We start from the raw sequence: 53,433 nt of genomic DNA, 5'->3' as shown, positions 1-53,433 counted from the left end.
TCCGGTCAGTCTAGCGCGTTTGGACCTGTGACGGGTGTCTATTGCAAAATCTTAAAGATGCCTGGCTTCCCTTCCGCGCTCCCGGTTCTCCGCACTCCGCGTCTGCTTCTCTGGCCGCTCTCCCGAGAAATGGTCGCCGGGCAACTGAAGGGCCAGCCGTTTGTTCTGGCATTGCCAGAGGTCGGCCCGGTCCACTTTGATACCCAGTGGCCCAGCGGCGCGCTGGGATTTTTCCCCGGCTGGGCTGAGCATCCCGAATTGATCAGCGGCTGGGTCATCGTGCAGGCCAGTGAAGCGGTGGGCACGATCGGCCCCAAGGGTCCGTTGACGGGTGCAGTAGACATCGGCTACGGGCTGCGGCCCCAGAGCTGGAACCAGGGTGTGGCCAGCGAGGCGGCCCAGGCCGTGTCGGTCTGGTTGCTCTCACTGCCGCAGGTGGAGCGCGTGACAGCCGATACCGCCATCAGCAATGCCGCCAGTGCGCGGGTACTGGAGAAGGCGGGCTTTGCCGAGATCGGGCGCAGCTTCAGTGAGGAGGACGGTGAGCTGCGGCTATGGGCCAAAGTGAAGACCAGTTATGCGGATTCCGATTAGATCGTGTTCAGCGTTTGGGTGCTGGACGCGATTTAATCTGACCGATGGGAGTAGGAAAAGATACTGGTTCTGCGTTGTGGAAGTGCATCCCGCGCTTTTTGCGGGATGCACTGGAATTAATCAGAATCAGTATTAGCCGTACTGGGCCTTATGTCGCTGCTTCAGCTCGGCGTACTTGGGGTTGGCCGCCGCCTCGTCCCATCTGGCCTTGAAGATGCGGGCCGACTCGGCTTTCACCGGGTCCTCGGGACCGCGCGGCAACTCAAGGCGGCCATGTGCGCCGCTGACGCCTTTCTGGTCGTCCGGTACGGGCCCGTCATACTTCTTGCCGCCTTTGTGGTTGGCGTAGCGTCGCGCACGGGTATAGCCCATCTGAAGGAACTTGCGGGCCATATCTGCGCCCACGAAGTCGCCCGCCGCCAGGTAGTCCAGAAACAGCCGGGAGATGGCCTCGCTACTCTCCCGCGCCGCCTCGGGGGTGGCGAAGCGCCAGTGCGGCAAGATCTCCGATTTGTAGGGCTGCACCAGCAAGACGCCCTGCTCGCCCACGCCGATCCGGTAAAGCTCGGGATGCACCCGCAGATCGAGTTCAGCGTAATGGAGGGTGTAGTCGAATTTCTTCGTGGGCCTGTCTGCCTCTTTTTTATCCGGCTTTGCCTTGTCTGCCTTCATCACGGCTCCAGAAAATGAAAAAGCGGAGGTTGCCCCCCGCCCCGTTCGCGCCCGTCTTCAGTTCAGCTGCTCGTCGTCCATCATCGCCTGAAGCATCCAGCGAATCTTGTCGATGGTGGCCGCGTAGCCGTTGTACATATCGGAGGTGGAGTGGTCTTTGGCGTCGTCCACCGTACCGGAGTCGTCGCGGTAGCCCTTGCCCACCCGGCTCAGGTCAGCGACCAGATCGGCCACCTGGGTGCGGGCGTCGCGCACCGTCTCGGTGGGCACCCGCACCACGCTGTACTTGTCGAGGTCGCTCGGCGCGTTCTTGGGGCTGCCGCCCAGCGCGACCAAGCGCTCGGCCTGCTCGTCGATGCTGGGGAAGATCTCGTCGATGAAATCGTCGTAGGCCAGGTGAAGGTCGCGGAAGAAGCGGCCCCGGATATCCCAGTGGTACTTCTTGAATTTCAGATACAGGCAGATGCTGGTCGATAAGTTGCGCTGCAAGGTCTCGGCGACGATGCCGAACTGCGCCTCAGTGAGGTAGTGGTGGTTGACCAGCTGATTGAATTCTCCGCCCTCATGCGCGGCGTCGGTTCGCTGGCCCACCGAGGCCTCGGCGGGGGAGAGGGCGCTATGAACGTCTTCCACGATCAGCGGGGCAGCCTTGCTCTTGCCGGGTTTGGCGCGGGCGGGCGCGGCTGAACTGCCTCCAGCGTTTGCGGCGGCGGACTTGCTGCTTTTCTTGGTCATAGATTCAACTTACCCCCGCTCCTGCGCCCCGCAGATGACGTGCCCGTAAGGACACCTTTAAGTGTGGAGGTTTGATGGAGAACAGGTCAGACCGCACCGAAAAGGAGTTCGTTGTCCTGCACCTCCAGCCTCACGGCACCGAGGTGGGCGAGTTCGGCGAGGTGGGCGCTGATCACGCTGCGGTTGAGGACGACTGCGCCGGGGCTGGTCATCTGGATGCCCAGCGCGTCGCAGACCCGCTTGAGGGCCATGTCCACCGTGCAGGCGTCCCAGACGGCGGCCAGCACCGCCCCGGTGACGGCCCCGAACGCCGCCAGATTGACCGCAACCAGCCCGGCCAGATCTTCGGTGGGGTGGCCGTGCCCCGGCACCGTGAAGCGCACATCCGGCACATCCAGCAGACTGGCCGCACTGGTCTTCAGGGCGGCGCTGTCCACGCAGAAGGTCAGCGGATGCTTGGCGAGCGGCTCCTCGCCGAACAGGGCGTCGGCGGCGTAGAGCACGTCCCCGAAGCGCACCGCAAACATCTGCGAGGCGTGGCCGGGCACGTCCAGCAACTCCACCGTGACGCCGCCGAGGGTGACATGGCCCGCTTCCACTGCCTGCGCCGGACTCGCGGGGGCCAGCAGGAATTTGGTCTGGAGCGCCCTCGGCGGATGCGCGCCGTAGAGATACAGCGGCTCCAGCAGCGGGTTCTGAATGATGGCGGCCTCGAAAGGCGGGGCGGAGATCGGCAGGCCCGGAAATCTCTTGAGGAAGGTGGCATTGCCGCCGTGGTGGTCGGCGTGTGAGTGGGTGTTGAGGATGGCCGTCGGCGTCAGCTTTCCGGCTTCCAGGGCGCGCAGGAGCTTACGTGCGTGCGAATCGTCGAGGCCGGTATCGACCACCAGCACGCCGGACCCTTGCGCAAACACCAGCGAATTGACGGCGGCGGCAAACAGAAACGCGCCGGGAGCGAGCGGCAGCAGGTCGGACATGACCTGAGCTTAGCGGCTGCCCACCCGAATCCACTCACTGGGACGACAAGAATCTGCTGCCGGGCGGCGATGACAAGCCGCACCTGCGGCTGCCCAGGCCGCTGGGTGACGAGGGTAACCCTGCGGACTGGGACGAGTAGGTTTCGCCAGTCTTCACCCTCAAGCATAACTGGGTCAGGCTTTCTCTTACGGTTTTTTGCGGCGCTTCCTATAGGTCGAGCGCTTCTTCGTGTTCTGTTTTCGTGCCGTGTTCTCGTGAATCGGGCGCTCCATTTGTTATCCTGCTTTCAATGCCCCGTCACCTTCTCATTTTGCCGATGCTGCTGAGCGCCTGCTCGGGCCAGATCAGCGGCGTGCAGACGTTCTCGTATGCAGGCGGCGACGTGCGCGGCGGCCTGATCAGCTATGACCATTCACCCCCGGCGGGCGGCCCCTACGCGCCTCTGTGGCAGACCTGCGGGGTCTACACTGCGCCGATTTATCCGGAATATGCCGTACACAGCCTGGCGCGTGGCGCGGTGTGGCTGACCTACCGCCCTGACCTCGGCCCGGACGATCTGGCGACCCTCCAAGCCGCCCTCGACCAGCAACCCTCGGTGCTGCTCTCGCCGCTCGACGGCCAGGTGGCAGCGGTGGTGGCCACTGCCTGGAACGCCCAACTGGAAGCGCCGGGAGTAAACGATAGCCGCCTGCGCCGCTTCGTGCAGCGCTACACAAATACAAAATCGGTCCCGGAAGCCGGACAGGCCTGCACTGGCGGCTACGCAGGCACGCAGTAAGGAAGATGACTGACCTCGAACATGCCCGCCAGTGCCTTCAGGCAGCCCATCACGTGGCGGTCATGACCGGCGCGGGCATCAGCGCCGAGAGCGGCATCCCCACCTTCAGGGCCGCGCAGACGGGGCACTGGGCCAGATTCAAGCCCGAAGACCTGGCCAGCCCGCAGGCGTACTGGCGCGACCCGGAGACGGTCTGGGCCTGGTACGCCGGGCGCTGCCGCGAGGTGCGGGCTGCCGCGCCCAATCCCGGTCATCTGGCCCTGGCCGCGCTGGAGCGCCGCAAGCGTAAGGCTGAAACAGATGACGCCGAGACGGGCAGCTTCCTGCTGGCGACCCAGAACGTGGACGGCCTGCACCAGCGCGCCGGGAGCCGTCGACTGGTCGAGCTTCACGGCAACCTGACGCGGGCCCGCTGTGAGCGCTGCAGCGTCCGGCAGCCCCTGACCGAGACGGAACCCTTCACGCCCCCGCATTGCCCGGCGTGCGGCGCGAAGATGCGCCCCGACGTGGTGTGGTTCGGCGAGAACCTGCCCCCGCTGGCGCTGGCCCAGGCCGAAGCTGCCTTCGCCCCGGCGCAGGTCACGTTGGTGATCGGCACCAGCAGTGTGGTGGAACCTGCTGCCAGTCTGGCCCTGCTGACCCTGGACAATGGAGGCACCGTGATTGAAATCAACCCTGAACCGACGCCGCTGACCCCGCTCGCCAGTTTCTCTTTGCCCATGAGCGCCAGTCGGGCGCTGCCCGCACTGCTGGAAGGCTGGCAATGAGCCGCCCCGAAACCGACCTGATCCTGCGCCCCTACGCCAGCCGCGATCTGGCCGCCGTCTACGACATCTGCCTTCGGACCGCCGACGCGGGCGCGGACGCCGCGCACCTCTATACCGACCCCTGGGTGCTGGGCCACCGCTACGCTGGGCCTTATGTGGCCCTGGAACCAGACTTCGCCTTTGTGCTGGAAAGCAGTGAGCGGGTGGTCGGCTATGTTCTGGGCGTGCCGGACAGCGCCCGTTTTGCTGCCGAGAGTCAGGCGAATTGGTTCTCGTTGCTGCGCCCGCTGTATCCGCTGCCCACCGAGACAGACAAAAGCCTGGACGCCCAGGCCCGCCGCCTGATCCACGCGGGCTGCCCCGCGCCGGACGCCCCCTGGCTGGAGCAGTATCCGGCCCACCTGCACATCGACCTGTTGCCACAGGCGCAGGGCCGGGGCCTGGGCCGGGCCTTGATGGAAGCGCTATGGGCCGCGCTGCGGGCGGCGGACGTGCCGGGGGTCCACCTGGGGGTCGGCGCGGGCAACCCCAGGGCCCACGCCTTCTATACCCACCTGGGCTTCACCGAGTTGGAGAAGGTAGAGGGCCGCTTCTGGACCCTGGGCTACGATCTGCGCTGAGAGGCCGATTAAGAGCCTATCCGGAAAGTCCGGGCATTGAGAGCCGAAAGGCTGCCCACAACGTGATTTTTAGCTTTATCACTTCCGAATGAGCAGCGAAGTGCGAGTAAAGCGTCCCAGAGCGGCTTTCTAGACATTGTCTCGTTATTTTCCGGATAGGCTCTAAGAGCATGTTGAAAAGGGTCGTTGAGTCAGACCTGCTGCGCCAGTGCCCAGCCGCTCAGCAGGGCCGCTTCCAGGCGGGGGCCGTGCTCGTCACTCTGACACCAGTCGCCGCACCAGCCGAGCCGCAGTTCCGGCAGCCAGCCGCAGGCGGCGGAGAAGCGCTGATCCGGTGTGGCATAGCGCCAGCGGTGGGCGAAACTGGCGCTCACGCCGAAGTCGCCCGCGATCTCCCGCGCGGCGGCGATCAGCTTGGCCTGTACCTGCTCTGGCGGGTCTTCGAGGTGCTGCTCGCTCCAGGCGGCGCGGGCATGCAGCATTAGGGCAGGCGGGCCAGGGCGCTTGGTGTGCTCGCGGGCGATCCATTCCAGTGCCGGGTGCGCCTTGACGTTCAGGGCAGGCCAGTCGGCCTCCAAATCGGCCTCCAGCGCCACGCCGACGGCCCAGCAGGGGCGCAGCGTCACGGCGTCCAGCGCCGCCGTATCTGGCGCATTGGGCAACCCGGCCAGCAGCACGCTGAGCTGCGGCGCGGGGGCGTTGAGCAGCAGGGTGCGGCCCTCGAAAATTCGCCCATCGGCGCTGGTCAGCCGCCAGCCGCTTTCCCCGTGCTCCAGACGGGTGATCTGGGTCCCGGTCTGCACGTCCAGTCCAGCGGCCAGCGCCTTACCGATCTCACTCATGCCGCTGCGCCCCACATAACGGGGGTGGCCACCCTCGGGGGTGCTGATCTGCCCCGCCTGCCAGGTGGGCAACTGGCGGGTCCACTCGCTGAGCCAGCCCGCTTCCAGGCCCTCCTTGACGAGGGCGAGCGTGCGTGGCTGCCGCGCCGTGAAGAAGCGTGCGCCGTGATCGAGCCGCAGCGCCCCGAAGCGTTTGGTGGCGGCCCGGCCCGCAACGCCGCGCGATTTGTCGAGCACCTGGACCCGCCCCCCAGCGGCGGCCAGATCACGCGCCGCCGCCAGTCCAGCCAGGCCCGCGCCCAGGATCAGAACGTCCGTCATGGTGGGGAGTGTAGCGCCTGGGGTGGCCCGCGCCGTTGGCGTGGATACTGTGTTGATGAAGACCTCAGGTCTAGATTCCGTCGCTGCTGTTCGGGCCGAGTGTGCCGCGCTGCCCCACTCGCGCGAGACGTTTCCCTTCGGTGAGGCCACGCTGGTGTTCAAGGTGGGCGGCAAGATGTACGCCCTGACCGACATTCACGCCGATTCACTCAGTCTCTCGCTGAAAGTGCTCCCGGAGCGCGGCGAGGCGTTGCGGACCGCTTACCCAGCCATAACGCCGGGAGACCACCTCAACAAGCGCCACTGGATCACGCTGCGACTGGACGCTGTGCCGGACGCCCTGGCCCGTGAACTCCTGACAGACAGTTACGCCCTGGTGCTGGCAGGCCTGACGCGGGCGCAGCGGGCCGAACTGGCGACGGGTGGGCCTGGGCTAGAAAGCGGAACGTAAATGAGGTCGCCCGCTCTCACAGATGCTCGGGCCGGTAATCCTTTTCCACGTCCACGCGGGGCGGCCCGATCAGGCCCACACCCTCGGTCTGGGGGTCGGCCAGGTATGCCAGTTCGCCGCGTAGGCCCACCGTCAGGGTCGTCCCCTCGCCCGAAACGCCCACCGCCTGCGGGTCGAGCACCACCCGCCAGCCGCCGCCTGGCCAGTCCAGCCGCGCTTGCAGCATCTGACCACTGATCAGTGCTGCGACTTCCAGGTCGTCGAGTCGCACCCGCACGCTGCGGGCCGTCCAGCGAATTTTCATTGCTCTGTCCTCTCTGGCACAATCACGGCGTGTAGGTCTTGGTGAGGCTGCCCAGCGTGCCGGGTGTGCGGGCCTGATAGAACACCAGGCTGATCGGCAGGTTGCTGCCGCTGGCCGGAACGAAATCGATCTTGAGCAGATCACTCTGGGCACGCCACAGCAGGGTGGGCTTGTCGGGTGTCAGCGCCACGCCGCTGCGGGGCAGTTTGACGGTCTGTACGGTGGGGCCGTCCTGCACGTTCATGGCCCCCCGGTACAAACCGCCTCGGGGACTCAGCGCCACCGCCACGCCGCTGCTGCCCGACACCTGAATGTCGTAGAGGACGCCGTAATTGCCGCTCAGGCGCACCGGCTGACCACTCAGCACATCGGTGCCGAGAATGGCCGGGTCGATCTGGCCGTCACCGATGACCATCCGTGAGGGCAGCGCCCCGAGCTGTGCCCGGATGGTCTTGACGGCGTTGGGGAAGGTGCCGCGCACGTGTTTGCCGTCGGCAGGCAGGTAGGGAAGCTGCTGCAACACCTGAGTAGTGGGCGGCAGGCCGCCTTCGAGCATGGCGAAGGTCAGCTCGATACGCCCGGATGCATTGATGTCTTGCAGCAGATTGACGCCGCTGCCGGGGCTGAGCGTCGGGCTGGCGTAGAGGGCCACGCTCTCGCCGGGCTGGAGGGTGACTTTGCCCACCGAGGTATCGGCAAAGTAATCGAGCAGCGTCACCTGGCCGAGCTGCCCCTCGATGCGGGTGGGGGCCGTCTCACCGAGGCGTTCGGTGGTCACGTCCATCGGGCGGGTTTCCAGATTGCGTGCCACCACGTATAAGCGGGCCGGTTGGCTCAGCGCATTGAGGTGGTAGGCCAGCAGCCGGGCGCGTCCCGACAGGCTGTCCTGATAAAGTAAGCCGCTCTGGGTGGGCGCTTCGGGGCTGTTTGAGAAGATCAGTGAGGTGGCCGAGACGGAAGCCGGGACAGTCGGGACCGAGGTGGTGCCCACCAGCGGGTAGGTGTTGACCTTGGCGTCGGGAAAGCTCTCGCCGGGATCGGCGTACTTGAGGGCGTAGCTCAGCGGGGTGTCCATGACGGGTCCGGTCACCGTCAGGGTGCGCGAATACGGCGCGCTGACCTGGCCGCGCGAGTTGGTCACCTGCAAGGTCACGGTGTAGCTGCCCGGCTCGAAAAACACGTCGCGCTTGTTGCTCCACTTGCGGCTGACGATGTCCGCGCCGTCGGGGTCGAAGGGGTAATCGGTGTAAATGACCTTCTCGCCGGGCGCGTAGGTCGCGTTGTCGGTGCTGAAGCGGGCCTGCGGCGCGAGCGGGTCGCCGCCCTGCGGCACGGCGGTCAGGGTCAGGCTGCGCCCGTCGTCGGAGAAGCTGAGGTTGGCATTCAGGGCGTCGGCCAGCAGCCGGGCGTTGATGTACAGGACCCCGCCCAGATCGGTGACGCTGCCCGCCGGTTGCGGCGCGGCGTCGAGGGCGGCACTCTGGGTGATGCTGTCGAAGCTCAGGCGGCCCAGTCTCAGCAGTGTGCCCTGCTGACTGACTGGCTGCCCCAGCAGAGCGGCGACTTCCAGCAGCGGCAGCAGGGTACGGCCCTGCACCAGCCGGGGCGGGTTGCTGAGACGGGTGGCCTGGCCGCTGAGCAGCGCCGCCGTCTGGTCGGTGCTGGCCTGAAGCTGGGCCGAGGCTGCCGCTGAAGCCCAGCCCACCGAAACCCAGCCCAGGTTCAGGCCGCCCGTCAGCGCTGCGAGAAGGAGAGCAGTGTGGAGGCGTGAAGACATTCGGGGAGTATAGGCAGCCAAGCTGATCCGCTTCTGGTCACTTGTCCCGCCGCCGGGCACGCAGTAGGCCGATTTCCTGCAAGCTCAGACCCACCGTGTTGAGGGCGTAGACCGCCGCCAGGACAATCAGCAGCACGCTGGGGTTGATAGGTCCGGGAAGGTAGGGCACCTCCAGCCAGCCGCGCCCGGCCAGCCAGCTGCTGAGCGCCGCCGCCCAGCCGAGCAGCAGCACCGCGCCCCACGCGCCGTCGAGCAGGGCGCTGCCGGGCAGCAGCAGGGCCAGCAGCCGGAAGAGTGGCGGGCGTCCGGGGCGCTGCTCGGCGGGCGCGGGCGTCAGCAGCCACACCACGCCCAGCGCGTAGCCGATCAGCAGCAGCGTGACCCAGACGGCCTGCAGCGGTGCGGCCAGCCGGGTGGGGGTCGCCATCAAGGCACTCCAGGGACTCAGCACCAGCACGCGGAGCTGCCCCGACAGGCTGCCGCCCAGGGCGCGGACCAGGCTGCGCTGATCGGGATAGCAGAGGCGTGCCTCGCTGCGGTACTCGCGCTGAAAGGCGGCTTCCGGTGCGGCGGGCTGGAGGCCCAGGTTATAGGCAGGGGCCAGCAGATCGGGGGCCGCCGAGAGCGAGGCGCGCCACAGCTCGCGGGCCTGGGCGGTGTCGCCCCGGTCCTGGGCCAGCACCCCGAGGTTGTTCTGGGCGCAGGGCAGCGGCGCACCGGCACGCTCGTAGGTGCTGCGCGCCGCCGAGTCGTCGCCGTCGAGCTGCGCCGCGAGGCCGCGCAGTACCCCGGTTTCCCGGCTGGGGGTCAGCTCCAGGCGGTCCAGGCCGCCGTAAAACCAGGCCCCGCCGTAGGTGCCGGTATTGAGCGCCGGGACCTGCAAGCGCGTTTCGGTGCGGGCTGCCCAGGTCCAGGCCGAGAGGCTGACCAGCAGGCCAGAGAGCAGCGAGAGCAGCACCAGTTTCTCGCCCAGCCCGGCGTAGGCGACCACGCTGCGCCGCAGCCGGGAGAGTGGATGGCGCAGCCAACTGCCCCAGCGCCCGCCCAGCGCGGCGGTGCTGCGTCCCTGCACCTGCCAGGCGCGGGCAGCCAGGGTTAGGTAAGCGGCCAGCACGCTCAGCAGCAGCACGGCAGCGCTCAGGCGGGCGGCGTCGCGCAGGGTCAGCAGGGCGTCCGCGCCGAGGTTGTACAGGGTGCCCTGGGTCAGCGTCTGGGCAAAGGCCCGCCACTCCTCGGCCTCGCCGCTGCGGCCCTGGGCGTCGAGCAGGGCGGCGTAGCGGGCGTACACGGCTGGCCCGCCCTCGAAGCGCGGCGAGGTCTGGCGCAGATAACGAATCCAGACGTCGGCGCGCTCCAGCTTGTTCTGGGCCAGCAGTTGTTCGAGTTCGCCGAGCGGGTCGCCGTAGGCGCTCAGGGCGGCGCGGCTCACCGGCAGGGCCGGGTCGTAGCCGCGCTCGGCGGCGTCGCGGGCGGCCCGGCTGAGCAGCAGGTTGGCGGCGCTCGGCGAATTGAGCGCTTCCATCTGGGCGGCGAGTTGCAAGGACGCTGGAAACGCCAGCGGTAGGCTGGCCGCCCGCTGGGTCTGGCTGAGCGCCGTGAAGCGGTCACCGCGCTGGCGGGCCACCGCCGCCAGTCGCAGCGCCACGAACGGATTGGTGGGGTCCTGGGCGGCGGCCTGGGCGAGCTGGGCCTCGGGCCATTGCTGGGCAGTCCGGCGCAACCAGCCGGTGACCGCCGGGTCGGGCACGAACACCACCCGCTCCTGAATCTGATTGTTCGTCACCGTGTAGGTGTCCTGCGCGCCGCTCGGCCCCGCCGTGACCCGCAGCACCCCGCCGCTGGCGTCCAGGCCGCTGATCATGTCGGAGAAGTCGAGCCGGGTGGTGACGGCCCCCTGCGGACTGTAGCTGTAGAGCGCCGGGCCGACGCCCAGCCAGGTGGTGTCGCCCTGGCTTACCGGGCCGCTGAGGTCGCCCAGGCTTCCGGGAAAGTTCAGGGTGGCCTGCGTCACACCGCCCTGCTCGAAGCTGAGGCTGCGCCCGTCCAGCACGGCGGCGGCCCCAGCCAGTCCGCCGAGGCCCAGCCCACCGAGGCTGAGTGAGAGCAGGGCCAGAGCGGCCCATCGCCCCTTCACGCCGCCTTTCTCCCCAACTTGCCGTCCTCGATCAGGAGTTGTACCGAGCGCGCCGCCATCCCCAGGGTGGCCGCGATCAGCGCCAGGGTGCCGCCCAGCCACAGCGAGGCCACCACGCTGATCGGCAGTACGACCGCCGACATGAACGGAATGACATTGAGGCCGACTTTTTTCTGGATGGTGGATTTGTAGAGCGGCATCACGATCAGCGAGAGCAAAATCATCAGCAGCAGCGTCTTGGGCGCGATGACCAGCATTGCGCCCAGCATCGGGGCGATGCCGCCGCCGCCGTTGAAGCGGAAAAACACCGGGTAGCAGTGCCCGATGATCACCAGAAACATCGCCGCCCAGGCCCAGCCCGGCGCAAACCGGACGGCCAGATACGCGGCCAGCACGCCCTTGAGGATGTCCAGCGCTGAGATCGTCAGTGCCGGGCCGAGACCGTATTGCCGGAACATGCCGCTGCCGCCGGGCATATCGCGCCCGCGCACCTCGTCGCCGCGCAGATGCGAGTAGATCACGCCGAAGACGACCGAGCCGAGCAGGTAGGCGGCCAGCAGCACCAGGAAAACAATCACACAGGCATTCTAGGGCAGCCGGGCCAGCCGGATACAGGTCGCCACCGGAGTGATGACGGAATTTGCTGAAGACGAAATAGCCTTGCCGAAATAAGCTGAAAACTGAATGATTGACTCTTATTTCCGGGTCTTTCCTTGTTGAAGGGGGGCTGTACTTGCATTGATGTCCCACTTCACTCAAGATTAAAAGGAGCTTCTCCAAATTCACCGTCTTGGGCCGATGTTTTGCTGCACAACAAGCGGTGAGTTCTGGTCTGGAGCCGCCCTACTCTCACCCTACCCGTGCCGACCGCACGTTTTGAATGGAGGACGCCAACCCGTGACCCCAACCCTGCGCTATATCATCACCCGCCCGTGTTTATCCGAAGGCACGCTGACGGTGGCCAAATACCTCCGCAACCTGTTCCCCGCCGAACTGGCTGGACAGACCCTTCAGCTGACCGATGACCAGAACCGCGATTACCTGGCGCGGATGACCGACAACGCCCAGCGTCTGGCGGGCCTGACTGCGCTCTACCACGATCATAACCTCGACGTGAACGACGTGCTGCTGCTCTCGGCAGTGGAGGGCGGGCACTACCGCGTGAGCTGTGTGGTCAAGCCGCACACCGAGCGTCTCAATCCTGCCTACGGCGAGCGGCCCGCTCCGGTCACCCGCCGGGTGGTCGTCAACGCCACGCCGCACGTGCGCGAGGTGCGCCTGGCAGCGGCGACCCCGGCCTCCGATGCCCACCTGGCCCGCGTCAGCGAGAGCCGCCGCCCGCTGCCGGAGCCGGCCGAGCCGGTTGCCGGACCTGTGCCGGAAGCGGCCTCGTCAGCCACCCGCGTTGTCGAGACCCGCACGCCGCCGCTTCCCCGCGCCGAGCCCCAACGTGAGTCCCAGCGCCCCGAAGCGGCGGTCGTTGCCGAGGTCAGGGGTGACTCAGCGCGCCGCGAGCCGCCGCGTCCCGGCAGCGCGCCGCAGCAGCCGCTGCCCCGGCACTCGGCCCCTGAAGTGGCCCAGCCGACGATTACGTTCACTGCGCTGCCGCTGGAAACGCTGGCCGATCAGCTCAGCGAACTTGCCCACCTGACCGGTTATCAGGTCGAGTACCTCGGCGGCGCGGACAGCGGTCCAGTGCGTCTGCGGGCCGATCTGGGCGCGCACGGCTACGACGTGGTGCTGGCCCTGACCGAAGCCGAACAGCAGCACCCGGCCTTCGGGCAGGGCACCTACCGCGCCCGGCTGACCTGGGAAAAGGATCAGGTTTCCGGCACGCCGCGTCTGACCAGGGAAGCCCTCGGAGCGTTGCTGGAACATGCCCGCCTCGCGCCGCTGACCCCGATTGATCTGCGCGGCTACTGGAACACGTCGAGCTTCGATCTCGACAGCGTGGCCAGCCTGGCCGAACTGGTCAGCGCCCATCTGGTGCAGCGCGGCACCTTTACCTACGTGCTGGGTACGCTGGCGCAGCAGCCGGCCCACAGCGTCGTCGATCCGGCCAGGCTGGCCGAGCGGCTGGGCAGCGGCGTCAACACCGCCGAGTTACACTCGATCCTGGAAACGCTGTGCCGCGCGCCGTTCATGGCCCTGCTGCCGCTGCCTGGCGGCCAGTATTACCTGCGCTCGGATGTGCCGACCTTGCTGGCCGACCTCTCGGACTACGCCCAGGGCGTTGCCAGGCGGCTCCAGCCGGGCCGGGTGCGGGCCTAGCTTTTTCAAAAGGCTTTCTCCCAGTCGCCGCAAGAGCGGCTCGACCCTGGCGGCCCGCATGGGGCGGCTGCTGGGGAAGGGCTTCTCCATTCTTTCTGCGATCAACATCGGTCCGCTAGGCTGCTGCACAACGCCTCGACCACCGGCTGACCCGGCCTGCTCATCCAATGTCCCGGCGGTCAATCAGGCTCGCCCCGACGTGAGTTGAGGCCATTCAATATTCATGCGGCCAGCGGGCGAAGATCAGCGTGTCGCGGAACTGCTCAGGGTGCTGGGGGTCCCTGGCGTGACGCTTGAGGCGGGCTTCCAGTTCAAACCCCAGGCGCTCGGGCACGGCGGCGCTCTTGAGATTGCGGGCGTCGCAGCGAATTTCCAGGCGCTCGAAGCCCAGTCCGCCCGCCGCCGCAGGCTTCAGGGCCAGTTCGGTCAGCGCCCTGGCCGTCTCGGTGACGTAGCCGTGCCCTTCACGGCGCTGGTCGAGCCAGTACCCAATGTCACCCGACGGCACAGCCCAATCGATCCGGTGAATGCCGCACGAGCCGATGGGCTGGCCTTCCAGCAGCATCAGATACATCAGGTCCTCGCCCTGAAGGAACTTGTCGTGGGCGCGTGCCATGCTGCCCTGCTGCTGCTCGGGCGTGCGCGGCATCTGCGCCCAGGGCAGCCAGGGCCGCAGGTGCTCCAGGTTGGCGTTCACCAGCGCGGCCATCGCCGGGCCGTCTTCTGCGGTGGGCACGCGCAGCGTCAGGCGGGCGGTGGTGAGTGTCTCGGGAAACGGCGCGGGGTCGGGCATGGCCCCAGTTTAGTTGGCGGGTTGCCGTACAGGACAGGCGGGCCGGGGCTAGACTACCGAGCATGACTGCCCCCGAAACGACCACCGCCGAGACCCTGGCACTGACCCCCGAGCAGACCCGCTGGGAGAGCTACGCGCCGCAGTTCGGGGCGCTTCAGCAGGCCGAGCTGACGCCCGCCGGTGTGCCGAGCTGGCTTTCCGACTGGAGCGAGGTCAGCAAAGCTGTCTCGCAGACTGGAGCGGTGCTGAGTCTGCGCGCCGACCTCGACACCGCTGACGTGGCCGCGCGTGAAGCGCTCTCCACCTTCCGCGCCGGGGTGACGCCCCCGCTGCGACGCGCCGAGCAGGAACTGCGCCGCAAGCTCCTCGGCGTGCCCGACTACACACCGGCCCCCGATTTTGTGCTGGCCTACCGCCGGATGCGGGATGAAGCGGCCTTCTACCGCGAGGCCAACGTGGCCCTGGACGTGGTGCACCAGCAGCAGATGCAGCGCCACGCCGAGATCACCGGCGGGCAGACGGTGAGTTTTGACGGCGCTGAGCTGACGGTGCCGGAAGCCGAGAGCCTGCTGGGCAGCGCCGACCGGACGCGCCGCGAGCAGGTCTGGCAGGCGATGGCCCGCAGCAGGGCAACCAGCCGAGCGCCGCTGGACACCCTGGTTCTGGAACTGCTCGCCACCCGCCGCCAGCTGGCTGCCAACGCCGACCTGATGAATACCGGCCCGGACAACGAAGAGATGGGTGATTACCGGGCCTACCGCTGGCAGGAACTCGACCGGGTGGACTACACGCCGCAGCACTGCCTCGACTTTCACCGGGCAGTGCTGGACGAGGTGGTGCCGCTGGCCGCCAAGCTGATGGAGGGTAAGGCGCGGCAGCTTGGCCTGGAGCGCCTGCGGCCCTGGGACTCCTCGCGCCGCACCGCCCTGGACGCCCAGGGTCGGCCCCCGCTGACGCCGTTCAAGACCGCCTCCGAACTGGAAGGCATTGCCGAGCGGGTGTTCGACGCCCTCGACCCGGCACTCGGCGCGCAGTTTGCCCAGATGCGCGGCGGGCTGCTCGACCTGGCCAGCCGCCCCAATAAGATGAGTCACGCCTACTGCCAGAGCTTGCAGCAATCGGGTCAGCCGTTCGTGGTCATGAATGTGGTCGGCACCGCGCACGACCTGAATGTGCTGCTGCACGAGGTGGGCCACGCCTTTCACTTCTTTGCCAGCGCCCGCGCCCAGCCGCTGATCTGGAACCGCTGGAGCCCGATTGAATTCGTCGAGGTGCCCAGCATGGCGATGGAATTCCTGGCGCTGGGCCACCTGGAAGTGGCCTACCTGCCCGCCGATCTGGAGCGGGTGCGCCGCGAGCAACTCGAGAACAGCATTCTCTTTCTGCCCTGGGCGGCCCAGATGGACGCCTTCCAGCACTGGCTGTATACCCAGACTGGCCCGCAGGTGAGCGCTGCCGAGCTGGACGCCAAGTGGCTGGAACTCGACCGCGCCTTTCATCCCTGGCTCGACTGGAGTGGCCTGGATGAAAGTGAGCGGGCCTCGGGCTGGCAGTACTACCACATCTTCCGCGCGCCGTTTTATTACCTCGAATACGCCATGTGCAGCCTCGGGGCGCTGGGCATCTGGAAGTCGGCCTTGCAGGATGCTCCGGCGGCCCTGGAGCGCTACAAGTCGGCGCTGAGCCTGGGCAACACCGTCAGCGTGCCGGAACTGTACCGGGCAGCGGGCGTGGAATTCCGCTTTGACCGCCCCCATCTGGCTGAGCTGATGGCCTTCGTGACCGCGCAACTCGGGAGCTGACGGGGCGGCTCGAAGACTCGGGCGCTAGACTCAGGCGCACCCGCCGCACTTTCCTCCAATTCTTTGCTTCCCCGTCCTTCTCTTCATTCAAGGAGACACCATGACCACCCTGCCCCGCACCGCTTCCGGCGAACGCGCCGCCGCCCTCGCACCGCAGCTCACTGCCTGGCGCAGACATCTGCACGCCAACCCCGAGGTGGGTTTCCATGAGGTTCAGACCTCCGCATATATTGCTGCCGAACTCGGTAAGCTGGCACATCTGGAGATCAGTCGGCCCAGCGAAACCAGCGTGCTGGCAGTCCTGAAAGGTCAAAAACCCGGTCAGACGGTGCTGCTGCGTGCCGACATCGACGCCCTGCCGATCACCGAGGAAAACAGCTTCGAGTTCGTCAGCAAAAACCAGGGTGTGATGCACGCCTGCGGGCACGACGGCCACACCGCCATCCTGCTGGGCGTCGCCAAGCTACTCAGCGAAACACCCGAAGAGGTCAGCGGCGAGATCCGCATGATCTTCCAGCACGCCGAGGAGATCGGCCCCGGCGGTGCGGAGGAACTCGTCCGCGATACGCCGCTGATGGACGGCGTGGACGTGGTGACCGGCCTGCACCTCAGTTCGCAGCTTCCGACGGGTGTGGTGGCCATCAAGCCGGGGGCGTTTATGGCCGCGCCCGACATGTTCGAGATCACCATTCGCGGCAGGGGTGGCCACGCGGCCCATCCCGAGGAGGCCGTCGATCCCATCGCGGTGGGCGCGCAGGTCGTGACCAACTTGCAGCACATCGTCAGCCGGGGAGTCAGCGCGCTCGACAATCTGGTGGTCAGCGTGACCTACTTTCAGGCTGGAACCACCCACAACGTCATTCCCGACCGGGCCGAGCTGATGGGCACGGTGCGCTCGTTCGACCCTGAGCTGCGCCAGCGCGCACCCAAACTGATCGAGCGCGTTCTGAAGGGCGTGACTGAGGCGCACGGGGCGACCTACACCCTCAAGTACGAGATGGGCTACCGTCCGGTCATCAACACTGACTGGGTGGCCGACAAGCTGATGACCATCGCCCAGGCCGAGGTGGGCGAGCACGCTCAACTCGCCAAACCCAGCATGGGCGGCGAGGACTTCTCAGCCTACCTGACCAAAGCGCCCGGCGCGTACTTCAACGTGGGCAGTGGCAACGCCCTGCTGGAGAGCGACTACCCGCACCACCACCCCCGTTTTACCCTCGACGAGGAAAGTCTGGTAACGGGCGTGCGGATGCTGCACGCGGCGGCGCTGGCGCTGGGTCAGGGCTGAGCTGGAGCGTTTCCGGTCAGCGCTCCCAGCACGTCCGCCTTCTGCCAGCCTTCCGGCTTGAGCTGCTTGCCGTCGGCGCGGCGCGGGCCGCTGGCCTTGCTGAGGTTGGCGCGGTGGACCTCGGCGAACACCGCGTCGGCGTCCACCCCCAGGCTGCCCAGCGCGCCGTAAGTGACATACAGCAGATCGGTCAGCTCATGTGCTAGAGGTGCGAGGTCAGCGGGGCGGGCGCGGCTGAGGTTCTCCGAAAGCTGCCCGAATTCTGCCTCCACCTCGTGCATCTCTTCTCGCAGCAGCGTGAGGCGGAGGCTGAGCAGTCCCGCATCCGGCACCTGGGGCCGTGCCGGGTAGGCGGAATTGATGGCCGCGTGAAAGGCAGTGACCTTCTGGGCATTCGTCGGCTGGGCGCTGATGGTGAGCGTTGGGGGCTGTGGGTCAAGCATGCTTTCAGGCTAGCGCGCCTGCTGGTCGGGGCCGCAACAACGAAAAAGCCACTCCCATCAGGAAGTGGCCGTTTGTGTTGCGTTGGGGTGTTCTCTTGTCTTGGCAGGCAACTGGACTCGAACCAGTTGGTGGCCGACCCCGGCCTGCTCGCACGCCCGTTGTGGGAGGTGGGCGACTCCCTCCAATTCCTCTGTACAGAAAAGCGGTGCAACAAACCAACTCAGGAACCGTGAACAAGTGTACGCTGCTGAAGCTGATGGAGAATGTGCAGAGCATAAATCTCCGCTTAGATTTGAGTTGGGCCTGACGTCCGGCCTCAGCTCTCGTGAGTGTATGTCAGCCGCCGGGTGGCCTAGAGCAGACCGCCGCCAGGTCAAGCCCGCTCGGCGATAATACGCGGCATGACCCGATCTGCCCAGCCTCCTTTGCACCCCCGACATGTCGCCTTCGATTGGGGCGGCGTATTCACCATCGGCACCTTTGATGGGCGCTCGACAGGCAACGTCGCCGAGCGCAGCGGCGTCAGCGCCGAAGACATCAGAGAAAGCTATTTCCGGCACGTGCGGCAACTCGAGGTGGGGGCCTGGACCCTGCCGCAGTTCTGGGACACGCTGCAACAGGAGAGCGGGGCCAGCCTGCCCTACGCCGAATTCGAGGCGCTCTACCTGGGCAGCATCCACGACAACGCCCCGATGTACGCGTTGCTTGCCAGCCTGCCGCCGCAGGTTCGGGTGGGGCTGCTGAGCAACAACTACCCGGTGGTCAGCGACCATCTGCGCGCCCGGCCCGAGTTTGCCCGCTTCGATGCGCTGGTCTTTTCCAACGAGATCGGGGTCAAGAAACCCGACCCGCAGTCGTTCGCGGCGCTTGAAGCGGCCATGCAGTGTCCGGCGGCGCAGGTGGCCTTCGTGGACGACGTGCAGGAAAATATCGACGCGGCCAACGCTGCTGGATTTCACGGCCTGCTCTACCATCACGACGATCAAGCGGCCTTCGAGGCTGAGCTGGCGGCTTGGCTGGATGGTTGAACGGATCAGAGACTGTTCTTAAGGGTTCTTACTTCCGTCCTTCCCGCAGCCTGTAGAGTAGAGCCGTGAGCAACTCTGACGCCCCCGCCGCTGGCCCTGCGCATTCGGGCCGGACGGCGGTGCGGCTTTTGCAAGGCTACCTGTGGCACCCCGGCGACGAGGGCAACGAGACCTTCGAGGATTTCGACCTGGAGAACTACCTGCCGCACGAACTCGGCGAGGCGCATGTGTTGTGGGACAAGGTCACGCCCCCCTTCGCCTTTTTCGAGAACGGCGAACCCACTGCCGCGCAGGCGTTTTACCAGTTCACGGTGCTGCAAATGTATGACGCCCGGCCCAGTGCCGAGAACCTCAACGCCGACGCCCTGAGCGCCTCGCAGGGGCTGGGGCCGCTGCTTGATGCCACACCTGCTGGGGTGGGCTGGCAGCTCTGGGAAGATCTGCGGGAGCTGTGATGACCCAGAACGCGGCGGCTCCCCAGTCCGACCTGCCCTGGCTTGATCTCTATGTGGACGGCGATTCCCATCCCAGGCGCTTTGACCGTCCTGAAGCGGTGCGCGCTTACCTGAGCAAGGTGGAGCGGCTCGGTGAGGAGGGCATCAGTACCCTGCTCGAAGTCGGCGAGGTGGCCCCGCCGGTGACCCGCCGCCGCTACTGCCTGATTCCGCTGACGGCGGACAAGTAAGCCGCCTGGGAGGGAGTCCGAGAGGTCGGCGCTCAGCGGCCATCGCGCAGCAGCAGGCCGCGCCGGGTCCAGGACTGATAGTTGAGCTGACGCACCGTCTGAAAAGCCCGCATCCAGTCTGCTTCGCCCATCAGCTTTTGCCCGCGCCCGTGCCGGATGGCGAGCTGGCGGTGGGCGGCCAGAAACTCACTCATGGCCGCGCCGGGCAGGAGCCGCACGTCGAGTTCCTCACTGCTGCCCGGCGAGAACGGCAGGCCCGAGGTGCTGCTCAGCGATGCCGCGATGCCGCTGGCCTTGTCGCGGCTGAGCGTGACCGCCTGCACGAACGGCGGCAGGGTCTGGGCGTCCGGCGTCTCGCTCCAGCGCAGCGCCAGCGCCGTATCCTGGTCGAGCAGATAGGCGCGCTGGTGGCGTGCGCCGGCCAATTGTGGAGCGTAAAATACTCCCAAGGGCTGCGCGCCGAGCTGCTGCAACTCGTGGTCCAGCGCTCGGATACTGCGCGACTGCTCCGGTGACGCGCCCCAGTCGCGCTCGTCTCGGGCTTCAAAGCTCAGCTCGTGGGTGACCTCGGGGCCGGGTGAGGGCCGTCCCGCCAGCCGGGCGCTGCTGATGTCCGGCAGCAGACGCTGGGCCGCCGCTTCACCGAGCAGGTGCTGCAACTCCTCGGCGGTCAGGGTAGCGAGATTGAGACGGGGCACAGTTGCCGCCGAGTCTAGCACCTGCTCCCTGTGCGATTTGCCCACTCCATCAAGGGGAGCCAGCAGCTGGTGTTGACAGATCAGGGAAGCGCTGCTAACCTATCTGAGCTTGAAACGCGGTGGGTTTCAGTGGTGTGGGGCCATGGCGCAGCTGGGAGCGCGTCTGAATGGCATTCAGAAGGTCAGCGGTTCGATCCCGCTTGGCTCCACCAACAGAGAGTTTTACCAGAACAGAGGAGGAAAGGCCCGACGCACCAGCGTTCCGGGCCTTTCTTGTTGTTCATCCATCAGCCGCTCCATAGGTGATGAATCAGCCGTGCCGGTCGGCCTCGTCGCTGAGCCGGTCAAGCAGGGTGTTGGCCTCGCGGTGCTGCACCTGCGGCACGTAGAGGCCCACGTCGCCCATGTAGCCGCCGGTTTCGATCTCGATGACCGGCGAGGCCATGACCCACTGAAACGGCGTGCGCACCACGCTAACGATGCCGTGGGCGCTGAGGGTCCGGCGCACGCTCTCGGCGATGAGGCGCGGCAGGGTATCGAGCCGCACCCAGGGATCGCCCTGATACAGCACTGTGTCGCCGCTGCTCCGCTCGCCGGTCACAGCGCGCCGCTCGGCACGGGCAGGGTGAGATAGGTCGTCAGTGCCGAGCGGAGTGCCGGGCCAAGCGGCTGCGGGCGCATGTCCGGCCCCACCTGCACCTGCACGCTACGGGCTTCCAGGGCCACCACACCGTCGGCCAGCAGCCGGGACGCATAGGACCAGCTGCTCGTGCCCAGATGCGTGATGACCGTGAGAATCCGTACCCGCTGGCCCAGCTTGACCTCGCGGCGGTAATCGAGTTCGAGGCGGGCCAGCACCACCTTCAGCTGACTCAGGCCCAGCGAGGCGGTCAGGTCCAGCCGGGCCGTTTCTAGAAACATCGCGTAGGCCGCGTTGTTGATGTGGCCCATCTGATCGGTGTCGGAAAAGCGCAACTGAATATCGCAGCCGTGGGCGGCGGAAAAATCCAGCGTGGCCACGGCCAGGGCAGGAGAAGACATGCCGTGTACTGTAGTGCAAAGCGGTGAGGTGGCTGAACCGGCTTCGGAATGGACCAATTGTGGCGGTTGTGGACCGGCCCGTTCGGTGGACACTCACGTGCGGCGGCGGCGCGGCGCTAGACTGAGACCCGATGAAGTTCCGTTTGCCGCGCTGGGAGGAAGTGCGCCGCCTGCCCCTGACCATGATGATCGCCAGTCTGCTCGCCGCGCTGGGCATCGTGCAGATGTCGTTTCTGCTGGGCCAGAGCGTCTACCGCTCCCTGACCTGGACCCAGCAGACCACGCTGGCCCTCAGTCAGCAGGCCCAGTTGCAGCAAGACGTTCAGATCTTGCAGGAAGCCAAGGCCAAAGCCAGCGACCCCGAATACATGAATGCGTTGGCCCGCTGCATCGGCTACGTCGGCAAGAACGAGCGGGTGGTGGTGGCCCAGAGCGCCCAGGACTCCCCCCCTGGCGGCAACTGCGACCCGGTACGCCTGCCTTAAGTACCTGTCCACTGCCTTCAGTCGGAATAGTAACTTTCTCACAGACAGTCAGGATGCCGCACGCAAGAAAAATGTGTGAAACGGCTTGATACTGTCAGGCCAGCACCCGGCTTTCCCCGGCTGGAGCGCGCGGTCAGAGAGCAAAAATCAGGCGCGGGCTTGTGGAGCAGACTTGAAACAACCCACCATCACCCAGGCGGAACCGGCTTCCATTCAGGAGCGGCGGCGCAAGCACCAGCAGATCTTCAAGGCTACCTTGCTGATCACGATTCCACTGGGGCTGGTGATCTTGTGGGGCACGCTGCTGGGCTTGGTGCCGGTCTGGTGGCCGCTGTACCTGCCGCTGCTGGGCCTGATCCTGGTCGGTGTGTGGGAGCGGCGGCGTATGCACGCCTCGCGTTACGAAGCGTGGCTGGTGGCGGCGCTGTGCGTCAACGGCGTGGTGGTCAACATCTACCGCTGGGTCGGTCAGGACGGTCTGGGCCTGTTCGGTGAGCAGAGCCTGCTGCTGATCCTCGCCGGGATTTTCCTGTTTCAGCGGCCCCGCTGGGTGCTGGCCACCGCCCTGCCCTACGCCGCCCTGCATTTCAGCGTCAGTGTGGTGCTGGTGGCCCGTCAGCCCTCGCCGGAGCGCTGGATCACGCTGCTGATGCTGGCCACGACGGGAATGATGTTCTCGCTGCTCTACCTCTACCGCCAGTGGTGGGAAGAGGCCCACGAATCGCAGCGGGTCTACCGGAAGCTGGCCCACACCGACGACCTGACCACCCTGCCCAACCGCCGGGCGCTGCAAGACTTCTGGCAGGCCCAGGCGGTGCCTGACCCGGACACCGCCGCTGTGATGATGGTCGACATTGACCATTTCAAGCAGGTCAACGACCAGTACGGCCACGCCGAGGGCGACCGGCTGCTGTGGCTGGTGGGGCAGATGATTCAGCGGCAACTGACCGGCCCGGTGCCGCAGCCGGTGGGGCGCTGGGGCGGCGAGGAGTTTCTGGTGCTGCTGCCGGTGACGACCCCACAAGCGGCTTCCAGACTGGCCGAGGTGATCCGGGTCAGTGTGGAACAGGCCCAGGTGGGCGTGGCCCTGACGGTCAGCGTGGGGGTGGCCTTTCGCAAGGGCGATGAGGAACTGGCCAGCGCGGCGGCCCGCGCTGACGTGGCCCTTTACCGGGCCAAGCTGGCGGGCCGCAACCGGGTGATGCTCTACGACGAAACAGAGAATGAATACGCTGGGCCGCCGAAAGGTGAGGCGTCCGGCGACGAGTTTTACCCCTCAGAACTGGTGCCTGAGGAGCTTCGTTCATTCTGACGGTCCGGTGATGAACGAAGCTGGAACGCTGCCCCCGACTCAGGGTGTTAGCTTGGTTCATGTCGGCCACTCCAGCATCCCCATTCAGGTCTTCCGCCGCCAGCACTGCTCTGACGCCCCCCACTTCCGGTCTTCAGACGGCGGCCCGCTGGCTGCTGGGCGGCGCACTGATGCTGGCGGGCTTCTCGCACCTGACCAGCAAGCGCCAGGACTTTCAGGCGCAGGTGCCCAGATCGCTGCCGCTGAACCGGGATTTCGTGGTGCTGGCGTCCGGCGTCGTGGAACTGTCGCTGGGCGCGTCGCTGATCGTACTCAAGCCTCGCCGGACGGTGGGCCGGGTGGCGGCGGCGTTTTTCGTGGCAGTCTTTCCCGGTAATATCTCGCAGTACCTGACCCGCACCCCGGCGTTCGGCCTCAGCACCGACCGTTCGCGGCTCATTCGCCTGGCTTTCCAGCCGCTGCTGGTGTTGTGGGCGCTGTGGTCTACCGGTGCGCTGGCGGTGCGAGAGGAAAGCGCACGAGACTGACCCCGCAACGAAAAACCCCGTCCGAAGACGAGGTTTCTTGTGGTGTGCCTGAAGGGATTCGAACCCCTGGCCTTCTGATCCGTAGTCATTTCTCCTACGAATTTTTGCTGTTCAGCACAGCTTTTAGGGGATTTAGAGCCTCTTGATTCACTGCACCTCTAGCTCCATAGTTGCGTCGAAGTTGCGCACCAGCTGCGGAAGCCACTCGGCTAGGGTCGTAGGGGATGCTAGTGCTTGGGCTGATAGACTATTTATTACGATGAATAACGTCTACCTCTTCAGTGAATATCTACATGTTGTCCAGAATTAACTGGATCTATTGGTGGAGTGTGTTGTCCCGTTTCCTTATATGGTTGTTTTTCAGTTTCGTGATCAGCTGGCTGGCTATCGCATTTAAGTATATTGATCTTTACACGACCAAAAAAGTCAATATAGAAGATTTATACTATAAAGGCGATGTTTTCTTAATCGTATTGGTGCTTAATGCTACACTTATGGGCGACACTGCCACCAAGATCAAGAAGAGCACGCTTGCACGTGCCATAATAATTTTTATTAGCTTTGTCTCGTGTTCACTGTGTATATACATTTATGCCTCTTCTGATGTTTTAAAACATGATTTAGAAACTCTCAGATTTCTAAAATTTATCAGCAAAGTTCTCGTAGGCTCTATTATAATACTCAATATTGTGCAGATATTGATTGAGGGGAGAGAGCAAGATGAGTGATAATCCTTTAGGACTGCTAAACGCAATCGCGATTGTGGTCGGGATTGCTTCGATTTCCTTAATAGTTTCTAGTGCAATAGTTAGTTCTAAATTTGGTAAACAAAGCAGTGGAGATTCTTATGGAAATATGCTCGACGTTATTGATCAAGTGGATTCCGCAATCGTATCATACATACCAGATTCAGAGTCATCTAAGGGTTCGGCAAATATAAATTTGATCAATGAATACCTACAGTTTAAGTTCGAATATATGAAGATAAGAGATCTGCGTAGAGACGGGAATAGAGTGATAAATAAGCGTGATAGGTCTACTATATATGCACTAACTTACAAAGGAAAGTTACTTATCAAGCGCCTGGAAGCTGAAGCGAGAATTTTGGTAGTTGAGGACATGCCGGAATCCTCTGGCACTTCAGATTGAGCTGAGTTTATGGTGAAAGAGATTTTCCCTGCTCCCCTCAGCTCAAGGCTCGCTGTCACTCCTTCTGGCTGTTGGGAGTGGACAGGCGCACGCCATCGCCTGGGTTATGGCGTGGTCAAAGTTGCGGGGAAGCAATGGGTGGTTCACCGCTACGTCAGCACCCTCTTGGAAGGCGAAATTCCCGATGGAGTGCATGTTCTTCACCGTTGTGACAACACGCTATGTGCCAACCCAGACCATCTCTTCAGAGGCAGTCACGCTACCAACATGGCCGATAAGCAAGCCAAAGGTCGAGCCCCAAGAGGGGAGGTCCATGCCTCAGCCAAGTTGACAGAGGTGCAGGTGGTGGAGATACGGGCCAAATATGCCCAGGGAGGCAGCAGCTACGCTTCCCTCGCTGCGGAGTACGGCACCAGCAAACACAACGTCGCCATGATCGTCAAGAGGCGCATCTGGGCGCACGTCTAAGCCAATTCAAGCTGAGGCAGAAGCTGCCGTAGTTGCTGCGGTAGATGCCAGATCAATGAGAAGAGGCAGGACGTTCTCACGCCACTGCCTCACGGAAAATATTAGTTAATCAAATTGTGATGGTGTGTGTCCATCGTGATATGCCATTGTTGCTCAAATAGCCTGTTAAATCTTTGTGGCCGTAGTAGTGCTCATTTCCATACTGCTGGTACACGAGAGCGGCTTTATCAACTCGAAGCCCCTGTTGCCTTGCTTCTCTTATGAGGTCTGCTAGCAGGGATTGGCGCATACTGTCAGTATTGTCTTGGGCATTTGCCGCGAAGATTGCACAGCTTTGGCCCTGAATATCGAGATGAGCGAGTTGAATCTGCATTAATTAATCACCGCCTTAAATTGAGTTTTCATTTCTTATGCCTAGTGGCGTCTGTCAGGGTATACGTCTGTCCTGACTTCTCGGTAGGCGGCAGCGGGTTTCCGGCAGTACTGGTAATCTCGACACCAGTCTTACCGCCACGTGGTCCAACGGGTGCGTATTGACCACTCACAGGGGTGGTCTGTCCCGGCCTGAGTCCAGAAGTCGGCGTTTTCGGCATTGTAATCTCCGGTCTTGTGGAGTTAATTTCGTCTGTGATAAGTGTTAGCTCTTCACTTCCAACATCCGTCACAGACGGCCCATGAGACCAAGTCTAAGAGGTTTCTAGACTTGGTCTCATGATAATTGGCTCGTCCCTGAGAGAATGTGGTCCGTCTCACTACGTGCCGAACATATCAAGTGCATTTGTCCCCAAGTGAAATCACCGTCGATTTCAGAGCAGTGTTAAATGATGGGCGGCGGAGATATAAAGCTACCGCCCCTGCGGAGATTCTGCGTCTGGCACGTACAGAATCAATTTGTCAGGGGCGGTAGGGTCAGTAGGGTCGGTAGATTGCGTCATATCAGGTTTTCTAACAAATTCTGTTCGAGCAAGTCACTTCCCAATCTTTGCTCTATGCGCTGCGGCTTTGGCTGGGGCGACATACAGAACGTGCAGGAACTGCTCAGCCAAATCAATCATTGCGCTGGCGTCCTCTTGATCTGGCTCACTCCCTCCCGGATGCGCTCCATCGTTACCAACCCAGCGCACAACTGTCGCCCATTCGTGTACTTCATTAGTAATGATGTGATCGTCACGTAAGTAATTGATCTGCCCGACGATATTCGTATTTGTAGGAGCGCCTCTATCAATACACGCCATTTGAACAGCTCTCCTGCACATTGTTACCGCTGCACGCCAAGCGCCTACGGACGCACACTGCTTGGCTTCAACTAAGTTGCTCCTAATTGCTTCGGGAATCTCTGTTGGAGTCGGTGAAGGCAACGGATCTGGGTAAACCTTACCGTATTGAGAGGCCAACACTAAATTGCCACAGTTATTGCATTCTCCAATGTACCAGCTAACATTCATTCTGTCGTGAACTGCGTAAGGGAGATTTTGAATCAGTTTAGGAGTGATTGAAGTATGTACATGACAGAAAGGGCAGTGCATAGTAGCCATAAAGCTAAGATACACTGCCCGAGACACTGTTGATATACAGAGGCTGGCTCAGTCTGTAGCCTTACAGAGCTACCCCAAAATTTTACCGCCCCTGCCCTGCGGAGATTCTGCGTCTGGCACGCACAGAACCAATCTGTCAGGGGCGGCAGCAGGCTATCTGAATTTGGCTACGGTTTCACGAGTGGTCGGGTTGTACGTGCATGTGAACTCATTGTTGACCTCAGTGCCAAAGGCGTTCTGTGCCTGGATTGAAGATGCCCAAATCTTGCTGCCGTCCCCGAATTCCTTTGTCTGATCTGGCTGCGTCATTACGCTTGGAAACTTGGCACTGTCGGGTGACTTGAGCTGCGCTCTCACCGCTTCCTTGCAGCGAATCCAGAACACGCCGACACCAATCAACGAGGCTTCCCGCTCTGCCTTGGCTTGAGCAGCGACTGCGTTAATGACAGCTTGCTTCTTGGCTGCGGCTGCATCTATCACGGCTTGCTTTGCAGCGGCTGCCTTCGCCCGTTGCTCCTCAACCACCCTCGCCTGCTCAGCCTTGAGTGCAGCTGCTTTGGCCTGCGGCTTAGCAAGCTGGGCTTGCCTTGCCTGTTCCGCTTTCAAGTCGGCTTGTCGCTGGATGGCCGCCAGCTCCTCAGAAGAAAACGGAGCCAAGGCGATATTGAATTTCTGCTGCTTCGACACGTCCAACGTCTGCTTGAGGGCATGGTGACGCGGTGCTTTGATCTCAACTTCGTAACTGTCTCTGAGCAAAGGTAGCTCTCCCGTTGTGCCTGTGTATGTTTTGCCGTCAATCAAAATGGTGGCACTGGCTGGGGAAGCTGTCACAGTAACAGTCCGCCTTGGAGCCAAATTTCCGCCCAAAATCGCAAGAGCAAGGCCACCAACGAGCACCCCAGCGGCAAGGCCACGTCCCTTCAACTTGAGCAGTGGCACCTTTCCGAGAATCACGCCGATGAGTCCAAGCACGCCAACGACCAATCCAACCAAAGCCAACACCAAACTTACTGTCTGCATATTCAAGTCCTCCGATATTTAAGTATCTCTGATTTGAATATGCATAACACGATAGGACTTATTCGGGTCGGTCGCACTCAAGACGGTCTGCTCTGATGCTCTGGGTATGCCTCCCCGCAAGCCTCAGCCGATTGATCCGCAGGTGCAGGAAATCCGTGTTCGCTTAGGCCAGCGCATTCGTGGGCTGAGGCTAGCGAAGGGCATGAATCAAGACGAGTTCGCTGCCGTTGCGGGCATTCACCGAACCCATCCCGGCAAGCTGGAAAACGCACAAATTGATCCCCAGCTCAGCACCCTGATTAAGGTAGCTAAGGCGTTGGGGAGTGAAATTGCTGAACTGTTTGATTGATTGGGACAGGCATGGTCTACTCACCCTGTGAAAACCTCAGATGTTAGTGAGTCCAGTACGGCAACCTTGGAAGGCATGATCGGCAGCATGTATGAGATCAATGGTCTTCAGTCTCCAGAATCTCCTATGCTGCTTAGTGTTCTAAGCGATTTAGCCACTTTCACTGATTACCCATTACAGAAAGTCATTCATGAGCTACATGGGCTTGCAACTATGCGCACCGCGCCTGCTCCAACATTAGAGGACTTCTACAATGATGTTCCAATGCCGAAAGGCTTAACAAAAGAAGGTATAAAAGCTGCTCTGGACGCTACTCAAGAGATGATGGCAGTACTTAATCATGAAATCAAATTATTTACTGGTAAGTATCTACACGAATTAATCCAAGGTAACAACTACAGCGGTTTAGTTTCCAATCTACTGACCGTAGCTATAGGCGACCATACGATTTACAAGCCGTATCACGATCAAAAACATCCTGATCTGATGAATGATATAGACAATATTGGTTTAGAAATTAAGGCTTCCAACAAGGTTGCGAAGGGCGGAGAAGGGCATAATGGGACCAACGGCTGGCATATGATCGCCTGTTATAATCTCAATCAGGAAAGTGGGCAGATCCAGTTTACTCACATCGAAATTGCTGAACTGAATGGTATGAAGTCTACAGCAGTGAGTGATTGGAAATATGTTGGAAGCAATGTGAACGAGGAAGGAACTCAACGAACTGAAACATACACAACCACTCCAGAAGGGACTTGGAAGCTGAGACATGGCAGCGTATACATAAACTCGATACTGTGGCCTAACTGGAGCAATCTTTCAAAGCAAGCATGGCGTGGTGGGGAAATACCTCAGCATTCACCTTGGTACAAATCTAAGTCAATCTGATATCTTTAGCGAACTTTTTCAGCAAAAAGCGGCACCTCAGAGTTTCTTTCGCTGAAGCGTGGCTCTATTTGCGCAAGATGAGGTATAGCAGATTTAGCCAAGCTGAAGAATTGAGGGTCAAGTTCTACACCGCAAGCACTTAAACCTTGAGCGTGAGCAGCCGCAATTGTTGAACCTGATCCCATAAAAGGGTCAAGGATTCTGCCTTCGCCTAAAGGTAACAGAAGGCGTGTCAAGGGGCGCATTAGAGACTGGGGCTTCATAGTAGGATGATCGCAAATCAATCTTTCGGCTTTAGGGGTACGCTCTGATTGAATGACATCTACGAAAGGCACATCCGTTTGAACACGTCGAAGACCTCCCGTACCCCAAATGCGAAGGTTGTCGGAGACGCGCATACCTAGCTCTATAGGCTTTCTGAACAATAGCCAAGGCTCGTGGCCGCCTCTAAGCGATACAGCTACGTCTGGAAATTCGTTTTCAGCTAGCTTGGGACGGTCTCCACCACGCATTCCCCTATACATCCGAATAATTTGCCCTCGATATTCAAAACCAGCACGTTCTATTCCATTCTGCACACGGGAAGAAAGAAGAACATTGGTTGCGACAAGTACGTGCGCTCCTGGAACCAATACTGGTGCAAGTAAACTAGCCCAATCTGCGAAGTAAGTTTCAACTGCTTGCCGCTGTTCTAGAGATAAAACAGTGAAACGCGGCTGAGGACGGCGCTTACTCCCGCCAATCTCCATTGGAATACGCCAGATGCCGCCAACCCCAGAACGCATCTTCTCAATCTCTCCAGAGGTAAATTCAATCACCCCATAGGGCGGATCAGTGATAACGGCTTGAAAGCTATTCGGTGCTTGATTAGCCAACCACTCAAAGCAGTTTGCATTGTGTATTTCGTAGGTCATTCTCTGTTGCATCTTACCCTGTTGGTGTGACATCAATCCCCCGCCTCCCTGAGCATCTCCCCCAGCGAGAGCGCAGCTGCACGCCTTTGATCGTCAAACACATGCACGTATGTCCGCAGGGTGAACCCGCTGTCGGCATGGCCTAGGCGGTCGCTGACCACCTTAGCCGAGACATTGGAGCGGATCAGCAAGCTAGCCGACGTGTGTCTCAAGTCATGGAAACGGATGTGGGGCACACTGGCCCGTTGGCACAGCACCTCAAACTTACGCGCCACATTCGACGGGTTCAAGAAGTTGCCCTTGCTGGAGCTGAAAACCAACTCGTTGACTCCATAGGTGAGCCGGTGAGCTGTGAGGACTTCCAACACGTCTGGACTGAGCGTGATGACCCGCTTCCCTGCTGCGGTCTTAGGCTCGGAGACATGCAGCCCTCCAGCCACGTAAACAACGCTACGGGCCACCGTGAGCTGAGCGCGGGCCGTGTCCACGTCTGACCACCGGAGGCCCAACATCTCGCCCCTACGCATACCAGAGACCAGTGCCAAGTAGAACAGCGCATGGTAGCGGTGTCCCTCTGCTGCTGTCAGGAAGCGTTGGACCTCAGCTGGGTTCCACACCTTCATCTCCTGGCGCTGCACCTTTGGTGGCTTGATGCGCTCTGCCACGTTGCGCCCAACCAATTCCCAGTCCACAGCCTGAGAGAGCGCCATCTTGACGATTTTCAAGCAGCGTGTGGCTCTGGCTGCGGATTGGCCGGAATCAAGCATGCTCACCAGCAGATCTTCAACGTGCATGGCGGTGAGCTTGTCGAGCCGAACAGAACCTAGCTTGGGAACAATGAACTTCTGGCAGTGGGTGCGGTAGTCCGTCATGGTGGTGAGCCGCAGGTCACGCGCCTTGTAAGTGAGCCACCGATCGACAGCCTCAGCCACGGTAAGCCGCGCATTGCTAGGCGCAGCCGTGCCCCGTTCGCGCTCCTGCTTGATAGCGTCCAGCTTCGCTCGCACTTCCTGCTGGGTGTCACCGCTGACAAAGCGCCGAAGCTGCTTGCCATTTTCGTCATGTCCTAGGGTCAATGACCCGACCCAACCCTTGCCATTGCTGCGCCGACAGATGGACCCTTCGCCGTTTGATCGTTTCACGTTTGGCTCCTTGTGGCTGCGCAGCGTTGGTAGCTGCGAGCCTCAAGGTATTTCCAGCGGGAAGGTGCTGGGTTCGCACATCAGATTAGAGGCCAGCCCGAAATCTCTGCACGGAAAGGGCAAAACCAAAGCAGAGCGATAGCGAGGTTTTGTACGTCATGTGCGAAAGAATCATCTGTGGGCATACGTCCATATGGAGGAAAATCGTGTCCTATACAAAGAAAACGAAGACCAACCCAGAGGTCCGCGAAGCGATTCAAGCTGCTCTCGACAAACACGAAGCGACTCAAGCCCACCTACTCAGCATGAGTGAGATCGGCAAACTGCTGGGTCTCAACCCGTATCAACTGGTGCGGGCCAAGCAGACGGGCAAGCTGCCCACCAAGCGGCTAGACGTTGCCACGCTGGCTGACGTTCAAGCCTTTGCAGAGCAACACCTCATTACCGACAAGAACGGCAAACCCCGTATCGCTGCAGGTCAATAAGTTGCCCGCCCCTGGTCGCAACAGGAACGGACTGAAAGAAGGAGATGTATGGATAACCACATTATTTGGGATGAATCGCGCACAGATAGTAGTAGTTCCACTAAATCTAATTTAGATGTAGACTTCGAAATTGATCTTGCTTCCCATACTAGAAGCATGTCAACAGACTTCAGTGCTCTGTTTCCTATTAATCCAGATAGACATATTGTCATGGAGAGCTTTAACTCCGAAACGGGTGCTAAACCAAGCAGAACAGTACGTCAACCAGCCACACCTGGGGACGTGGAGCGACACCTCAATAACAATGAGCGCGTCGGAACACTGGGCTATCTTCCTGGCTATGCCACTGAAACCACAGTTGCTTGTGTAGATGTAGATAACAAGAGCAAAGGCATACGTAAATTAGAAGAGGCATTCCTACTAGAGACAAATAGCATTCAAACTGCCTTAGAGAAGAACGGCGTTGCCTTCAATTTGGAGATCAGTACTAATGGCGGTCATCACCTCTGGGTCTTCCTTTCTGAGCCTGTGCCCTACAAGTTACTGAGCAGTGTGCTCAAAGCTATTGCGGCTGAAGCTGGATACACAGGAGTGGAAGTCTACCCAATGAGCGAAAATCTCGGGGGCAGAATGGTGTACCTGCCCTACAGGGGGGCAACAATTGACCCGAAAGGCTTAGGTAATACCTTCTTGCAACGCACGGACGGCACGCCTATATCCCTTATCCAAGCTCTCGATCAAGTACGCCTTACCAGGGCTGAAACGATCCTCGACCTAGCTCATAGGATTAACGCTAGGGTCCCTGCAATGGCTGCTGAGGTGTCTGCTGCAGACTTGGACCCAGCCGGGTTCGAACTGTTAAAGAAGGCAGCCCTAACAACTCCGGAATCCTATGGACGACATGACAGTGCAGAGGCCTTTCTCAACGTGGCAGAGCGTATGAGCAGGGGTTCGGAGATGGCCGAGTTTCTCAAGTCAGAAACGGTTTTCAGTGTTTGGATTACGGATGGCAGCCGCACTCTCGCTTCCTGGGCAGCTGAGATTGACCGCTGGCTCCAGGGTAAGTCCACCCATCAATACGGGATCACGCAACTGCGTGATCAAGGTTGGCAGATGCCCGACCTTCCCAAACTTGGACGGCCTGCAGGACAGTTCAGAAGCAAGCAGTCCTGGCAGCGGAATTTGGAAGCGTTGAGACTCAAATATGCGCCCTTCACTAATGTACAAGGCGACAAGAGGCGCATCCGCCGTTACCGTGCCCACGAGGTGCGCAATATCCCTCCGCTTCAGCCTCTGGTCGGGAATCTTCTCGTGAAGCAAACCTTGGCTGCCCTGCTTGGTCCATCCGGCGCTGGCAAGAGCATGATTGGGCTTGACCTCTCGCTGCACGTTGCTACTGGGCAAGACTGGCAGGAACACAAAGTGAGTCAGGGGCCTGTGGTGTGGTTAGCGGCAGAGAGCATGGAGTACACCGCCAATCGCCTGGAGGCATGGTGCAACATGCATGTCGTAGCCCCTGAGTCTTTGCCCTTTGACCTGTTGGACGGCTACTTGTCTCTTACTGACGTGGAACCGGACGGTGGACTTGAGGAGCTAATTCTCACGCTCAAAGAGTCAGAGGGAGAACGGGGTCCGCTGGCGCTCATCGTGGTTGACACCGTAGCCAGAACGTTCGGTGACGGTGACGAGAACAGCAACGATGACATGAAGCATTTCACTGATGCTGCGGAGCTGCTCACGCGTATCTTCAACGCAACGGTGCTGCTCATCCACCACACTGGTAAGGATGCGAGTAGAGGTGGACGAGGTGCATCTGCATTCAAGGCCCCACTCACGACAGAGTTGGTTATCGAGAAGAAGGGAGGCTTGGTCAAGCTGAGCCAATCCAAGAACCGTGGCGCGGCTGAAGAGGGCAAACCCATCTTGCTGAGCTTTCAATCCCATAGCTGGGAAGAGAACGGTGTCGAGCGCAGTGCAGGAGTTGTGGCTAGGGACGCGGTGGCATCCGGCGTCATTATGGGCAGAGACCTCCTCACACCTCAACAGACAACCATCTTTGAAGTTCTGGAGGGGCTGTACGCGGATGTGGAAGCACCCATCAAGCGGACGGATTGGAAACAGGCTTGCGCGGAACATGATGTGGCCCCACGCCGATTCAATGAGGGGTTGAAGAGCTTACTAGAATCTGGGGCCGTTCGTGAAGTCATTCAGGGCAAGACCTTTGAACCTGTGGAGGCAGAGGATTAATGCTCACAGCGGATTCCAGCAGACGGGCGACTCCTCAGCCGAAATTGGGCGATTCGTGTATTCGCCCATTTCCCTCAGTTTGGGTGGGAGATCATCGCCCGCCCGAAATCGCTCAACCGCCCAAAATGCCTCTGTGCATGTGCTAGGCGCAGAAATCTACAGTCGCTCGGCACGATCGCCCAGAAGCGCCTGGTTCATCCGCAAACGGGCGGGCGGTGGTTTCCCTCTAGGGAACCGCCCACCGCCCGGAAACCGCCCGAACGCTAACCGCTCATTCCGGCTATCGAGGAGCCAAAACAATGACAACACCATTTGTTCCCGAAGGCATTCCACCCATGCGGGTTGGAGTGGTGGCCCTTGTTCTTGGCTTTTCAGTGTCAACTATTATCCGCTGGACACGAACAGGCCGACTTCCTTGTAAGCAATTTAAGTCAGGTGATCATCGTTATGTTCAGGCTGAGGACTTGGCATGGTTCGCGCATCAAATGGGCTTAACACCCCATTGGGAGAAAGCTCTAGAAAACTGTTGATATAATATCCAATCATTTGCATCAGTATCGAAGCATGCCTTAACGAGATAGTTAGGTCATGAAGGTTATTGAGGAAGCACAGCAAGCTTATGAAGATGCCAAAGCCTTAGCCATTCAAGCGCGAGCGGGGCATGAGAAGCTGATCGCCAACCGTGACCGTCTTGAAGGTGAATGCACGAGCGCTCAAGTGGAGTGGAACAAGGCCAAGAGCGATAAGGCCATGCAGCGGATGATTGAGCTTCGTGGCCAACTCAACTCTACCCGTGAGTTGTTGGCTGAGGAAATCCTTCCGCTGAGTGAAGCGGAAGCCTATGAAAGCACCATGCTCGCCAGTTTCCACCATGCGGAGGCGACCCAGCAGGCTGTTGACTTGGCAGTTCAGTTGGGTAAGCAGCATGAATATTTCCGAGAAGATTTCAACACGTTGCAGCGCCAGATGATTGAAACGCTGGGTAAGTTGCATCTCACGGCCAAAGGGATGGCCAGTATGCACAACAGTCAACATGCTTTGGCTAAGGATGTAGGGCTAACTGTCGAGCAGTTGCAGCGCCGGGTAGAGGCACAAGGCTTTGATGCCAACCCGCTCAAGTTGGTGCTGTATCACAACAACGTGATGGGTCTTGACCCCACTATTGAGCGCAGTTTCAAATTCCCGAACGCTGTGGACGGCTCTGGTATGGCGCAGTACGTCAAGGAAACGTTGATTGCTGGAGTGATGAAGCCTCACCTTGATCAGCAGCGAAGCCTGTACGAGCAGGAACGTCAGAGCATGCGCCGTTACCAGTCAGGGCAGGTTCAACATGCCACAGCAGAGAGTGAGAGGGAAGAAGAGCGCGAATTGAAACGCCGGACTAAAGCAGCTGATTTGCGTGAGGCTCAAGCTACCCGTGAAGCAGAGGCTTATGAAGCGCGGGAGTACGGGGCAGTCGTGCGCCCTCAAGCCTTGCAGCAAAGCATCACCGTTATCCTCAATGAGGATGAACAATGACTCCGGCGAAAGGGAGGGGGTCAGTCGGCAGGCGTCAATACATTGGCCGAATTCAGAACCGCGCTAATAACCTGCCTGTGGACTTGACTCGTATCACCAACGCTTTGAACAAGGCGCTCTCCACTGCGGAAGCTCTGCTGGAAGATGCCGACAAGTTGATTAAGCTCAAGGCCATACATGCCCTCAGCCAAACGAGTGCTGCCTTATTGAAGGTCTTGGAAGTGGGAGAGATGGAAGCTAGGGTAGCTGACTTGGAAGCGGCTGAACTTGAGCGTTCTGATGCCGAGCAGGAGTCAGAATGACCGCCTCTATCCGCAGGCGGGTGGACAAGCTCAGTGGTGACAATCAAGAACGCTGGCATGCGGCATGGGCGGAGTGGCACCGTGCAGCCATCTTGAATTGGAGGCGGAGCGGTGATGCAGCCGGAGAGCAACGCTTTGAGTTGCTGGACCCGCTACACCAAGAGTGGGCCGCTGCGTACTTCGCTGGGGAGTTGCCCAGCTTCTTGGCGCGAGGGGCTGCCCTTGCCAAATGGTGGGAAAGTGCGCCCCGTTTATGGGGGTGGCTATGGAAGGTGGAAGGCTACTACTTGGAGCACAACGTCCGTATCTGGCCAAAGCACTTGCTTTCAGCGCCTGCTGTGTCTGCAGAGGGCTTGACTCGCCTCCTAGCTGAGGCTTCCTCTTCGGAGGACATGGCCTTGATCTTCGCGGTTATGGCGAGCTGTGAGCCCTCAAGCGAGGCAGGCTTACGGCAGGTGGAGGCGTGAGGCTGACTTTTAACTGCTCCGGAGAAAACCTGAAATAGGGTGTTCTCCCGACCCTCCCGACCCTGAGTAGTTGCGCGGTAGTTGCGAAGTGACGATTTCAAGCCGTTAGTGACCCTTCGCCAAAACGAGAAAAGCCCCTCTAGGAGGGGCTTTCTTTTGGTGTGCCTGAAGGGATTCGAACCCCTGGCCTTCTGATCCGTAGTCAGACGCTCTATCCAGCTGAGCTACAGGCACCTATGGCGGAGAGAGAGAGATTCGAACTCTCGATACCCTTGTGAGGTATACAGTCTTAGCAGGACTGGGGTTTCAGCCACTCACCCATCTCTCCAGCGGTCTTGCTGGGCTGGCCCGTTTCGTTGGCGGAGGGTGAGGGATTCGAACCCCCGGTAGGTTGCCCTACTACAGTTTTCAAGACTGTCGCCTTCAACCGCTCGGCCAACCCCCCACGCGCGGCGGCGGGGCGCATCAAAGAGGCTTCTCCGGATGCGTAAGGGAGTATAGGGGCCATCTTCAGGCTTGTCAAATCGGCTCCCCATCCGAGTGGCTCACCTCCGGCGTCGCAGCAGCGTGATCATCCCCAGTCCCAGGGCCGCCGTCAGCGCCCAGCCATAGCGCAGCGGCGAAAGCGGCAGCCTGGCCTGACCGCTTAGCAGCGCACCGAGGGCCTGCTCGTGCGGCGTGCGGGGCGGCGGCGTGAGTGTCTGCGGCGGCAGCCTCAGGTCGGCGTGGATGACGCCGCTGAGGTAGGCGTTCTCGCGCGGGTGGCCCGAGTGGGCGGCGAGGTTCTGGCCCGTTTGGCGCAACTGCTCGGGCGGGCCGTCTTCCACCCACGGCAGCAGCGCCAGAAAGCCGCTGCGGGGCAGGGTCAGGACGTAGCTGCGGGGCGGCAGGCTTTCCCAGGCCGGGCCGGTGACGCTACTCTGGCCGTCGAAACTCAAATCGAGCAGGTTGCCCACCACCATCGGGTTGACGGCGTAGCGAATCTGGCCCGCACCCGTGACCTGCCAACTGCTCTCCAGCCAGGCCAGCGGCTGGTCGCGCGGCGTCGCTCCCGCCGGGTAAATGCCCTCCTTGCCGGTCCAGGGACTGCCATTGGCGTCGGGTTGCAGCAAGACGGTGCAGCCCTGCGCCGCCAGCGTGCCGATTACGTCTGTCCGGAAGGCGTCGAGGCTGATCGCCACGCCCAGGTCGCCCGCAGGCGTCGGGAAGACCCGCAGCGCCGAGAGGTCGCCGGGCGAGAGGTCGACGCCGCCCTGCTCCTCGTCGGGCGTCAGGTGAACCTTGTCGGCAGTGCCGATCAGCTCTCCGTCCGGCGCAAAAATGGCGGTCTGGTTGTAGAGGGCGCTGCTCTCCCGCCTGAGCTGGTCGCCGTGCAGCCGGTAATGCGGCGTCGGTGTGCTGCCTGACACCAGGTAGACGCCGTACTCGCGGGCCAGATCGCGGCAGGTTTTCAAGTAGAGAGAGACGGTCTCGCCCGCGCGGGCCAGTTGCAGGGCGCGGATGGGGGAGACTTTCTCGCGGACCAGGATCGGCAGCGCTTCCGGCAGGTGCTGGAGCAGCAGCAGCGCTGCCGCCCACTCGAATTTGTCGGTGGCCGCCGCCAGGAAGCCGCCGCGCAGCACCAGTGGCAGGCCGTTAAGTTCGGTCAGCACCACCAGATTCGGCTGGGTCGGCGAGAGGTGGGGCCGGGCCAGTTCCAGTTGCGAGCGCATCCAGCGCTCAAAGGCCGCTGTGCTCAGAAAATCGCGGGCGTGCCACTTGGGCTGCACGGCCACAGCGCGGACGTTCCTTGACGAAGAGGACATGGGTTGAGCTTAGCGGTTGGGCGGCTTCTGTTCCCACAAGCCACAAAAAAACCGCCCAGGAGTACTCCCAGGCGGCGTTCGTTGGTTTCGACTCAGCGAACGATGCGCTGGCCCCGGCGAATGCCGAGCGTGTTGGTCAGGGCGATGTAGGCGTCGTAGTCCTTGCCTTCCAGGTACTTCAGCAGGCGGCGGCGCTTGCCGTTCATCAGTTGCAGGCCGCGCTGGCCGTGCTTGTCCTTCTTGTTGGTGGCCAGGTGATTACTCAGGTTGCTGATCCGGTCAGACAGCAGCGCGATCTGCACGCTGGTGCTGCCGGTGTCCTGCTCGTTCTTGCCGTGGGTGTTCATGATCTCTTTGCGGTGTGCGGCGTCCATGGTGTACCTTCTTCTGTTTGGTGTCCGGCCCGGTTCAGTCAAGGGAAGTCCCCTCCCGTCGCGGCGGCAAAGCCGAGTGTAGCAGGTGGCGGCAAAGCGCGGCAAGCCCGGCGGCCAGACGCTATCTTGCCGGGCATGTACGTGGTTGTCGAAGGCCCCATCGGTGTCGGAAAGACCAGCCTCTCCGGGCGGCTCTCGGCGCGCTACGGCGCGGAGCTGCACCTCGAAGTGGTGGAGGAAAATCCCTTCCTGGCCCGCTTCTACGAGTCGCCCGAGAGTTACGCCTTTCAGGTGCAGGTCTACTTTCTGCTGTTCCGCTTCAAGCAGCTCTCAAGTATCAGTCAGGCGGGGCTGTTCAGTCAGAACGTGGTGGGCGACTACCTGTTCGACAAGGACTTTATCTTCGCGGCCATGAACCTCAAAGACGCCGAGTTCGCGCTGTACCAGGACCTTTACGGCCACCTCAGCCCTAGATTGCCGGTGCCGGATCTGGTGATCTACCTGCGGGCCGAGCCGGATGAGCTGCTGCGGCGCATCGCCCTGCGGCAGCGGCCCTTCGAGGACGCCATGCCCGCCGCCTACCTGGCCGAGCTGACCCGGCGCTACGACGAGTATTTCCGCAGCTATCCGGGCCGGGTGCTGGAAGTCAGCGCCGATCACCTGGATTTCGTGGGCAATCCCGAACATGAGCGCGAACTGCTGGCACGCATCGACGCGGCCCTGAATTTCACGCCAGTGATCGGCTGATGTACGTGGCGGTCAGCGGCAACATCGGCAGCGGCAAGAGCAGCCTGACCCGGATGCTCTCGGAGCGCTACGGCCTGCGTCCGGTCTACGAACCCTACGCCGAGAACCCTTACCTCGAAGACTTCTACCAGGACATGCGGCGCTACTCGTTTCACTCGCAGATCTACTTTCTGAGTAAACGTCTGGAGCAGCACCTGAGTCTGGTCAATGGGGCCATGTACGTCATTCAGGACCGCACCGTGTTCGAGGATGCTGGGGTGTTCGCCCGCAACCTCTACGAGGGCGGCCAGATGCAGGCCCGCGACTGGGACACCTATCTGGGTCTCTACCGGGGCATTCTGCCTGCCCTGCGGGTGCCGGATCTGCTGATTCACATCGACGCCTCGCTGCCGACCCTGCGAAGCCGCATCGCCGTGCGCGGGCGCGAGTACGAGCAGAGCATTCCCGAAGCGTATCTGGCTGACCTCAACAGGCTCTACGCCCGCTGGGCCGATCAGTACGACCACAGCCCGGTGATCCGCGTGCCCGGCGACGAGTACGATTTCGTCCACGACCCGGCGGCCTTCGGCTGGGTCTGCGCCCAGGTGGAGGCGCGCGGCTACGGGCTGCCGCTGCTTCGGTAGACGGGAAGCGCCTGGCCGCAGCCTTTTGCAGCGGCCACCGGGTCTTCGCTGGGGCGCAGGGCAAAGTTCAGCAGCAGTGCGGTGGGCGAGGTGCTGCGGTTGTCTGGACGTTCGGGGACAGACAGCCGGGGCCGGGTTACCGATCAGGGCCAGCAATGTGGTCAACAGTATGAATGTGGAGCGCCTGATCTATGGGCGGCGGTTCTCGCGCTTCAGGATCAGGCTTCGCAGTGGCCTGGTCAGGAGTAAGAGCAGCAGAGGGTAGTAGCTCAGCCCTGGAAACAGTAGCGCCAGCGTCAGCTGCCAGATAGAGCAGAGTCGTCGTCAGCGAGATCAGCAGATGGGTGCGGGGCAGCGAATGTTCGGCATGTTGCAGCTCTGGCGTCCTGTACACCAACCAGTCCATCAGCGTCAGAGAGACCGAACCCAGCCACATGGTGCCGATGTACAGCGCAAGGATGGAACGGTCGGTGGGTACGGCCCACAGCAGTGCCGACGGCAGTTGCAGGAAGATAATGGTAAACATCCAGGCGAAATTCAGGCGCATCAGCAGGGGCGAAACGCGGGCAACATACTCGAACAGATTGTGGTGGTTGAGCCAGAAGGCCATGACCACCAGAAAACTGACGGCGAATCCCAGCAACTGATGGTAGTAATGATGCAGCCAGACCACTGCCGTGAGCTGCTGGCGGGCCGCTTCGGGTACCGAGTCGACCAGGGGCAGCACCAGCAGGGTCAGGGCAATGGCGACCACGCCGTCGGTAAACGTTTTGAGCCGCTCGGCGCTTTTATAGTTCTGGGGCTTGACTTCGGGCATACCTGGAGTTTAAAACCTGGCCGCTTCTGCCTGAGGCTAGACCCGCCTCACCCGCAGCCGTTAGTCTGAAGCTCTATGCACCTCGCTGATCTCTGCATTGCCCTGAGCCTGAGTGCCCCTGCCGAGAACCCCGACATTCTGGCTGTAACCCACAACGCCGCCTGGGTCACGCCAGGCGCGGCGTTCGTGGCGATTCGCGGCGCGCGAGTAGACGGCCACAGCTTCGCGGCGCAGGCAGCTCAGCAGGGTGCGGCGGCAATCTTCGGTGAGGGCTGGCCGCTGCCGGACCCCTGCCCGCTGCCCTACGTCACCGTGCCGGACGCCCGCGCTGCACTGGCTGATCTGGCCGCCGAGCTGGAAGGCCATCCCAGCCGTGCCCTGAAGGTGGTGGGTGTAACCGGCACCGACGGCAAGACCACCACCAGCTGGCTGACTGTCCACCTGCTGCGCTCGGCAGGCCTGTCCACCGGCCTCCTGAGCACGGTGGGCTACCAGCTCAGTGACGGGGAAACGCGTCACTTTCCGGCCCATTTCACCACCCCCGAAGCGCCGCAGGTACAGGCCACCCTGCGCGAACTCGCGGCCACTGGGGTGCAGGCGGCGGTGCTGGAAGCCAGCAGCCACGCCCTGGCCCTGGAGCGGGTGCGGGCGGTGGCCTGGGATGTGGCCGTCTGGACCCACCTGAGCCGCGAGCACCTTGACTTTCACGGTGATATGGAGAGTTATTTTGTCGAGAAGCGCAAACTGATCGAGCGCGCGCCCTTCGCAGTGCTCAATGCCGACGATCCCTGGACAGCGCGGCTCAAGCTGGGACCTCACGTGACTTACAGCGAGGGGGGCCATCCCGCCGACTGGCAGGCCCACCAGATCGAGGAGCAATCCGGCGGCCTGGCCTTCGAGGTTCGCTCGCCCGCCGGAACGTTTGCGGCCTTTTTGCCGATGATTGGCCGCTTCAATGTCGGCAACGCACTGGCAGCGATGGCGGCGGCGCACCAGCTGGGGGCCACCGCCGAACAGCTCGTCCTCGGCCTGGCGAAGTTCGGGGGCGTGCCGGGCCGCATGGAACTTGTCGCCAGCCCGGTGGGTCCCTCGCCCGCGCTGGGGCCGAGGGTCATCGTGGATTTCGCCCACACGCCGCCGAGTCTGGAAAAAGCCCTGGGCACCCTGCGCACCACCACGCGCGGCCAACTGATCGTGGTAATCGGTGCGGCGGGCGGGCCGCGCGACCCCGGCAAGCGCGGCCCGCTGGGTGAGGTCGCCACCCGGCTGGCCGACGAGGCCATCTTCACCGAGGAAGACTGCCGCGATACTCCACTCGCCGAAATTCTGACAGCGATGGCGCTGGGCGCGAAGGGTGCGGGGCGGGCCAATTACTGCATCATCCCGGACCGGCAGCACGCCATTCGCCACGCGGTGCGGCTGGCCGGGCCCGGCGACACGGTGCTGCTGGCCGGAAAAGGCCCCGAGGAAACCCTGGAGCGCGAAGGCGAGACGATTCCCTGGAATGAGGTCGAGGAAGCGCGGACCGCACTGGGCCGTCTGGAATAGTGGGCGCTCGGTGCCGGGCCTGCCCGCTGGTCTAGCCCTCTACTGCGCCCGCTCCGGACTGCCAGCAACCGGCACGGCCCAGCCTCGCAGCAGCGCCCAGCCCGCGATCAGGGCCAGAGTGCTCAGCGGCAGCAGCAGCAGCAGTGCGTCCGAGCGCCGCCATAGGGCGCAGGCCATCAGCAGCGGTACGGCGGGGGCCGAGGCCAGCAGCACGGCGGCGCTGAGGGTACTGCCGGGTTCAGGGCTGCGGGACTGCCGCCAGGCCAGGGTCAGGCTCAGCAGCGAGCACAGCAGCGCCACACCGACCAGTAGCCAGGTGATGCCGGGTCCCCAGCCGGGGCGCAGCGCGAACCCCATAGGCAGCCCGATCAGCACTCCCGGCAGCGCCAGTGCCCCCAGTCCCAGCAGGTATAGCCCGCGCAGCCGCCCAAAGGTGGCGGGCGGGGGTGGCGTGGCAGGTGAAGTGGTGTTGTGAAGCGGGTCCGGCACACTCATGCCGACAAGCTTACCCGGCGCTCACGGCAGGCGTCTCCAGGCGGGCCATGACGCCCCCGACTTCCAGCATGGCGTCCGGCGGCACGTCTTTGCGGAGGCGGGCCAGCGCCAGGTCGCCCACGCTGCTGCCGGTGCGCCCCACCAGCTTGCCGCCCAGCAGAATGTCGGTGTGGGCGGGCAAGGCTTCGCCGCTGAGCTGGGCCAAGTGATAGCGGGTGTTGCCGCGTGCTTCCAGCCGGGCCATGATCTCCTGGCCCACGTAGCAGCCCTTGCGGTAACTCATGGCGCTGTCCAGTCCGACTTCCTGCGGCAGCAACCCGGTCCAGCCGTCCTGGGTCACGTCGCTGATTCCGGCGCGGACGCGGGCCGCCTCCAGATCAGCAAAGGGCAGCTCGGCGTGGGAGTTCTCATCAGTGTTCAGGGCAGCCAGCAGCGTCGCCTCGTGCCGCCGCAGATAGTGCAGGTCCAGGCCCGGCATGCCCGTGCGGTCAATCTGTCCGGCCAGCACTGAGCCGCCGCCCAGCTCAAACGTCTGCACGGCTCCCCCCGCCGCGTCCCAGCCCGGCACGGCCTCGCTCCAGACATGCAGGCTGGCGAGCTGGTCCGTCACGTCCTGCACCTCCACCGCGTCGAAGATGATGTACTTGCGCAAGCGGGCGGCCAGCGCGGGGGCCTGGCCCTCGGCCAGATGCAGGTAGATGTCCTGCTCACGCTTGTAGATGTGGGCGAAGAACTCGATCTGGCCCTTGTGGTTCAGGAAGCAGGCGGGCACCATGCCGGGGGTCGGTGCGGCCTTGAGGTTGTTGGTCATCTGGCCCTGCACGAAGTCGAGCCGGTCTGCTCCGGTCAGGCGCAGGGCGCTGGAAGGCAGGCGGGTGAAGACGGTCATGGGGAAATCCTAAGCCAAGCCGCGCGGCCCAACTGTGCAGCCGAAGTGTGTACCCTGGGGCATGAACCTAGAACAGTATCGCCGACCCGGACTGCCGCGCCTGAAGCTCTACGCCAGCTTATACGCCATGCTCGTTTTGACGGCGGTGCTGGGGCGTGGGCGTCCGGGCGAGCTGGGCACCGCCGAGACGCTGAAGCGCAGCAGCTTTGCCCGCATCATGTTCATGGACATCGGTATGGTGAGCACGCTGGGGGCGCTGTATCTGGTGCTGGGCGGCAAGACGCCCGTGCGGGTGCCGGGGGCCATTGCTACCCTCTTCGCGGGCAGCTTCGCCCTGATCCCGGCGCTGGCCTGGGAGGACTGGACAGCCATGCAGGAGGAAGGCGAGAATTGAGCCGCTACAGCTCCCTGATCTTTTTCAGCACCTCGCCGGGCCGCAGGGTGTAGTCGCCTGCCTTCTCCTCCACGAAGCGGAAACGCAGTTTGCCCGCCTTGTCGATCAGAAACACGGCCCGACCCGAGATGGCGCGGTCCTCGATCTCCACACCGTAGCTGCGGGCCACATCGAGCTTCATGTCGGCCAGCAGCGGCACCTCGATGCCGTACTCGGCGGCCCAGGCCTTGTGGGTGTGCAGGCTGTCGCGGTTGATGCCCAGCACCACGGCGTCCACCTCGGCGAAATCGTCTTGGCGACCCGAGTATTCGGGAAGTTGCATGCTGCATACGGGCGAGAAATCGAGTGGGTAAAACACCAGCACCACATTCTTGTGGCCCCGGTAACTACTCAGCGTCACCGGCTCGCCGCCCGTGGAGGGCAGGGTGAAGTCGGGCGCGAGGTCGCCCACTTGCGGCGCGGTCGGGCTGGGGGTCGTCATGCCGCCAGTTTAGCCGAAGCGCCCGGAGGCGAACGGATGAGTGGACAAATATTGCGGGAGCGAGCCGAAACTTAGCCGTCTAAATGTTGAACCCGGTTCAGGCCCCGTCGCTTGCTGACGAATTGTCTGTTAGGAGGATTTGTGACTCAGGGCAGGGTGATATTGTGATGTCACGTCCGCCTCAGGAAAGCAGTTCTGCTTGGTTACACACGCGGCGAGACGAGCAAAGGAGCGCTTATGGCCGATGTGATGCCCCCCAATATGCTGGCGGATGTGCCCCAGACCCCCGCCGGGCTGCTCAGCAACCGCGAGAAAGATCGCCTGATCGAGCGCGGCTTCCTGGGCCTGTACCGCTGGTACACCGCCCGCAGCCAGGAAACCCGCAACTGGAACGCCGACAAATCGTTTAACTGGCGCGCACTGTCGCCCAACCTGCCGCCCGACATCATGACCGTGCTGACCGGATTCTTCGCCGTCGAGCAGTACGCGCCCGACTTTACCAGCAACCTGATCAATCTGGTGCGGCGCTCGCATGGCCGCAGCCACTTTCAGATGCGCTGGGGCAGCGAGGAAGAGAAGCATGCCGACGCCTGGGAAAACTCGGTGCTGTTCTCGGGCCAGCGCACGCCGCAGTGGATCACCGAATACAAAGAGCGCCTCAAGTCCCAGACCTGGGAGCTGCCGTTTCCCGACGCCCTGCACAACATGGTCTACACCGTGTTTCAGGAGCGCGCCACCCAGCTCAACTACCTGAACATGATGAAAATCGCCCAGGGCAAGAGTGACAAACCGCATCTGAAGGATTTCTCTGACCCGGTGCTGGCGAAAGTCGCCCAGACCATCGCGGTGGACGAGGCGGCGCACTATAACTTCTTCCTCGAAGGTGTGCGGATGTATCTCTACTACTACCCGCAGCGCACCCTGGAAGCCATCCGCGCCATCGTGTCGCAGTTCTCGATGCCCGCCGCCAAGCTGGTGCCGGACTGGGAGAAGTTCTACGAAACGGTCTACCGCGCTGGCATCTACGGCCCCCGCGACTTCTCACGCGACGTGATGCAGGTGGCCTTTCGCAACCTCGGTATCGAGAGCCGCCGGTCGCTGGAAGAGGGCCTGAAAAAGACCCGCGAGGTGCCGGACTTCGACGGTGGCAACTTCAAGTCCACCGTTATCTGGGACACCTTCGACTACGGCATGGTGGAGGGCGACGTCAAGAGACTCCACATGCGTATTCAGGACTACGAGAAGCTGATCGGCTTCGACGCCATCGACCCCACCGAGTTCATCCAGAACCCCGCCGTGCCCCGCAAGGCCGAGCAGGCAGCGGACGACTGATAGTCGTAACACCGTGAACCAAACCGCCGGGGCCAGTGCTCCGGCGGTTTCAGTTGGTTTTTGATTCGCTGACGTCCAGTGGAAAGACCCCGGTGAACAATCTCGGCCAGGCCAGATGCGCCTTGCCCACACTTAACTCCAGACCGCTGCCCGAGAACTGCCGCGCCCACAGGTTTTCGATCATCGGCGTGATGAGTTGCTGGAGGTGCTGCTCTGCCACCGCCCGCTGCTCGCCCAGGTCGTAGGGGCTGGGCTGGTGCAGCCTTGCGCGCACCTCGGCCCGTACGAACGCCTGATACAGCGCGTCGTCCACCATCTGCGACAGGAGGGCCTGCATCTGCGCGGCGCGGTTCACGACCTGCCCCGAGAGCTTGCCGAAGGCGACGGCGCTGCCCAGGGTGTTGCCCGCCGTGTTCCAGGCCGAGTACGCCGCCAACTGGGACAGCGGCAGCGGCTGGAGCATGACCCACAGCCGCCGCTCCGCGCCGTTGGGGTAGGCGATGTCGGCCAGGGCCACCCGGTGTCCGGCGTTCAGCTCCTCGGCCAGTCGGTCCACGAAGGCGGGCAGGTGGCGCTGGGCCGTGTCCACCGTGGCAAAATCCGGTTGCGTATTGGCCTGCCGCGTGCCGGGCGTGTTGACCATCAGCACGAAGTCGGCCTCGCCCGGCGTGTCGGCCAGTTGGCAGCCCGCCGCCCGCAACTGGGCGCGCACCAGTTCCCCGGCGGGGCGGTCCTCGTAGAGCAGGCCAGCCTGCGGCCCGTTCAGGCCGCTGTAGACGACCCAGGCACGTTGCGGCTGTGGGCACAGGGCGCGGGCGATCAGGGTACAGGGCACCTCGTCGGCTCCGGGGTAGATGTCCACCCGGCTCCAGAGTTCCAGGGCGTCCGTCCTGGCTTCCAGGGCGCGGCGGTCCAGGGCGGCCAGGCCATACTCAGCGGTGTCGTCCAGGGTCAGGCACAGGTGCTCGATGACGCCCGCCTTGACCAGCTCCAGCGCGGTCAGATGCAGGGCGTGGTTGCGCTGCCGGGTGCCCAGCCAGTCGGCCAGAATCTCGGCGGGCAGGACCGCCTGGGCCGCGTCCAGCGCGGGGCGCTCGCCCTCGCCGTGACGGGCCAGCTGGTCGAGGGCCACCCCGTAAGCGCGCAGCTCGCGGCCCCACTGCCCGTAGTAGGGTTTTTCCTCGTGTGGGTCGTTGTCGTGGGCGACGCGCACCACCACACCGAAGGCGTAAATGCTGAGCGCCGGATGGAGCGCCCGCACCTCGCGCAGCACCTCCAGCCGTGCCAGCACGTCGCCGAGCGGGTCCGAGACGCGCCGGGCCGGAATCATGCCCCCGAGCGTCAGGGTTTCCAGGCACACCACCAGAATGTCGCTCTGGGGAGCCATTTTGAGCAGCCACTCGCGCAGCTTGCCGGGATCACCGGGGGTGAAGAAGTGCGGCAGCGCTTTCTGCGGCGGTACGCCGACTTCCGCGCCGACCATCTGGGCCAGCAGGGTGGGTAGCGCCAGCGTGACCGGGCGGGTGTCGGGGGGAATGAGGAGCAGGCGGGTCACCCTTTGAGCAGCTCCGTCACCCAGTTCACCACATCGTCCCGCATCTTCCGGCTGGTGTAGTGGGCCACGCCGGGATACACCTTTTCGCTGAACTGCTCTGGGCTGCCTGCTGCCCAGTAGGCCCGCTCCAGGGCGGCAGCGGTGGGCACGTGGTGCTGATCGAGCGCAAACACCGGGTCGCTGTCGCCACTCAGCAGCAGCAGCGGGGTGGGCGGATAGCCCTCGGCGTGGGTGGTGGGCCGCTGGGCTTCCAGAAAAGCCCGTGTGCCCGGCGCGTTCACGTCCGGCTCCTGCCACACGCCCGACGTGATCAGCGCCGCCGCGCCGCGCACCCGGTGCTCGCTGCGGGCCAGGCTCAGGGCCACGTAGCCGCCCATGCTGCTGCCCACCACGAGCACCGGCACCTTGCCCATCTCGCTCAGCAGGGCGGTGATGAACGCCTCGGCCTCGGCCACGCTGCGCCGGGCGCTCTCCCAGACGAATTCGCGGTGGTTCAGGCCCGGCTGGCTGAGGGTCCGCTCACCGTGTAGCGGCGCGTCGGGAATGACGACGGCCACACCCTGGGCGGTCAGCGCCGAGTAGACGCCGAGTTTGCCCTCCTTGGCCGCGCCGGAGCCGTGATAGGCGATCAGCAGGGCGCGGACGGGCACGCTGGGCCGCTCGATCAGGCACGGCACGCGGGCGAAGACCCGGCGCTCGATGCTGTAAGGCAGGTCCCCGATCTGCGGTGAGGCGTGCGGATCGTCCGGCGAGAAGGTGCGCTCGGTGGTCATGGAACGCGGCCCGGCATGGCATGCGCGGCGGTGTGGTTCATCGGCATTTCCCCCCTGAAGCTGAAACTCGAACTGGGGGCATTCTCTCATATACGGTGAACGGCTTCTCGGTTAGACGTTGGCCCCCAGTGCCCGCAACTTCTCGCGCAGGGCCGCGCCGCCCACCCGGCGCACCTCACCGCCGTACTCACGCGCTGCCCAGGCTGCTGCCACCCCCGCCGCTTCTCCCATGCTGTGGCAGTTTTGCTGCACCCGGATCGAACTCTGCGCCTCGAAGGTGCTGCTGGCCGATCTTCCCGGCACCAGCAGGTTGCTGATCCCTTGCGGCACGATGCAGCGGTAGGGCAGCTCATGGTAGGCGTCGGGGGCGAAGTAGGGCGCAGTTCCCTCGCGCTCGTGCAGCAGCTTTGCGCCGCCCTTGACGCTGTGAATGTCCACCGGGTAGTGGTTCTTGCAGATGCTGTCGCCAAACTTGCGGCAATCGAGAATGTCGTTCAGCGTCAGGGTGTAGTCGCCCACAATGCGCCGCGTCTCGCGCACGCCGACCATCGGGGCGTAGCTGCCGAGGTAGGCGTCCTGGCAGCCAGGCAGGTAGGTTTTGCAGAATCGGATCAGTCGCTCGATGCTCTCCCGCCCGTCGGTCTGCGCGCCGGAGAGGTGCCAGGGATCGGTGCCGTCGTTGAGATCGGCCCGGATGCGCGGGCAGTTGAAGCTCAGTTCATTTGGGCGGCCCGGCACGCTGAAGGCCTGGAAGTAATCGCCGTCGCGCTCCTCCAGAATACCTTGTGCCACCGCTTGCTTGAACAGCGGTTCCAGACTGCTCTTTTTGCCCCAGACCATCCAGAAGTGCATGAAGCGCGGCGACTCCTGCCACTGCCCATTTGCACTCAGAAAAGTGCAGAGTGTCTCTAGGTCCACTCCGGCCAGTGAGAAGCGCAGGCTCATGGCCTGGTGCAGCCCGTCCTCGTCTCCGGCGTGAAACGGCACGCCCGCTGCGGCGGCCACGTCGGCGTCTCCGGTGGCGTCGATGAACACGTCCGCCCCCAGCGCCTGCAAACCGCCCTTGTTGTGGACGACCAGCGACCCGATGCGCTCACCATCCAGCACCGGAGCGACGACGCTGGTGTGGTAGAGCACCTCGCCGCCCGACTCGATGAGCAGCCGCTCCAGCACGTATTTCAGACCCTCGGGGTTGAACCAGTTGTCGTTGCCGTTGCCGTCACGCGCTCCGTCGCCGCGCTCAAGCAGCCGGGCCTTGAGTTCGTCGGTCAGGCCCCGGTTGAGGTTCTGACCCGCCGAGACGTTCCTCATCAGCGGCGTGACCCAGGCGTTGGTGCCGCTGCCGCCGAGGCTGCCCTGGGCTTCCAGGACCAGCACCCGCGCGCCTGCCCGCGCCGCCGCGATGCCTGCAACCGCTCCCGCCGTGCCGCCGCCCGCGATGAGGACATCCCAGTGCTGGGGGAGGTGGGTGTAGGGCAAACTCAAAAGGAGCGCCCCACGAGATCGGTTTCTGTCGCACTGGCTTCCAGAGGGCGCTTGAGAATGACCACCAGGTCGCCCGTTTCGAATTTGACCACCTGATACCTCCAGCGTTTCATGTCTGCGCCTCCCAGAGTGGTTCCTGGCCGTCAGTCTGCGCCGCCGCAACAGCTGTGACCGTTCAAATTCGACAATTTTTCAGCTCGGCGACAAGAAACTCAATCCGCTGGAGTGGGTCAAAGAAAAGGGCAGTTTTTATTCGATGTGGACGGTGCCGTAAGACTGACCGTTGACGATCACCTCAAAGAGATCACTGCGTGGTGGGTTGCCAGGGTCGGTGTAGGTTTCGTTGGCGTAGCCAATAATTGCCGGACAGGCCACGTTCCCAGTTGGTGAGGTGCCCTGTGTCAGCAACTTGAGCGTGCTGGCGGTGCGCTTCTGCACGGCAAAGCCCTTGAAGGTCTGGCAGCCGCCTACCGTCACTGTGATGGTGATGGGCAGGTCTTCAACCGCGCCGACGCTCGGCGGCAGGGCCACTTTGGTCACGTTCAGCATCACGGTCTGGGTCGTCGGCCCGCCCTGACAACCCGTCAACGTCAGCGCCGCCAGCCCCAACAGCGTCCATATTTTCATAATCCATTTTACGCTCAACACTCCTCACCCTTTCACCGCGCCCTCGATCCCTTTCATGAAGTAGCGTTGCAGCGAGGCGAACACGATCAGAATCGGGATAATGACCAGCACCGCGCCGGCCATCGTCGCCCGGCTGTTGGTGGCAAAGGTACCCGACAGTTCCAGCAGGCCCGCCGAGAGCGGCAGCATCTGCGGGTCGAGTGGCAGGATGCGCGCCCACAGAAAGCTGTTCCACAGCGCCACGAATTCCAGAATGGCGAAGGCCGCGATGGTCGGCATCGAGAGCGGCAGCATGATTCTGCGCCAGATGGTCAGTTCCTTTGCGCCGTCGATGCGGGCCGCCTCGATCAGTTCCAGCGGCACGCCCAGGTAGGCCTGCCGGATCAGGAACAGGCCCACGATGCTGGCGATGCTGGGCAGCACGATGGCCGCGTACTGGGTGATGGTGTCCCACACCGGGCCGCGCTGCTCCAGCAGGCCGAGCTTGATGGTGGTGATGTAGTTGACGATCAGGCCCGATTCGTTGGGCAGCACCACCAGCGCCAGAATCGCGTAAAAGATCAAATCACGGCCCGGAAAGCGCATCTTGGCGAGCGGGTAGGCCGCCAGCGCCGCGAACGTCACGCTGCCCAGCACGCCCACCGTGCAGATCACGACGCTGTTGAGGACCATTCGCCAGAAGGGCACGGTGGTGCCGCTCAGCACGGCGCTGTAGTTCTTCAAGCTGACGCCGCTCGGCGCGAGCTTGGCCTGGTAGATGTTGCCGGTGGGTTCCAGGCTGGTGATCAGCGTCCAGTAAAAGGGATAGAGCATGACCAGCGCGATGACGGTCAGCACGCTATAAGCGGCGATATTGTGCAGCCGGTTCCGACGTTTTCGCTGAGCTTTGAGCTGGGCGGCAGTCTGGGCAAAGTCGCTGGGGGAGGTGGTCATCCATCCACCCGTCCGCCGCGCGTCAGCCGGAAGTTGATGACCCCAAATATCAAGCTGATGAGTGCCACCACGATGCCCGCCGCCGCTGCGTAGCCGTAGCGGAAGTCCTGAAAGGCCTTGGCATACGTGAAAAACAGGGCCGTGTAGGTGCTGCCCACTGGCCCGCCCTGGGTCATCACGAAGATCTCCTCAAACACTTTGACGGCGCTGATGGTGCTCAGCAGGCTGCATACCAGAATGGTGGGCCGCAACCCCGGCAGCGTGATGTTGACGAACACCTGCCAGCGCGTGGCCCCGTCGATCACGGCGGCTTCCTCCAGTTCGCGCCCGATGCTCTGCAAGCCCGCCAGATACAGCACCATGTAGTAGCCGACGCCCTTCCACAGCGTCACGAACATCACCGCGTAGAGGGCCGAGCCGGGGTTGTTGAGCAAGCTGCTGTCGCGCTGCATCAGGCCCAGGTGCATCAGCACGAAATTGACCGGCCCCGACTGCTGGTACATCCAGGTCCAGATCAGGCCAACCACCGCGAAGCTGGTCACCACCGGCACATAGAAGGCGGTGCGAAAAAAGCCGATGCCTTTCAGGGGCCGGTTGACCAGCATGGCGACGCCGATGCTCAGCAGTTGAATGACTGGCACCACCAGAATGTATTTGAGGCTGTTGACGACGCCGCTCCAGAACTGCTGATCCTGGATGAGCTCGCGGAAATTGGCGAGGCCCACGAACTCCGGCGGACTGATGATGTTGTACTTGGTAAACGCCAGGTAGGTGCCGAAGATGACTGGCCAGGTGTGGTAGAGGATCAGCAGTACCAGAAACGGCAGCATGAAGCTGTAGGCCAGCATCGCCGTGCGGAATGTGGCGCGGCGGCTCTGGCGGCTGCGGCGGGGCGGGGCGCTGGGGTGGGTCAGGGGCAAGGGAGGTCCTCAGTTGGAAGGTAGAGAAGAAGGTCGGTGATGCGTCTGATGTAAGGCCAGCACGGCGCTTCCTTGCCCCTGATCAAAACGGCCCCTGATCAAAATTTTCCCCCGATCAGCGTCAGCCCGATCAGGGTCGGATTGGCTTCCTTACCCTCACTGATCAGCGTGACCGATTTGATGACCTGACCGGGTTTGGGATTGACCCAGTCCAGCACGCCCAGATTCACGTCCAGACCGTCGGCGGTTTTGCCGCGCCAGCCGGGGGCCTGCACCATGCTGCTGGGCGTCAGCTCGGTCCAGGCGCGAATCTGGCGGCCATAATCCAGCGGCTGCACCACCTTGCTGCCGTCGGCGTAGAGGATCTCGTAGCGGCCCACGCTGTCGCGGATTTTGGGCGTGGTCCAGCCCGTCGTGTGCAGGAAGGCCAGACGGTCCGCTTTCTGGTTGAGTTCGACGGTGGCCTGAGACGGCAGGTCGGACGCCGCCCCACGCGAGCCTTTCAGCATCACCGCCCCGCTGATCAGAAAGCGGTACACACCGATCTTGACGTTGCCGGTGGGCAGTTTGGACAAATCGATGTCCGGTCCCTTGTGAATCCAGCCCTGCTCGTCGGGGTCGCTCAGGCGGCGCGTGACCAGCTTGGACAGGTCCACCAGTTGCCCGGCGTGCTGGGCGTAGGGCGTCGGGGCGTAGAGATCGCGGTAGGTGGTTTCGGCCAGCGTGGGGTCGACCTCGGCCAGCGGTCTGGCCCCTGGATTCCAGAAGCTGTTGCCGCCGCGCACATAGTTCACCCCCTGGTCGGCCTGACCGTCCCAGAGGCTGGGGTTGCCGAAGTAGCCGGTCCAGCGCGTCTGGATCATGCCGTCGGCCCCCCGCTTCTGCGCCGCCAGCGCGTAATTCTCGGTGTTGAGCGGATCGCCCCAGCTCGCGCCCAGTGCCTTGAAGCCCGCGCTCTTGATGGTGCTGAGAATGGGGTAGTCGGGAGCCGGGCTGTAATTCCACGAGGCCACCGTCAGGTCTCTGGGAAGCTGGGCGGGCAGGCTGGCGGCCACCGCGTCGGCAAACGCCGCGTCGTGCCAGATCATCGTGCCCACGTTCAGCGACTTGAGGTAATCATGCAGCTTCACCGTGTCGTCCACGAACAGTTTCTCGAACCCGGCGGCCTTGCCGTTGTCGCGCGCCGGAAAGCGGTCGCGGTTGCGGACCTCGTCGTGGCCGATGTGAATCTGCTTCGGCTTGAAGGTGTCCACCGCTTCCTTCAGTACCGGAAACACCACCCGGCTGTAGGTGTCGGGGTTGAGCGTGTCGTAGGCGTAAGGGTTCTGCGACTGGGGGTCCTGCACCAGATCGAGATTCTTGCCGCCCTGAAACATCCAGGCGACGTGGCCCAGTGTTTCGATCAGCGGAATCGGCTCCAGACCGTAGCTGCGTGCCAGATCGGCCACCCGCGCCGCCTCGGCCTTGCTCGCCCCGCCCGCCGAGGCCCAGCCGCCCGCCTTGGCCACGTCCCACTGCACGTAATCGCTCATGATCAGCACGGCGTTGTATTTCAGCTCGGCCAGCATCGGGATCAGCCGGTCATTGACGCCCTTGCTGTACGAGTCGAGGTAAATCATCGCCACGCGCTGTTTCAGGCCCGGAAAATCCTGAATGCGGGCAAAGCGCAGGCCCGCAGGCGTCAGCAGTTGCCGCAGCGTCTGAGCGCCGTGGTAAGCGCCCTGTGGATCGGCCCCGACGATGTACGCGCCGCTTTTGTCTACCCACAGGGCGTAGCCTTCCGGCTGCTCGGTGTAGAGGC

60 protein-coding genes, 4 tRNA genes and 1 pseudogene (1 of these 65 only partly in view) are annotated in these 53,433 nt (G+C 62.7%); 31 read left to right on the top strand and 34 right to left on the bottom strand.

Annotated features, from left to right (window positions below; all coding sequences use genetic code 11):
- The first annotated feature begins 57 nt into the window (after positions 1-57).
- The gene (locus N0D28_RS01190; protein ID WP_260560595.1) at positions 58-594 is read left to right on the top strand and encodes a GNAT family N-acetyltransferase; all 537 of its coding nucleotides are present in this window, start codon (positions 58-60) and stop codon (positions 592-594) included.
- 132 nt (positions 595-726) lie between these two features.
- Here the strand turns inward: N0D28_RS01190 and N0D28_RS01185 are convergent, their stop codons facing one another.
- The 3 genes from N0D28_RS01185 to N0D28_RS01175 all read right to left on the bottom strand — a co-directional run bounded on the left by N0D28_RS01185 (position 727) and on the right by N0D28_RS01175 (position 2,978).
- Positions 727-1,266, bottom strand: coding sequence for a DUF4385 domain-containing protein (locus N0D28_RS01185; protein WP_260560594.1), 540 nt, complete (start codon positions 1,264-1,266; stop codon positions 727-729).
- A gap of 57 nt (positions 1,267-1,323) precedes the next feature.
- On the bottom strand, positions 1,324-2,001 hold the full coding sequence (locus N0D28_RS01180) for a Dps family protein (protein ID WP_260560593.1): 678 nt from the start codon (positions 1,999-2,001) through the stop codon (positions 1,324-1,326).
- 86 nt (positions 2,002-2,087) lie between these two features.
- Positions 2,088-2,978 carry an MBL fold metallo-hydrolase gene (locus tag N0D28_RS01175; RefSeq protein WP_260560592.1) on the bottom strand — a complete coding sequence of 297 codons (891 nt, stop codon included), beginning with the start codon at positions 2,976-2,978 and terminating at the stop codon, positions 2,088-2,090.
- A 290-nt stretch (positions 2,979-3,268) separates the two neighbouring features.
- Here N0D28_RS01175 and N0D28_RS01170 point away from each other — a divergent pair, with 290 nt between their 5' ends.
- Genes N0D28_RS01170 through N0D28_RS01160 form a run of 3 tightly spaced genes read left to right on the top strand, consistent with a single transcriptional unit; the run spans position 3,269 to position 5,144 of the window.
- The gene (locus N0D28_RS01170; RefSeq protein ID WP_260560591.1) at positions 3,269-3,757 is read left to right on the top strand and encodes a thioredoxin-like domain-containing protein; all 489 of its coding nucleotides are present in this window, start codon (positions 3,269-3,271) and stop codon (positions 3,755-3,757) included.
- 5 nt (positions 3,758-3,762) lie between these two features.
- On the top strand, positions 3,763-4,524 hold the full coding sequence (locus tag N0D28_RS01165; RefSeq protein WP_260560590.1) for an SIR2 family NAD-dependent protein deacylase: 762 nt from the start codon (positions 3,763-3,765) through the stop codon (positions 4,522-4,524).
- The gene (locus N0D28_RS01160) at positions 4,521-5,144 is read left to right on the top strand and encodes a GNAT family N-acetyltransferase (protein ID WP_260560589.1); all 624 of its coding nucleotides are present in this window, start codon (positions 4,521-4,523) and stop codon (positions 5,142-5,144) included. The genes N0D28_RS01165 and N0D28_RS01160 overlap by 4 nt, the downstream gene beginning before the upstream one ends.
- 191 nt (positions 5,145-5,335) lie before the next feature.
- On the opposite strand, the gene N0D28_RS01155 is transcribed toward N0D28_RS01160, so the two are convergent.
- Positions 5,336-6,307, bottom strand: coding sequence for an NAD(P)/FAD-dependent oxidoreductase (locus tag N0D28_RS01155; RefSeq protein WP_260560588.1), 972 nt, complete (start codon positions 6,305-6,307; stop codon positions 5,336-5,338).
- 55 nt (positions 6,308-6,362) lie between these two features.
- Between N0D28_RS01155 and N0D28_RS01150 the strand changes: the two genes are divergently transcribed.
- The gene (locus tag N0D28_RS01150; protein ID WP_260560587.1) at positions 6,363-6,758 is read left to right on the top strand and encodes an MmcQ/YjbR family DNA-binding protein; all 396 of its coding nucleotides are present in this window, start codon (positions 6,363-6,365) and stop codon (positions 6,756-6,758) included.
- Positions 6,759-6,774: 16 nt separating this feature from the next.
- On the opposite strand, the gene N0D28_RS01145 is transcribed toward N0D28_RS01150, so the two are convergent.
- Genes N0D28_RS01145 through N0D28_RS01130 form a run of 4 tightly spaced genes read right to left on the bottom strand, consistent with a single transcriptional unit; the run spans position 6,775 to position 11,551 of the window.
- Complete coding sequence (locus tag N0D28_RS01145; protein WP_260560586.1) at positions 6,775-7,062, bottom strand: hypothetical protein; 288 nt, start codon at positions 7,060-7,062, stop codon at positions 6,775-6,777.
- A gap of 22 nt (positions 7,063-7,084) precedes the next feature.
- The gene (locus N0D28_RS01140) at positions 7,085-8,839 is read right to left on the bottom strand and encodes a copper amine oxidase N-terminal domain-containing protein (RefSeq protein ID WP_260560585.1); all 1,755 of its coding nucleotides are present in this window, start codon (positions 8,837-8,839) and stop codon (positions 7,085-7,087) included.
- A 37-nt stretch (positions 8,840-8,876) separates the two neighbouring features.
- Positions 8,877-10,973 carry a hypothetical protein gene (locus N0D28_RS01135; RefSeq protein WP_260560584.1) on the bottom strand — a complete coding sequence of 699 codons (2,097 nt, stop codon included), beginning with the start codon at positions 10,971-10,973 and terminating at the stop codon, positions 8,877-8,879.
- Complete coding sequence (locus tag N0D28_RS01130) at positions 10,970-11,551, bottom strand: glycerol-3-phosphate acyltransferase (RefSeq protein WP_260560583.1); 582 nt, start codon at positions 11,549-11,551, stop codon at positions 10,970-10,972. The genes N0D28_RS01135 and N0D28_RS01130 overlap by 4 nt, the downstream gene beginning before the upstream one ends.
- 319 nt (positions 11,552-11,870) lie before the next feature.
- On the opposite strand from N0D28_RS01130, the gene N0D28_RS01125 reads away from it, so the two are divergent.
- Positions 11,871-13,244 (top strand): hypothetical protein, encoded by a 1,374-nt coding sequence (locus N0D28_RS01125; protein ID WP_260560582.1) that lies wholly within the window; start codon positions 11,871-11,873, stop codon positions 13,242-13,244.
- 214 nt (positions 13,245-13,458) lie between these two features.
- Here the strand turns inward: N0D28_RS01125 and N0D28_RS01120 are convergent, their stop codons facing one another.
- Positions 13,459-14,037 (bottom strand): GNAT family N-acetyltransferase, encoded by a 579-nt coding sequence (locus N0D28_RS01120; RefSeq protein ID WP_260560581.1) that lies wholly within the window; start codon positions 14,035-14,037, stop codon positions 13,459-13,461.
- A gap of 62 nt (positions 14,038-14,099) precedes the next feature.
- On the opposite strand from N0D28_RS01120, the gene N0D28_RS01115 reads away from it, so the two are divergent.
- Both N0D28_RS01115 and N0D28_RS01110 read left to right on the top strand, forming a co-directional pair.
- Complete coding sequence (locus N0D28_RS01115; RefSeq protein ID WP_260560580.1) at positions 14,100-15,839, top strand: M3 family oligoendopeptidase; 1,740 nt, start codon at positions 14,100-14,102, stop codon at positions 15,837-15,839.
- A 100-nt stretch (positions 15,840-15,939) separates the two neighbouring features.
- The gene (locus N0D28_RS01110) at positions 15,940-17,127 is read left to right on the top strand and encodes an amidohydrolase (RefSeq protein WP_260560579.1); all 1,188 of its coding nucleotides are present in this window, start codon (positions 15,940-15,942) and stop codon (positions 17,125-17,127) included.
- Here N0D28_RS01110 and N0D28_RS01105 read toward each other — a convergent pair.
- Positions 17,118-17,570 carry a pyrophosphohydrolase domain-containing protein gene (locus N0D28_RS01105; protein ID WP_260560578.1) on the bottom strand — a complete coding sequence of 151 codons (453 nt, stop codon included), beginning with the start codon at positions 17,568-17,570 and terminating at the stop codon, positions 17,118-17,120. The genes N0D28_RS01110 and N0D28_RS01105 overlap by 10 nt on opposite strands.
- Positions 17,571-17,972: 402 nt before the next feature.
- Here N0D28_RS01105 and N0D28_RS01100 point away from each other — a divergent pair, with 402 nt between their 5' ends.
- From N0D28_RS01100 to N0D28_RS01090, 3 genes are all read left to right on the top strand, one after another.
- Entirely contained in the window at positions 17,973-18,599 is a 627-nt protein-coding gene (locus tag N0D28_RS01100; protein ID WP_260560577.1) for an HAD family hydrolase, read from the top strand.
- A 65-nt stretch (positions 18,600-18,664) separates the two neighbouring features.
- Positions 18,665-19,054, top strand: a complete 390-nt coding sequence (locus N0D28_RS01095) for a DUF3208 domain-containing protein (RefSeq protein ID WP_260560576.1) — start codon at positions 18,665-18,667, stop codon at positions 19,052-19,054.
- A complete protein-coding gene (locus N0D28_RS01090; protein WP_260560575.1) occupies positions 19,054-19,284 on the top strand; it encodes a hypothetical protein in 231 nt (76 codons plus the stop codon). Before N0D28_RS01095 ends, N0D28_RS01090 begins: the two co-directional genes overlap by 1 nt.
- A gap of 32 nt (positions 19,285-19,316) precedes the next feature.
- On the opposite strand, the gene N0D28_RS01085 is transcribed toward N0D28_RS01090, so the two are convergent.
- A complete protein-coding gene (locus N0D28_RS01085) occupies positions 19,317-19,982 on the bottom strand; it encodes a hypothetical protein (RefSeq protein ID WP_260560574.1) in 666 nt (221 codons plus the stop codon).
- A gap of 136 nt (positions 19,983-20,118) precedes the next feature.
- Here N0D28_RS01085 and N0D28_RS01080 point away from each other — a divergent pair.
- Positions 20,119-20,194 (top strand) — tRNA-Ala (locus N0D28_RS01080).
- A 98-nt stretch (positions 20,195-20,292) separates the two neighbouring features.
- On the opposite strand, the gene N0D28_RS01075 is transcribed toward N0D28_RS01080, so the two are convergent.
- Both N0D28_RS01075 and N0D28_RS01070 read right to left on the bottom strand, forming a co-directional pair.
- Complete coding sequence (locus N0D28_RS01075) at positions 20,293-20,583, bottom strand: hypothetical protein (protein ID WP_260560573.1); 291 nt, start codon at positions 20,581-20,583, stop codon at positions 20,293-20,295.
- On the bottom strand, positions 20,580-21,023 hold the full coding sequence (locus tag N0D28_RS01070) for an acyl-CoA thioesterase (protein WP_260560572.1): 444 nt from the start codon (positions 21,021-21,023) through the stop codon (positions 20,580-20,582). The genes N0D28_RS01075 and N0D28_RS01070 overlap by 4 nt, the downstream gene beginning before the upstream one ends.
- 131 nt (positions 21,024-21,154) lie before the next feature.
- Between N0D28_RS01070 and N0D28_RS01065 the strand changes: the two genes are divergently transcribed.
- From N0D28_RS01065 to N0D28_RS01040, 7 genes and pseudogenes are all read left to right on the top strand, one after another.
- Positions 21,155-21,508 carry a cell division protein FtsB gene (locus N0D28_RS01065; RefSeq protein WP_260560571.1) on the top strand — a complete coding sequence of 118 codons (354 nt, stop codon included), beginning with the start codon at positions 21,155-21,157 and terminating at the stop codon, positions 21,506-21,508.
- A gap of 172 nt (positions 21,509-21,680) precedes the next feature.
- Positions 21,681-22,820, top strand: a complete 1,140-nt coding sequence (locus N0D28_RS01060; protein ID WP_260560570.1) for a GGDEF domain-containing protein — start codon at positions 21,681-21,683, stop codon at positions 22,818-22,820.
- A gap of 59 nt (positions 22,821-22,879) precedes the next feature.
- On the top strand, positions 22,880-23,347 hold the full coding sequence (locus N0D28_RS01055; RefSeq protein WP_260560569.1) for a DoxX family protein: 468 nt from the start codon (positions 22,880-22,882) through the stop codon (positions 23,345-23,347).
- A 368-nt stretch (positions 23,348-23,715) separates the two neighbouring features.
- Positions 23,716-24,075, top strand: a complete 360-nt coding sequence (locus N0D28_RS01050; RefSeq protein WP_260560568.1) for a hypothetical protein — start codon at positions 23,716-23,718, stop codon at positions 24,073-24,075.
- Positions 24,068-24,496: a hypothetical protein gene (locus tag N0D28_RS01045; protein WP_260560567.1), complete on the top strand. Its 429-nt coding sequence runs from the start codon at positions 24,068-24,070 to the stop codon at positions 24,494-24,496. The genes N0D28_RS01050 and N0D28_RS01045 overlap by 8 nt, the downstream gene beginning before the upstream one ends.
- 9 nt (positions 24,497-24,505) lie before the next feature.
- A pseudogene (locus N0D28_RS15610) lies at positions 24,506-24,724 on the top strand (HNH endonuclease family protein); the annotation flags it as partial.
- Between the two features lie 99 nt (positions 24,725-24,823).
- A complete protein-coding gene (locus N0D28_RS01040) occupies positions 24,824-24,964 on the top strand; it encodes a hypothetical protein (RefSeq protein WP_260560566.1) in 141 nt (46 codons plus the stop codon).
- Positions 24,965-25,073: 109 nt separating this feature from the next.
- On the opposite strand, the gene N0D28_RS01035 is transcribed toward N0D28_RS01040, so the two are convergent.
- The 3 genes from N0D28_RS01035 to N0D28_RS01025 form a co-directional block, all read right to left on the bottom strand.
- On the bottom strand, positions 25,074-25,337 hold the full coding sequence (locus N0D28_RS01035; protein WP_260560565.1) for a hypothetical protein: 264 nt from the start codon (positions 25,335-25,337) through the stop codon (positions 25,074-25,076).
- A gap of 595 nt (positions 25,338-25,932) precedes the next feature.
- Positions 25,933-26,220, bottom strand: a complete 288-nt coding sequence (locus N0D28_RS01030; RefSeq protein ID WP_260561947.1) for a DUF4145 domain-containing protein — start codon at positions 26,218-26,220, stop codon at positions 25,933-25,935.
- 432 nt (positions 26,221-26,652) lie between these two features.
- Positions 26,653-27,519, bottom strand: coding sequence for a PEGA domain-containing protein (locus tag N0D28_RS01025; protein WP_260561946.1), 867 nt, complete (start codon positions 27,517-27,519; stop codon positions 26,653-26,655).
- Between the two features lie 106 nt (positions 27,520-27,625).
- On the opposite strand from N0D28_RS01025, the gene N0D28_RS01020 reads away from it, so the two are divergent.
- Both N0D28_RS01020 and N0D28_RS01015 read left to right on the top strand, forming a co-directional pair.
- Entirely contained in the window at positions 27,626-27,868 is a 243-nt protein-coding gene (locus N0D28_RS01020) for a helix-turn-helix domain-containing protein (protein ID WP_260560564.1), read from the top strand.
- A 27-nt stretch (positions 27,869-27,895) separates the two neighbouring features.
- The gene (locus tag N0D28_RS01015) at positions 27,896-28,759 is read left to right on the top strand and encodes a hypothetical protein (RefSeq protein ID WP_260560563.1); all 864 of its coding nucleotides are present in this window, start codon (positions 27,896-27,898) and stop codon (positions 28,757-28,759) included.
- 5 nt (positions 28,760-28,764) lie between these two features.
- Here the strand turns inward: N0D28_RS01015 and N0D28_RS01010 are convergent, their stop codons facing one another.
- A complete protein-coding gene (locus tag N0D28_RS01010; protein WP_260560562.1) occupies positions 28,765-29,706 on the bottom strand; it encodes a DNA-methyltransferase in 942 nt (313 codons plus the stop codon).
- On the bottom strand, positions 29,706-30,815 hold the full coding sequence (locus N0D28_RS01005) for a tyrosine-type recombinase/integrase (protein ID WP_260560561.1): 1,110 nt from the start codon (positions 30,813-30,815) through the stop codon (positions 29,706-29,708). The genes N0D28_RS01010 and N0D28_RS01005 overlap by 1 nt, the downstream gene beginning before the upstream one ends.
- Before the next feature lie 206 nt (positions 30,816-31,021).
- Between N0D28_RS01005 and N0D28_RS01000 the strand changes: the two genes are divergently transcribed.
- From N0D28_RS01000 to N0D28_RS00985, 5 genes are all read left to right on the top strand, one after another.
- Positions 31,022-31,300 (top strand): hypothetical protein, encoded by a 279-nt coding sequence (locus N0D28_RS01000; protein ID WP_260560560.1) that lies wholly within the window; start codon positions 31,022-31,024, stop codon positions 31,298-31,300.
- 48 nt (positions 31,301-31,348) lie between these two features.
- Positions 31,349-33,547, top strand: a complete 2,199-nt coding sequence (locus N0D28_RS00995) for an AAA family ATPase (RefSeq protein ID WP_260560559.1) — start codon at positions 31,349-31,351, stop codon at positions 33,545-33,547.
- Positions 33,548-33,846: 299 nt separating this feature from the next.
- A complete protein-coding gene (locus N0D28_RS15605) occupies positions 33,847-34,077 on the top strand; it encodes a helix-turn-helix domain-containing protein (RefSeq protein ID WP_376777642.1) in 231 nt (76 codons plus the stop codon).
- A 58-nt stretch (positions 34,078-34,135) separates the two neighbouring features.
- Positions 34,136-35,065 carry a hypothetical protein gene (locus N0D28_RS00990; RefSeq protein WP_260560558.1) on the top strand — a complete coding sequence of 310 codons (930 nt, stop codon included), beginning with the start codon at positions 34,136-34,138 and terminating at the stop codon, positions 35,063-35,065.
- 83 nt (positions 35,066-35,148) lie between these two features.
- A complete protein-coding gene (locus N0D28_RS00985; RefSeq protein ID WP_260560557.1) occupies positions 35,149-35,367 on the top strand; it encodes a hypothetical protein in 219 nt (72 codons plus the stop codon).
- A 624-nt stretch (positions 35,368-35,991) separates the two neighbouring features.
- Here the strand turns inward: N0D28_RS00985 and N0D28_RS00980 are convergent.
- The 5 genes from N0D28_RS00980 to rpsO form a co-directional block, all read right to left on the bottom strand.
- Positions 35,992-36,068 (bottom strand) — tRNA-Arg (locus N0D28_RS00980).
- A 3-nt stretch (positions 36,069-36,071) separates the two neighbouring features.
- A tRNA-Ser gene (locus N0D28_RS00975) sits at positions 36,072-36,162 on the bottom strand.
- Positions 36,163-36,191: 29 nt separating this feature from the next.
- Positions 36,192-36,279: transfer RNA gene (locus N0D28_RS00970), tRNA-Ser, on the bottom strand.
- A gap of 100 nt (positions 36,280-36,379) precedes the next feature.
- A complete protein-coding gene (locus tag N0D28_RS00965) occupies positions 36,380-37,639 on the bottom strand; it encodes a nitrilase-related carbon-nitrogen hydrolase (protein WP_260560556.1) in 1,260 nt (419 codons plus the stop codon).
- A gap of 92 nt (positions 37,640-37,731) precedes the next feature.
- Positions 37,732-37,986 (bottom strand): 30S ribosomal protein S15, encoded by a 255-nt coding sequence (rpsO, locus tag N0D28_RS00960; RefSeq protein WP_376777679.1) that lies wholly within the window; start codon positions 37,984-37,986, stop codon positions 37,732-37,734.
- Between the two features lie 162 nt (positions 37,987-38,148).
- On the opposite strand from rpsO, the gene N0D28_RS00955 reads away from it, so the two are divergent.
- Positions 38,149-38,760 carry a deoxynucleoside kinase gene (locus N0D28_RS00955; protein WP_260560554.1) on the top strand — a complete coding sequence of 204 codons (612 nt, stop codon included), beginning with the start codon at positions 38,149-38,151 and terminating at the stop codon, positions 38,758-38,760.
- Positions 38,760-39,383 (top strand): deoxynucleoside kinase, encoded by a 624-nt coding sequence (locus N0D28_RS00950; protein WP_260560553.1) that lies wholly within the window; start codon positions 38,760-38,762, stop codon positions 39,381-39,383. Before N0D28_RS00955 ends, N0D28_RS00950 begins: the two co-directional genes overlap by 1 nt.
- A 136-nt stretch (positions 39,384-39,519) precedes the next feature.
- Here N0D28_RS00950 and N0D28_RS00945 read toward each other — a convergent pair whose 3' ends face one another.
- The gene (locus N0D28_RS00945) at positions 39,520-40,200 is read right to left on the bottom strand and encodes a TMEM175 family protein (RefSeq protein WP_260560552.1); all 681 of its coding nucleotides are present in this window, start codon (positions 40,198-40,200) and stop codon (positions 39,520-39,522) included.
- A 75-nt stretch (positions 40,201-40,275) separates the two neighbouring features.
- On the opposite strand from N0D28_RS00945, the gene N0D28_RS00940 reads away from it, so the two are divergent.
- Complete coding sequence (locus N0D28_RS00940; protein ID WP_260560551.1) at positions 40,276-41,748, top strand: UDP-N-acetylmuramoyl-L-alanyl-D-glutamate--2,6-diaminopimelate ligase; 1,473 nt, start codon at positions 40,276-40,278, stop codon at positions 41,746-41,748.
- 39 nt (positions 41,749-41,787) lie between these two features.
- Here N0D28_RS00940 and N0D28_RS00935 read toward each other — a convergent pair whose 3' ends face one another.
- Both N0D28_RS00935 and ygfZ read right to left on the bottom strand, forming a co-directional pair.
- On the bottom strand, positions 41,788-42,243 hold the full coding sequence (locus N0D28_RS00935; protein ID WP_260560550.1) for a hypothetical protein: 456 nt from the start codon (positions 42,241-42,243) through the stop codon (positions 41,788-41,790).
- Positions 42,244-42,253: 10 nt separating this feature from the next.
- Positions 42,254-43,132 carry a CAF17-like 4Fe-4S cluster assembly/insertion protein YgfZ gene (ygfZ, locus tag N0D28_RS00930; protein WP_260560549.1) on the bottom strand — a complete coding sequence of 293 codons (879 nt, stop codon included), beginning with the start codon at positions 43,130-43,132 and terminating at the stop codon, positions 42,254-42,256.
- 61 nt (positions 43,133-43,193) lie between these two features.
- Between ygfZ and N0D28_RS00925 the strand changes: the two genes are divergently transcribed.
- Positions 43,194-43,526, top strand: coding sequence for a hypothetical protein (locus N0D28_RS00925; protein ID WP_260560548.1), 333 nt, complete (start codon positions 43,194-43,196; stop codon positions 43,524-43,526).
- A 4-nt stretch (positions 43,527-43,530) separates the two neighbouring features.
- Here the strand turns inward: N0D28_RS00925 and N0D28_RS00920 are convergent, their stop codons facing one another.
- Positions 43,531-44,007 carry a peroxiredoxin gene (locus tag N0D28_RS00920; RefSeq protein WP_260560547.1) on the bottom strand — a complete coding sequence of 159 codons (477 nt, stop codon included), beginning with the start codon at positions 44,005-44,007 and terminating at the stop codon, positions 43,531-43,533.
- A gap of 237 nt (positions 44,008-44,244) precedes the next feature.
- On the opposite strand from N0D28_RS00920, the gene N0D28_RS00915 reads away from it, so the two are divergent.
- A complete protein-coding gene (locus N0D28_RS00915) occupies positions 44,245-45,339 on the top strand; it encodes an acyl-ACP desaturase (protein WP_260560546.1) in 1,095 nt (364 codons plus the stop codon).
- Positions 45,340-45,388: 49 nt separating this feature from the next.
- Here the strand turns inward: N0D28_RS00915 and N0D28_RS00910 are convergent, their stop codons facing one another.
- The 7 genes from N0D28_RS00910 to N0D28_RS00880 form a co-directional block, all read right to left on the bottom strand.
- On the bottom strand, positions 45,389-46,894 hold the full coding sequence (locus tag N0D28_RS00910; RefSeq protein ID WP_260560545.1) for a DUF4127 family protein: 1,506 nt from the start codon (positions 46,892-46,894) through the stop codon (positions 45,389-45,391).
- Positions 46,891-47,667: an alpha/beta hydrolase gene (locus tag N0D28_RS00905; protein WP_260560544.1), complete on the bottom strand. Its 777-nt coding sequence runs from the start codon at positions 47,665-47,667 to the stop codon at positions 46,891-46,893. The genes N0D28_RS00910 and N0D28_RS00905 overlap by 4 nt, the downstream gene beginning before the upstream one ends.
- A 111-nt stretch (positions 47,668-47,778) precedes the next feature.
- The gene (locus tag N0D28_RS00900) at positions 47,779-49,152 is read right to left on the bottom strand and encodes an FAD-dependent oxidoreductase (protein WP_260560543.1); all 1,374 of its coding nucleotides are present in this window, start codon (positions 49,150-49,152) and stop codon (positions 47,779-47,781) included.
- A 249-nt stretch (positions 49,153-49,401) separates the two neighbouring features.
- Positions 49,402-49,779: a hypothetical protein gene (locus tag N0D28_RS00895; protein WP_260560542.1), complete on the bottom strand. Its 378-nt coding sequence runs from the start codon at positions 49,777-49,779 to the stop codon at positions 49,402-49,404.
- A gap of 24 nt (positions 49,780-49,803) precedes the next feature.
- Positions 49,804-50,712, bottom strand: coding sequence for a carbohydrate ABC transporter permease (locus N0D28_RS00890; RefSeq protein WP_260560541.1), 909 nt, complete (start codon positions 50,710-50,712; stop codon positions 49,804-49,806).
- On the bottom strand, positions 50,709-51,560 hold the full coding sequence (locus N0D28_RS00885; RefSeq protein ID WP_260561945.1) for a carbohydrate ABC transporter permease: 852 nt from the start codon (positions 51,558-51,560) through the stop codon (positions 50,709-50,711). The genes N0D28_RS00890 and N0D28_RS00885 overlap by 4 nt, the downstream gene beginning before the upstream one ends.
- A 170-nt stretch (positions 51,561-51,730) precedes the next feature.
- Positions 51,731-53,433: the 3' portion of a beta-N-acetylhexosaminidase gene (locus tag N0D28_RS00880; protein ID WP_260560540.1), read on the bottom strand. The gene runs 379 nt beyond the window's last position; only the last 1,703 of its 2,082 coding nucleotides appear in the window; its start codon lies beyond the right edge, outside the window — the gene reads right to left on this strand; its stop codon occupies positions 51,731-51,733.

The sequence above is a fragment of the Deinococcus rubellus genome (assembly GCF_025244745.1).
GTDB classification, from domain to species: domain Bacteria; phylum Deinococcota; class Deinococci; order Deinococcales; family Deinococcaceae; genus Deinococcus; species Deinococcus rubellus.
The sequence above is the reverse complement of the archived record's forward strand: the minus strand, read 5'-3'. Positions and strand labels throughout refer to the sequence as shown.

What these genes read in the sequence shown, in the direction of transcription:
- N0D28_RS01190 (WP_260560595.1), top strand. Translation starts at nt 58, where the DNA reads ATGCCTGGCTTCCCTTCCGCGCTCCCGGTTCTCCGCACTCCGCGTCTG.
- N0D28_RS01185 (WP_260560594.1), bottom strand. Translation starts at nt 1,266, where the DNA reads ATGAAGGCAGACAAGGCAAAGCCGGATAAAAAAGAGGCAGACAGGCCC.
- N0D28_RS01180 (WP_260560593.1), bottom strand. Translation starts at nt 2,001, where the DNA reads ATGACCAAGAAAAGCAGCAAGTCCGCCGCCGCAAACGCTGGAGGCAGT.
- N0D28_RS01175 (WP_260560592.1), bottom strand. Translation starts at nt 2,978, where the DNA reads ATGTCCGACCTGCTGCCGCTCGCTCCCGGCGCGTTTCTGTTTGCCGCC.
- N0D28_RS01170 (WP_260560591.1), top strand. Translation starts at nt 3,269, where the DNA reads ATGCCCCGTCACCTTCTCATTTTGCCGATGCTGCTGAGCGCCTGCTCG.
- N0D28_RS01165 (WP_260560590.1), top strand. Translation starts at nt 3,763, where the DNA reads ATGACTGACCTCGAACATGCCCGCCAGTGCCTTCAGGCAGCCCATCAC.
- N0D28_RS01160 (WP_260560589.1), top strand. Translation starts at nt 4,521, where the DNA reads ATGAGCCGCCCCGAAACCGACCTGATCCTGCGCCCCTACGCCAGCCGC.
- N0D28_RS01155 (WP_260560588.1), bottom strand. Translation starts at nt 6,307, where the DNA reads ATGACGGACGTTCTGATCCTGGGCGCGGGCCTGGCTGGACTGGCGGCG.
- N0D28_RS01150 (WP_260560587.1), top strand. Translation starts at nt 6,363, where the DNA reads ATGAAGACCTCAGGTCTAGATTCCGTCGCTGCTGTTCGGGCCGAGTGT.
- N0D28_RS01145 (WP_260560586.1), bottom strand. Translation starts at nt 7,062, where the DNA reads ATGAAAATTCGCTGGACGGCCCGCAGCGTGCGGGTGCGACTCGACGAC.
- N0D28_RS01140 (WP_260560585.1), bottom strand. Translation starts at nt 8,839, where the DNA reads ATGTCTTCACGCCTCCACACTGCTCTCCTTCTCGCAGCGCTGACGGGC.
- N0D28_RS01120 (WP_260560581.1), bottom strand. Translation starts at nt 14,037, where the DNA reads ATGCCCGACCCCGCGCCGTTTCCCGAGACACTCACCACCGCCCGCCTG.
- N0D28_RS01115 (WP_260560580.1), top strand. Translation starts at nt 14,100, where the DNA reads ATGACTGCCCCCGAAACGACCACCGCCGAGACCCTGGCACTGACCCCC.
- N0D28_RS01110 (WP_260560579.1), top strand. Translation starts at nt 15,940, where the DNA reads ATGACCACCCTGCCCCGCACCGCTTCCGGCGAACGCGCCGCCGCCCTC.
- N0D28_RS01105 (WP_260560578.1), bottom strand. Translation starts at nt 17,570, where the DNA reads ATGCTTGACCCACAGCCCCCAACGCTCACCATCAGCGCCCAGCCGACG.
- N0D28_RS01100 (WP_260560577.1), top strand. Translation starts at nt 17,973, where the DNA reads ATGACCCGATCTGCCCAGCCTCCTTTGCACCCCCGACATGTCGCCTTC.
- N0D28_RS01090 (WP_260560575.1), top strand. Translation starts at nt 19,054, where the DNA reads ATGACCCAGAACGCGGCGGCTCCCCAGTCCGACCTGCCCTGGCTTGAT.
- N0D28_RS01070 (WP_260560572.1), bottom strand. Translation starts at nt 21,023, where the DNA reads ATGTCTTCTCCTGCCCTGGCCGTGGCCACGCTGGATTTTTCCGCCGCC.
- N0D28_RS01065 (WP_260560571.1), top strand. Translation starts at nt 21,155, where the DNA reads ATGAAGTTCCGTTTGCCGCGCTGGGAGGAAGTGCGCCGCCTGCCCCTG.
- N0D28_RS01055 (WP_260560569.1), top strand. Translation starts at nt 22,880, where the DNA reads ATGTCGGCCACTCCAGCATCCCCATTCAGGTCTTCCGCCGCCAGCACT.
- N0D28_RS01045 (WP_260560567.1), top strand. Translation starts at nt 24,068, where the DNA reads ATGAGTGATAATCCTTTAGGACTGCTAAACGCAATCGCGATTGTGGTC.
- N0D28_RS01035 (WP_260560565.1), bottom strand. Translation starts at nt 25,337, where the DNA reads ATGCAGATTCAACTCGCTCATCTCGATATTCAGGGCCAAAGCTGTGCA.
- N0D28_RS01030 (WP_260561947.1), bottom strand. Translation starts at nt 26,220, where the DNA reads ATGTGCAGGAGAGCTGTTCAAATGGCGTGTATTGATAGAGGCGCTCCT.
- N0D28_RS01025 (WP_260561946.1), bottom strand. Translation starts at nt 27,519, where the DNA reads ATGCAGACAGTAAGTTTGGTGTTGGCTTTGGTTGGATTGGTCGTTGGC.
- N0D28_RS01020 (WP_260560564.1), top strand. Translation starts at nt 27,626, where the DNA reads ATGCCTCCCCGCAAGCCTCAGCCGATTGATCCGCAGGTGCAGGAAATC.
- N0D28_RS01010 (WP_260560562.1), bottom strand. Translation starts at nt 29,706, where the DNA reads ATGTCACACCAACAGGGTAAGATGCAACAGAGAATGACCTACGAAATA.
- N0D28_RS00995 (WP_260560559.1), top strand. Translation starts at nt 31,349, where the DNA reads ATGGATAACCACATTATTTGGGATGAATCGCGCACAGATAGTAGTAGT.
- N0D28_RS15605 (WP_376777642.1), top strand. Translation starts at nt 33,847, where the DNA reads ATGACAACACCATTTGTTCCCGAAGGCATTCCACCCATGCGGGTTGGA.
- N0D28_RS00990 (WP_260560558.1), top strand. Translation starts at nt 34,136, where the DNA reads ATGAAGGTTATTGAGGAAGCACAGCAAGCTTATGAAGATGCCAAAGCC.
- N0D28_RS00965 (WP_260560556.1), bottom strand. Translation starts at nt 37,639, where the DNA reads ATGTCCTCTTCGTCAAGGAACGTCCGCGCTGTGGCCGTGCAGCCCAAG.
- rpsO (WP_376777679.1), bottom strand. Translation starts at nt 37,986, where the DNA reads ATGAACACCCACGGCAAGAACGAGCAGGACACCGGCAGCACCAGCGTG.
- N0D28_RS00955 (WP_260560554.1), top strand. Translation starts at nt 38,149, where the DNA reads ATGTACGTGGTTGTCGAAGGCCCCATCGGTGTCGGAAAGACCAGCCTC.
- N0D28_RS00950 (WP_260560553.1), top strand. Translation starts at nt 38,760, where the DNA reads ATGTACGTGGCGGTCAGCGGCAACATCGGCAGCGGCAAGAGCAGCCTG.
- N0D28_RS00945 (WP_260560552.1), bottom strand. Translation starts at nt 40,200, where the DNA reads ATGCCCGAAGTCAAGCCCCAGAACTATAAAAGCGCCGAGCGGCTCAAA.
- N0D28_RS00940 (WP_260560551.1), top strand. Translation starts at nt 40,276, where the DNA reads ATGCACCTCGCTGATCTCTGCATTGCCCTGAGCCTGAGTGCCCCTGCC.
- N0D28_RS00935 (WP_260560550.1), bottom strand. Translation starts at nt 42,243, where the DNA reads ATGAGTGTGCCGGACCCGCTTCACAACACCACTTCACCTGCCACGCCA.
- ygfZ (WP_260560549.1), bottom strand. Translation starts at nt 43,132, where the DNA reads ATGACCGTCTTCACCCGCCTGCCTTCCAGCGCCCTGCGCCTGACCGGA.
- N0D28_RS00925 (WP_260560548.1), top strand. Translation starts at nt 43,194, where the DNA reads ATGAACCTAGAACAGTATCGCCGACCCGGACTGCCGCGCCTGAAGCTC.
- N0D28_RS00920 (WP_260560547.1), bottom strand. Translation starts at nt 44,007, where the DNA reads ATGACGACCCCCAGCCCGACCGCGCCGCAAGTGGGCGACCTCGCGCCC.
- N0D28_RS00915 (WP_260560546.1), top strand. Translation starts at nt 44,245, where the DNA reads ATGGCCGATGTGATGCCCCCCAATATGCTGGCGGATGTGCCCCAGACC.
- N0D28_RS00905 (WP_260560544.1), bottom strand. Translation starts at nt 47,667, where the DNA reads ATGACCACCGAGCGCACCTTCTCGCCGGACGATCCGCACGCCTCACCG.
- N0D28_RS00895 (WP_260560542.1), bottom strand. Translation starts at nt 49,779, where the DNA reads ATGAAAATATGGACGCTGTTGGGGCTGGCGGCGCTGACGTTGACGGGT.
- N0D28_RS00890 (WP_260560541.1), bottom strand. Translation starts at nt 50,712, where the DNA reads ATGACCACCTCCCCCAGCGACTTTGCCCAGACTGCCGCCCAGCTCAAA.
- N0D28_RS00885 (WP_260561945.1), bottom strand. Translation starts at nt 51,560, where the DNA reads ATGCTGGCCTACAGCTTCATGCTGCCGTTTCTGGTACTGCTGATCCTC.